Genomic DNA, 45,279 nt, shown 5'->3' with positions numbered 1-45,279 from the left:
GGCAGCCTTGAGCTTGAACTCACTCGAATAAGATTTACGCATATCCAAACACCTCAGATTTGGGCGCTATCATAGCGCCCGATTGAAGTGTCCAAAATCATTAGGCCAGTTCAAGCCCCCTCCCACATTTGATTTGTGTCGTCCACAAACCCTCAGATATCCCCAGGCACCCTTGCCTTCTCCCGCGCCTCCTCCCCGCTGATCACGCCTTCCGTGACCAACGCCTTCAAGCTCATATCCAGCGTCTTCATGCCCAGCGCACCGCCGGTCTGAATCGCCGAGACTATCTGCGCCACCTTGTCCTCGCGGATCAAATTTCGAATGGCTGGCGTGCCCAGCATGATTTCATGGGCCGCCACCCGCCCGCCGCCAACCTTCTTGACCAGTACCTGAGACACCACCGCCTGCAACGACTCCGACAGCATCGAGCGGACCATGGCCTTTTCCCCCGCAGGGAACACGTCCACCAGCCTGTCCACGGTCTTTGCCGCCGAGGTGGTGTGCAGGGTGCCATATACCAGATGTCCGGTCTCAGCGGCCGTCAGGGCCAGGCGGATGGTTTCCAGGTCGCGCAACTCGCCCACCAGGATCACATCCGGATCTTCCCGTAACGCCGAGCGCAACGCGGTGGAAAAGCCATGGGTGTCGCGATGAACCTGCCGCTGGTTGATCAGGGCGATTTTCGGCGTGTGGATAAATTCGATGGGGTCTTCCAGCGTGAGGATGTGCTGGCGCCGATGCTGATTGAGGTAATCGATCATCGCCGCCAGGGTAGTGGACTTGCCGGAGCCGGTGGGGCCCGTCACCAGCACCAGGCCGCGCGGAAGCAGGGCGATACGCCGGAACACCTCCCCCAGGCCGAGATTTTCCAGGCTCTGGACCTCGGCCGGGATGGTGCGAAACACCGCACCCATGCCGCGATCCTGCTGGAACACATTCGCCCGGAACCGCGCCACGCCTGGCAACTCGAAGGCAAAATCCGTTTCAAGAGATGTTTCGAAATCCTTTTGTTGGTAGCGGTTGAGCAGCGGGCTCAATAAATCCGCCACTTGCGGGGGTGAAAGCACCGGCCAATCCAACGGCCAGACCTCACCGTCAATGCGCAGCATGGGTGCCACACCGGCCGACAAATGCAGGTCGGAGGCGCCGCGACGCACGCCGGCCACCAGTAATTCAGTGATATCCATAGGGCTTTCCATTTCCAGTAGAATGCCGCGGACTCCATATCCACGGGCGCATCTTGAATGTCGACGATAGCAGACAATATCGGCCAGGTTAGCCAGCGCATCCGCGCCGCAGCCGACGCCGTGCAACGTGACGCACACAGCATCCACCTGCTGGCCGTGAGCAAGACCAAACCCGCCCAAGCCCTGCGCGAAGCCTATGCCGCCGGGATGCGTGATTTTGGCGAAAACTATCTGCAGGAAGCCCTGGGCAAACAGGCCGAATTAACCGACCTGCCCTTGAGCTGGCACTTCATCGGCCCCATTCAATCGAACAAGACTCGTGCCATCGCCGAGCACTTCGCTTGGGTGCATTCCGTGGACCGCCTCAAAATTGCACAACGCCTGTCCGAGCAACGCCCGGCCGACCTGCCGCCGCTGAATATCTGCATCCAGGTCAATGTCAGTGGCGAAGCCAGCAAGTCCGGCTGCACACCCGCCGACCTGCCGGCCCTGGCCAATGCCATCAGCGCCCTGCCGCGCCTGAAGCTGCGGGGCTTGATGGCAATTCCCGAGCCGACGGAAGACCGGGCCGAGCAAGATGCAGCGTTCGCCCGCGTGCGCGACCTGCAAAACAGCCTGAACCTGCCGCTCGACACTCTTTCCATGGGCATGAGCCACGACCTTGAGTCGGCCATCGCCCAAGGCGCCACCTGGGTGCGGATCGGTACCGCCCTGTTTGGCGCCCGCGACTACGGCCAGCCATGAAATGGCTGACATCCATCTAAGTAAGGACCTGTCATGAGCAACACGCGTATTGCCTTTATCGGCGCCGGCAACATGGCGGCCAGCCTGATCGGTGGCCTGCGGGCCAAGGGTCTGGACGCCGCGCAGATCCGCGCCAGCGACCCCGGCGCCGAGACCCGTGCCCGCGTCAGCACCGAGCACGGTATCGAAACCTTCGCCGATAACGCCGAAGCCATACAAGGTGTCGATGTGATCGTGCTGGCGGTCAAGCCACAGGCCATGAAGGCTGTGTGCGAAAGCCTGCGCCCAAGCCTGCAGCCGCACCAACTGGTGGTGTCGATCGCCGCCGGCATCACCTGCGCCAGCATGAACAACTGGCTCGGTGCCCAGCCGATCGTACGCTGCATGCCCAACACCCCGGCGCTGCTGCGCCAGGGCGTGAGCGGTTTGTATGCCACCCACGAGGTGACCGCCGAACAGCGTGCCCAGGCCCTGGAACTGCTGTCCGCCGTGGGCATTGCCCTGTGGCTCGAACAGGAGCAGCAACTGGACGCGGTCACCGCCGTCTCGGGCAGCGGCCCGGCTTACTTCTTCCTGCTGATCGAAGCCATGACCGCCGCCGGCGTAAAACTCGGCCTGCCACAGCAAGTCGCTGAGCAACTGGCCGAGCAAACTGCCCTGGGCGCCGCGAAAATGGCCGTCTCCAGTGAGGTGGACGCTGCCGAGTTGCGCCGTCGCGTCACCTCCCCGGGCGGCACCACGCAGGCTGCCATCGAATCATTCCAGGCCGGGGGCTTTGAAGCCCTGGTGGAAAAAGCACTGGGTGCCGCAGCACATCGTTCGGCTGAAATGGCCGAGCAGCTGGGCAAATAGTCGTACCCCTACGAAGGAATAAATGATGCTTGGACTCAATGACGCCGTCATCTTCATCATCCAGACCTTGGGCAGCCTGTACCTGCTGATCGTGCTGATGCGTTTTATCCTGCAATTGGTGCGGGCGAACTTCTACAACCCGCTGTGCCAATTCGTGGTGAAGGCCACGCAACCGCTGCTCAAGCCCCTGCGTCGGGTGGTCCCGAGCATGTTCGGCCTGGACATGTCGTCGCTGGTACTGGCATTGCTGCTGCAGATTCTGCTGTTCGCGCTGGTCCTGATGCTCAAAGGCTACCTGCCTTACACCGTGCTGCTGTTGCCATGGGCACTGATCGGGCTCTTCTCGTTGTTTTTGAAGATCATCTTCTGGTCGATGATCATCAGCGTGATCCTGTCCTGGGTCGCACCGGGTAGCCGTAGCCCAGGTGCCGAGCTGGTGTCTCAGATCACCGAGCCGGTGCTCGCGCCGTTCCGTCGCTGGGTCCCCAACCTCGGCGGCCTGGATATTTCGCCGATCTTCGCGTTTATCGCGATCCAGCTGATACAGGGCTGGGGAATCCCGTACCTGGCTGACTTCGCGAACATGCCCAAGTTACTGTTCGGGCTGATCTGACAGGCGGAGCAAATGCAGGGGGGGTGGTGGGACGATTCGACCTGCTCCCTCCCACATTTGGCCTTTGCTTGCCGCTGGATGCATCGGTCTTTAGACTTACGCCTCATTTAAACGAGAGCAGGGTCGATGCCAACTGCCTTTCCCCCCGATTCTGTTGGACTGGTCGTGCCCCAAGTGGCGCACTTCAGCGAACCGCTGGCCTTGGCCTGTGGTCGTTCGCTGCCTGCCTATGACCTGATTTATGAAACCTACGGCCAACTGAACGCCACGGCGAGCAACGCCGTGCTGATCTGCCACGCCCTCTCCGGCCATCATCACGCCGCTGGTTTCCACAGCGTTGACGAGCGCAAGCCCGGCTGGTGGGACAGTTGCATCGGCCCCGGCAAGCCCATCGACACCAATAAGTTCTTTGTGGTCAGCCTGAATAACCTCGGTGGTTGCAACGGCTCCACCGGCCCCAGCAGCCTCAACCCGGAAACCGGCAGGCCGTTCGGCGCCGATTTCCCGGTACTCACCGTGGAAGACTGGGTGCACAGCCAGGCACGCCTCGCCGACCTGTTGGGCATCCAGCAGTGGGCCGCCGTGATCGGCGGCAGCCTGGGCGGCATGCAGGCTCTGCAATGGACCATCACCTACCCGGATCGCGTGCGCCATTGCCTGGCCATCGCCTCGGCCCCCAAATTGTCGGCGCAGAACATCGCCTTCAACGAAGTGGCGCGCCAGGCCATCCTCACCGATCCCGAGTTCCACGGCGGTTCGTTCCAGGAAGCCGGTGTGATCCCCAAGCGCGGCTTGATGCTGGCACGGATGGTCGGGCATATCACCTACCTGTCCGATGACTCCATGGGCGAGAAATTCGGCCGTGGCCTCAAGAGCGAGAAGCTCAACTACGACTTCCACAGCGTCGAGTTCCAGGTGGAAAGCTACCTGCGTTATCAGGGCGAGGAGTTCTCGGGGCGTTTCGACGCCAACACCTACCTGCTGATGACCAAGGCTCTGGACTACTTCGACCCGGCAGCCAACCATGACGACGACCTGGCGAAAACCTTCGAGGGCGCCACGGCCGCGTTCTGCGTCATGTCGTTTACCACCGATTGGCGCTTCTCGCCGGCCCGCTCCCGAGAGCTGGTGGATGCCTTGATGGCTGCGAAAAAAGACGTCTGCTACCTGGAGATCGACGCTCCGCAAGGCCATGACGCCTTCCTGATCCCGATCCCGCGTTACCTGCAAGCGTTCAGCAACTACATGAACCGAATTACTTTGTGAGAACGCCATGAGAGCCGACCTGGACATCATCCAAGACTGGATCCCCGCCGGCAGCCGCGTGCTTGACCTGGGCTGCGGCGATGGCGAACTGCTGAGCTGGCTGCGGGACAACAAGCAAGTCACCGGCTATGGCCTGGAAAACGACCCGGACAATATCGCCCAGTGCGTGGCCAAGGGCATCAACGTGATCGAACAGGACCTGGACAAGGGCCTGGGCAACTTTGCCAGCAACAGTTTCGACATCGTGGTGATGACCCAGGCCCTGCAAGCGGTGCACTACCCGGACCGCATTCTCGACGAAATGCTGCGCGTGGGCCGCCAGTGCATCATCACCTTCCCCAACTTCGGGCACTGGCGCTGCCGCTGGTACCTGGCGACCAAGGGCCGTATGCCGGTCTCGGATTTCCTGCCGTACACCTGGTACAACACGCCGAACATCCACTTCTGTACTTTCGAAGACTTCGAAGCCCTGTGTGGTGAGCGTGAAGCCAAGGTGATCAACCGCCTGGCCGTCGATCAACAGCACCGTCACGGCTGGGCAAGTAAGCTATGGCCCAATCTGTTGGGCGAAATTGGTATCTACCGGGTCAGCAGCCCTGGCCTGACGGATCACAAGATTGCCGTCTAATCATTTTCAAGAGGGACGATCATGAGTCGCTTGGCCATTTTTCTACTGACTGCATGCCTGGGCGCCAGCGCCATGGCGGCGGACACTATCGACGCTAATCGCAAGAAAGACTTCGGTGACATCACCGTTCATTACAACACCTTCACCTCCAGCTTCCTGCAGCCGGAAACCGCCCAGAAAGTTGGCGTGGTGCGCAGCAAGGAGAAAGGCTTGATCAATGTGACCGTGATCAAGGGCGTAACCCCGGTGGCAGCTCAGGTGACAGGCACCATCAAGGACCTGGGCGGCAAGAGCGAGATTTTGACGTTCAAGCAAATCGACGAGAAAGGCGGGATTAATTACCTCGCGCCGTACTCTGTGACACAGCGGGAATACAAGACGTTTACCATCAATGTTGAAACCGGCGGCAAAGCCCATAGCTTCCAATTCAACCAGGAACTGTTTCCGGCGGAATGATGAACCTTACTCAACTCGTACTGGCCAGCCATAACGCCGGCAAGCTCAAAGAACTCCAGGCAATGCTCGGCGACTCCGTGCAGTTGCGCTCGATCGGCGAGTTCAGCCAGGTGGAGCCGGAAGAGACCGGCCTGTCGTTCGTCGAGAACGCCATCCTCAAGGCGCGCAATGCCGCACGCATCTCGGGCCTTCCGGCGCTGGCCGATGACTCTGGCCTGGCGGTGGACTTCCTCGGCGGCGCGCCGGGCATCTACTCGGCGCGTTATGCCGATGGCAAGGGCGACGCGGCCAACAATGCCAAGCTGCTGGACGCCCTCAAGGACGTGCCGGACGCGATGCGTGGCGCGAAGTTCGTCTGCGTGCTGGCCTTGGTGCGGCATGCCGATGACCCGCTGCCGATCCTCTGCGAAGGCCTGTGGCACGGGCGCATCCTGCATGCAGCCAGTGGCGAGCACGGTTTTGGTTATGACCCGCTGTTCTGGGTGCCGGAACGCAATGTCTCCAGCGCCGAATTGAGCCCGGCCGACAAGAACCAGATCAGCCACCGCGCCCGCGCAATGAATTTGCTGCGCCAACGCCTGAGCTTGAAATGACCCAGAACACCTCCGCGCAGCCGCTGATCCACGGTGGCGCGCAAACACCACGGGCGGCCATGCCGGTGCTGCCGCCCCTGGCGCTGTATATCCACATTCCGTGGTGCGTGCGCAAATGCCCTTACTGCGACTTCAACTCCCACACCGCCAGCAAGGTGCTGCCGGAAGAAGAGTATGTCGACGCCTTGCTGGCCGACCTCGATCAGGACCTGCACGCGGTGTATGGGCGCGAACTGAGTTCGATCTTCTTCGGCGGCGGCACGCCAAGCCTGTTCAGCGCTGCGGCGCTGGGCCGATTGCTCAAAGGCGTGGAAGCACGCATCCCGTTTGCCGGCGACATCGAGATCACCCTGGAAGCCAACCCCGGTACTTTCGAGCAAGAAAAGTTCGTCGCTTACCGCACGCTGGGGATCAATCGGCTGTCCATCGGTATCCAGAGCTTCCAGCAAGAAAAGCTCGAGGCCCTGGGTCGCATCCACAACGGCGACGAAGCCGTACGCGCCGCCGGGATGGCACGCCAGGCCGGGTTCGATAACTTCAACCTGGACCTGATGCACGGTTTGCCCGATCAGTCCCTGGAGGACGCGTTGAGCGACCTGCGCCAGGCCATCGCACTGAAGCCGACGCACCTGTCCTGGTACCAGTTGACCCTGGAACCCAACACCGTGTTCTGGAACCAGCCACCGGCGCTGCCGGAAGACGACACCCTGTGGGACATCCAGGAAGCTGGCCAGGCGCTGCTGGCCGAACACGGTTACGCACAATATGAAGTGTCGGCCTACGCCCAACCCGGGCGCCCGGCGCGACATAACCTCAACTACTGGAGCTTTGGCGACTTTATCGGCATCGGCGCCGGCGCCCACGGCAAGCTCAGCCACCCCGACGGGAGCATTGTGCGCACTTGGAAGACCCGCGCGCCGAAGGACTACCTCAACCCGGCCAAAAGCTTCCAGGCCGGGGCGAAGGAGCTGACCAACGAAGAGCTGCCGTTCGAGTTCCTGATGAACGCCCTGCGCCTCACCGAGGGCGTCGACGCCACGCTCTACGCCGAACGCACCGGCCTCGATCTGGCGAGCCTTGACGAGGCGCGGCGCGAGGCAGAACAAAGTGCCTTAATGCAGGTCGAACCGTCACGCCTGGCGGCCACTGATCGCGGGCAACTCTTTCTCAATGACCTGTTGCAGAAGTTTTTGAGCTGATCGCTCTAAGGAAATCGAATGGATTTGGTACTCGACCTGCTCGCCACCGTATCCCGCTGGAGCCGCAGCAACCTGTCGGAAATCTCCCTGGCCCTTGTGGGCTGTTTGCTGGTGCTGTTTGGCGCCGACATCAAGGGCTGGGTCGAAGCACGCCTGGGCAGCGTTGCCGGCGCGTTGCGCGTACCGTTGATGGCCCTGCTGTGCATGATCGGCAGCGGTGCGGCGCTGATCTACGCCACGCCGTGGATTGTGCGGGGGTTGAGCCAGTTCAATAACTACAGCCTGGCGCCGGTGCTGGTGGTGGTGCTGGTGTTGATTGGCGTCGTCGCCGATCGCCGCTGACCTCAAATCCAACACAAAACAACTGTGGGAGGGGGCTTGCCCCCGATAGCTGAGGGTCAGTCGACATCAAAGTGACTGATCCACCGCTATCGGGGGCAAGCCCCCTCCCACATTGAATTGCATTTCAAGTCAGTGGCGAGTTACGCCAGCTTCTCGAACTTCAAATCCCAAACCCCATGCCCGAGTCGCTCGCCACGACGCTCGAACTTGGTGATCGGGCGTTCGGCCGGGCGCGGTACGCATTTGCCGTCTTCCGCCAGGTTGCGGTAGCCAGGGGCAACGTCCATCACTTCCAGCATGTATTCGGCGTACGGTTCCCAGTCGGTGGCCATGTGCAGGATACCGCCGACTTTCAGCTTGCTGCGCACCAGCTCCGCGAAGGAGGCTTGGACGATGCGGCGCTTGTGGTGACGGCTCTTGTGCCATGGATCGGGGAAAAACAGCATCAGGCGGTCGAGGCTGTTGTCGGCGATGCAGCGGTTGAGCACTTCGATCGCGTCGCAGTCATAAACCCGCAGGTTGGTCAGGCCTTGAGTCAGAACGCCGTTGAGCAGCGCGCCGACACCCGGGCGGTGGACTTCCACGCCGATAAAATCCTGTTCCGGCGAGGCCGCCGCCATTTCCAGCAGGGAGTGCCCCATGCCAAAACCGATTTCCAGGGACCGCGGGGCCGAACGACCAAACACCTGGTCATAGTCCACCGGCGCGTCGGCCAGGGGCAGGACGAACAGCGGCGTACCTTGCTCCAGGCCTTTTTGCTGGCCTTCGGTCATGCGGCCGGCGCGCATCACAAAACTCTTGATGCGGCGGTGCTTGGACTCGTCGCCTTCTTCCACGGTGTTCGGCGTTTCGTTTGATTCAGTCATCAATGGCTCTTACTTGATCAGACCATCCAGCGGCGAAGAGGCGCTGGCGTATAGTTTTTTCGGCATGCGCCCGGCGAGGTAGGCCAGGCGGCCGGCGACGATGGCGTGTTTCATGGCTTCGGCCATCAGCACCGGTTGCTGGGCGTGGGCGATGGCCGAGTTCATCAGCACCGCGTCGCAGCCCAGTTCCATGGCGATGGTGGCGTCGGAAGCGGTACCGACACCGGCGTCCACCAGTACCGGGATCTTGGCTTCTTCGAGGATGATCTGCAGGTTGTACGGATTGCAGATGCCCAGCCCGGAACCGATCAGGCCGGCCAGTGGCATCACGGCGATACAGCCGATTTCGGCCAGTTGGCGGGCGATGATCGGGTCATCGCTGGTGTAGACCATCACGTCGAAACCTTCCTTGACCAGGGTTTCAGCGGCCTTGAGGGTTTCGATCACGTTGGGGAACAGGGTTTTCTGGTCGGCCAGCACTTCCAGCTTCACCAGGTTGTGGCCGTCGAGCAGTTCACGGGCCAGGCGGCAGGTGCGCACGGCTTCGACGGCGTCGTAGCAACCGGCGGTGTTCGGCAGGAAGGTGTAGCGATCCGGCGACAGCACTTCGAGCAGGTTCGGCTCGCCTTCGATCTGGCCGAGGTTGGTGCGGCGCACGGCAAAGGTCACGATCTCGGCGCCCGAGGCTTCGATGGCCAGGCGGGTTTCTTCCATGTCGCGGTACTTGCCGGTGCCGACCAGCAGACGGGACTGGTAGGTACGACCGGCCAGGACGAAGGGCTTGTCGCTACGAACGATGCTCATGGGAAATCCTCGAAATGGGGTGAGGTTCTGCAGAATCCGGGGCTACATAAACGTGCGGGACTAGCCGCCGCCGATGGCGTGGACCACTTCGACCTGGTCACCGTCGGTGAGCGCGGTCTCGGCATGCAGGCTACGCGGGACGATATCCAGGTTGAGTTCCACTGCGACGCGACGCCCGGTCAGGTCCAGGCGGGTCAGCAGGGCCGCAACGGTTTCACCGTCGGGCAGTTCAAGGGATTCGCCGTTCAACTGAATGCGCATGCCACGGGCCGCCATCGATTTTAGGGGCCAGCATTCTAGCTCGATTGGGACCTGAAGGTCAGCTCCAAGCGTCAAGCGGTCAGCTGCAAGCGCCAGGCAGCCAAGCCCAGGAAGAACCAACCCAGCAGGAACGCCAATCCGCCGAAGGGCGTGATGATGCCGAGTTTGCTGATCCCCGTGGTGGTCAACACGTACAGGCTGCCGGAGAACAGCAGGATACCGACGACAAAGGACACGCCTGCCCACGTCACCAGGCGCCCCGGAATATGCGCCAGCAGCAGCGCTACGCCGAACAGCGCCAGGGTGTGCACCAACTGATAGGTCACGCCGGTGTGAAAGATCGCCAGGTACTCGGCGCTCAGGCGGCTTTTCAGGCCATGGGCGGCGAACGCACCGAGGGCGACACCGGTGAAGCCGAAAAAGGCAGCCAGCATCAGAAAGCTACGCAGCATGAGGAACTCCAGTCAGACTCATTGGGCAGGGTCTGTATAATGGCCCGCTCAACGGGTTCGGCCAAGCCATCTCTATGCTGCGTGTCCTCTTCAAACGCTTTCTCAACGTCGTGAAATGGTTTGCCATTGGCAGTGTTCTGCTGGTGCTGCTGTTCCGTGTCGTCCCGCCGCCCTTCACCGCATTGATGGTGGAGCGCAAAGTCGAATCCTGGTTCGACGGCGAACCCATTGACCTGCAACGCACCTGGGTGCCGTGGGAAGAAATCTCCGACGACCTGAAAGTGGCGGTGATGGCCGGTGAAGACCAGCGCTTCCCGCAGCATTGGGGCTTTGATTTCGGCGCCATCCAGGCGGCGCTCCTGCACAACGAACGCGGCGGTTCGATCCGTGGCGCGAGTACGCTGAGCCAGCAGGTGTCGAAAAACCTGTTCCTGTGGGCGGGTCGCAGTTATTTGCGCAAAGGCCTGGAGGCCTGGTTTACCGGGCTGATCGAGGTGTTTTGGCCCAAGCAGCGGATTCTTGAGGTGTACCTCAACAGCGTGGAATGGGATGAAGGCGTGTTTGGCGCGCAAGCGGCTGCGCGACATCACTTTGGCGTGAGTGCCAAGGGATTGTCCCGGCAGCAGGCCAGCTACCTGGCGGCGGTGTTGCCTAACCCTCGGGTGTGGAGTGCCAGTCATCCGACCGCGTACGTGGCGCGGCGAGCGGCGTGGATTCGCCAGCAGATGAGCCAGTTGGGTGGGGATGGTTATCTGGTGGAACTGAACAACTCTCGCAAAGCGCCTTGGTCCGACTGATACAACACAAAACAAATGTGGGAGGGGCTTGCCCCCTCCCACACTTTTAAGCAGCGATGGATAGTTTCAGCTTGTTCATCGCGCTCTTTTCAAGCTGACGAATCCGCTCGGCCGACACGTTGTACTTCTGTGCCAGGTCGTGCAGCGTAGCTTTTTCTTCCGCCAGCCAGCGCTGGTAGAGGATGTCACGGCTGCGGTCGTCCAGTACTTCCAGCGCTTCGTGCAGGTTGTGGTTGGAGTTGTCGCTCCAGTCGGCATCTTCCAGTTGACGCGCCGGGTCGTACCGGTGGTCTTCCAGGTAGTTGGCCGGCGATTGGAAAGCGCTGTCGTCGTCCGCTTCCGCGGCCGGGTCGAAGGCCATGTCATGGCCGGTCAGGCGGCTTTCCATCTCGCGCACTTCACGGGGCTCCACGCCGAGGCTTTCGGCCACGCGGTGGACTTCCTCGTTGTTCAGCCACGCCAGGCGTTTTTTCTGGCTGCGCAGGTTGAAGAACAGCTTGCGCTGGGCCTTGGTGGTCGCGACTTTCACGATGCGCCAGTTGCGCAGGATGAACTCGTGGATTTCCGCCTTGATCCAGTGCACGGCAAACGACACCAGGCGCACGCCCATCTCAGGGTTGAAGCGCTTTACAGCCTTCATCAGGCCGACGTTGCCTTCCTGGATCAGGTCAGCCTGGGCCAGGCCGTAGCCGCTATAGCTACGGGCGATATGTACGACAAAACGCAGGTGGGCGAGCACCATCTGCCGAGCCGCCCCCAAATCCTGCTCATAGTAGAGACTCTCGGCCAGTTCACGCTCCTGCTCGGGGGTCAGCAATGGAATGCTGTTGACCGTGTGCACATAGGCTTCCAGGTTCGCACCCGGGACCAAGGCATAAGCAGGTTGCAAAGAAGTGGTCATACGAAAAAACCTCCGACTCACATAACTCGTGCAGTTCAGCACTGCGAAAATTGACCGGGAACCGTAGGACAAGTTCCCTAAACCACTGATACGGTCAATACAAACGAAACCACATTAATCTGACATTAACTACTTCGGTGCCAGCTCACGTAAATGCCGTGCGACCGCAATCCAGGCACCGATATAACCCAACAATACCGCGCCAAGCAAGAGCGACAGACCATCGGCCACCGGTACCCCGGCCAAGGCAAAATCACTGCCATACAAGCCGGCAAGCCCAACGACTGCGTCGTTCAGCCAGTTCAGGCCGAACGCCAGCACGCCCCAGGACAAAATCCCCGCACCCAGGCCATAAAGCGCGCCCATGTACAGAAAAGGCCGACGCACATAGCTGTCCGTGCCGCCGACCAGTTTAATCACTTCTATCTCGGTGCGACGGTTTTCAATATGAAGACGAATGGTATTACCTATCACCAAAAGTAATGCAGACACCAACAGCACCGTCAGGCCGAACACAAAGCGGTCGCCCAGCTTGAGGATCGCCGCCAGGCGCTCTACCCAGACTAGATCAAGTTGCGCCTGTTGCACCTTGGGCATCTCTGCGAGTTTTTGTCGCAGGGCTTCAAGGCCCGCCTTGTCGACTTCATTCGGCGTCACCAGGACCACACCCGGCAACGGGTTCTGCGGCAGCTCCTTAAGCGCCTCGCCCAGGCCGGACTGTTGCTGGAACTCCTCAAGGGCCTGGTCGCGACTGACGTACTCGGCGTCCGCGACGCCCGGCATGTTCTTGATATCGTCCCGTAGCGCTTCGCCTTCCTTGGTACTGGCATCCAGGTTCAGGTACAGCGAAATCTGCGCCGCACGCTGCCAGGAGCCACCCAGGCGCTCGACATTATTAAGCAGCAACGACAAGCCCATCGGCAGGCTCAGGGCCACGGCCATCACCAGGCAGGTAAAAAAGCTGCCGATCGGCTGCTTGCCCAGGCGACGCAGGCTGTCCAGCAGGCTGGCGCGATGACTTTCGATCCAGGCGCGCAGCAGGGTGCTGAAGTCCGGGCCGTCATCGTCGTCGTGTTTTTTCTTTTTCGGTTGCGGATCGGCCGGTTTCGGCGCCACGCGCTCGGAAACCTTGGGGCTACGTGTCGCACTCATACGCCAGCCTCCCCGTCACCGATCAGGCGACCGCGTTGCAGGGTCAGCATGCGGTGGCGCATACGTGCGATCAGCGCCAGGTCGTGGCTGGCGATCAGTACGCTGGTACCCAGACGGTTGATGTCTTCGAACACACCCATGATCTCGGCCGCCAGGCGCGGGTCGAGGTTACCGGTGGGTTCGTCCGCCAGCAGCAAGGCCGGGCGGTGAACGATCGCGCGGGCAATGCCGACGCGCTGTTGCTGGCCGGTGGACAGGTCGCCGGGGTAGAGGTCGGTCTTGTCCGACAGCGCCACGCGCTCCAGGGCCGAATCCACGCGCTTGACGATTTCGGCCTTGGACAATCCAAGAATCTGCAACGGCAAGGCAACGTTGTTGAACACCGTACGATCAAACAGCAACTGGTGGTTCTGGAACACCACGCCGATCTGGCGGCGCAGAAACGGGATCTGCGCATTACTGATGGTGGCCAGGTCCTGGCCCGCCAGCAGCAATTTGCCGGTGGTTGGGCGCTCCATGGCCAGCAACAGGCGCAACAGCGTACTTTTGCCGGCCCCCGAGTGACCGGTGACAAACAAGAACTCGCCGCGACGCACTCTAAAGCTCAGCTCATGCAAGCCGACATGCCCGTTGGCATAGCGTTTACCGACCTGTTCGAATCGAATCATGAACGCTCCCGCTCGGCAAACAGTGCCTGTACAAAGGGTTCGGCTTCAAAGGTGCGCAGGTCGTCGATGCCTTCACCGACGCCGATATAACGAATCGGCAACCCGAACTGCTTGGCCAGGGCGAAGATCACGCCGCCTTTGGCCGTGCCGTCGAGCTTAGTCAACGCCAGGCCGGTCAGTTGGACCGTCTGGTTGAATTGTTTGGCCTGGCTGATGGCGTTCTGGCCAGTACCGGCGTCCAGCACCAGCAGCACTTCGTGCGGGGCGCCTGCGTCGAGCTTGCCAATCACGCGGCGGACTTTCTTCAGCTCTTCCATCAGGTTGTCTTTGGTGTGCAGGCGACCGGCGGTATCCGCAATCAGCACGTCGATGTTACGAGCCTTGGCGGCTTGCACGGCGTCGAAGATCACCGAGGCGGAATCGGCACCGGTGTGCTGGGCGATGACCGGGATCTTGTTGCGCTCACCCCAGACCTGCAATTGCTCGACGGCAGCGGCGCGGAAGGTGTCGCCGGCGGCGAGCATGACTTTTTTGCCTTCCGACTGCAGCTTCTTGGCCAGTTTGCCGATGGTGGTGGTCTTGCCGGCGCCATTGACGCCCACGACCAGGATCACGAACGGCTTGTTCGGGGTGATCACCAGTGGCGCTTCCACGGGCTTGAGCATCGCCGCCAGCTCGGCCTGCAAGGATTTGTAGAGGGCGTCGGCATCGGTCAGCTGCTTGCGCGCGACCTTCTGGGTCAAGCTCTGGATGATCACGGCGGTGGCTTCGACGCCCACGTCGGCGGTCAGCAGACGGGTTTCGATGTCTTCCAGCAGTTCGTCGTCGATCACCTTTTTGCCGAGGAACAGGCTGGCCATGCCTTCGCCGATGCTGGCGCTGGTCTTGCTCAGGCCTTGCTTGAGGCGGGCGAAGAAGCCGGTCTTGCTGGTTTCGACAGGAGCGACGGACGCGGGCTCGACGGGCGATTCGATAACGGCGGGAGCGGCAACCACGACGGGAGCCGGCTCAACCACTGGCGCGACAACCGCAACGGGTGCCGGCTCGATCACAGCTACAGGCGTAGGCTCGTCGATCACGACAGGAACCGGCTCGATAACCACCGGAATCGGCGGCGTCACATGCTCGGCCTGCACGTCGTCAACCAGCGCCACGGGCTCTTCGGCCACCGGCAGTTCCGGCCACGGCTTATGCTCGGGCTCAGGTTCCGGCACCACTTCGGCCACCGGCTGCAACACCGGCTCAGCCATCGGCAAAACGACCGGCGCCGGCGCTTCGACTACCGGTTCGGCTTCTACTATAGGCTCGGGGATCGGCTCAGCTTGAACCTGTGGCTGTTCAGCGACGGTTTCCTGCGGCTTTTTGCGCAGCCATCCGAACAGGCCTTTCTTCTCGCCAGCCGCAGCTGGGGTCTTCTTGTCGTCGTTGGAACCAAACATGGAGACGGCTATCTCAAGGTAGCGACGCGCCAAGGGGCACATCGGTAAATAAAATTCGATGCGTAACAGACTGTTTTTTAGCCAGCTCGTTCATGCGCAACATTTTGTAAGGCCTAAATAGGGCCTTAACAAGACAGCCATAGTGGCCGTCCCTAGGTCGGATCAGTATCCTAGCACCTCCTCGCCCGCCGACGCTAAGACCAAGCGGGCAGCCCAACAGGTTTAAAAACGAATGAATGCTCTAGCCCGCCACGCCGCAGGCCTGCTGCTCAGCACAGTTTGTCTGCCACTTTCAGCCTTGGCTGCCGACCCACAACCCACCCATGAATTCACCCTGGATAACGGCCTCAAGGTGGTCGTGCGCGAAGACCATCGCGCGCCGGTGGTGGTTTCCCAGGTCTGGTACAAGGTCGGTTCGAGCTACGAAACCCCGGGCCAGACCGGTTTGTCCCACGCCCTGGAGCACATGATGTTCAAGGGCAGCGCCAAGGTCGGCCCCGGCGAAGCCTCGCTGATCCTGCGGGACCTGGGCGCCGAAGAAAACGCCTTCACCAGCGATGACTACACCGCCTACTACCAGGTGCTGGCCCGTGACCGCCTGGGCGTTGCCTTTGAGCTGGAAGCCGACCGCATGGCCAGCCTGCGCCTGCCGGCCGACGAGTTCAGCCGCGAAATCGAGGTAATCAAGGAAGAACGCCGCCTGCGCACCGACGACAACCCGATGTCCAAGGCCTTCGAGCGCTTCAAGGCGATGGCTTTCCCGGCCAGCGGCTACCACACACCGACCATCGGCTGGATGGCCGACCTCGACCGTATGAAGGTTGAGGAACTGCGCCACTGGTACCAGTCCTGGTACGTGCCGAACAACGCCACCCTGGTAGTAGTCGGCGATGTGACCCCGGACGAGGTGAAAAACCTCGCCCAGCGCTACTTCGGCCCGATCCCCAAGCGTGACGTACCGCCCGCCAAGATTCCGATGGAGCTGGCCGAGCCCGGCGAGCGCCTGCTGACCATGCATGTGCAGACCCAATTGCCGAGCGTGATCCTGGGCTTCAACGTACCTGGCCTGGCCACCGCCGAAGACAAGCGTTCGGTCCAGGCCCTGCGCCTGATCTCGGCCCTGCTGGACGGCGGCTACAGCGCACGGATCTCCGAACAGTTGGAGCGTGGTGAAGAGCTGGTTTCCGCCGCATCCACCCACTACGACGCCTATACCCGCGGCGACAGCCTGTTCACCCTCTCGGCCACTCCGAACCAGCAAAAGAAAAAAACCGTTGCCCAAGCCGAAGCCGGCCTGTGGCGCCTGCTGGAAGAGTTGAAGGCCAAGCCACCGACCGCCGAAGAACTGGAGCGCATCCGTGCCCAGGTCATCGCCGGCCTGGTGTACCAGCGTGACTCGATCACCAGCCAGGCCACCGCCATCGGCTCGCTGGAAACCGTGGGCCTGTCCTGGAAACTCATGGACACCGAGCTGGCCGACCTGCAAAGCGTGACCCCGGAAGACATCCAGAAGGCCGCACGCACCTATTTCACCCGCGAACGTCTGAGCGTCGCCCATGTTTTGCCTGAGGAGACCGCTCATGAGTGATCGCAAAAGCAGCCGCCTGATCCTGCCGGGCCTGATCGTCGTCACCCTGGTCGCAGCGAGTGCCGTGTATTTCCTGCGCCCAAGTGAGTCCGTCGCCAGCCAGGCGCTGGACAAGGCGCAATCGGCCAACAAACTGCAATCCCTGGCGGAGCTTGACGGCAAGGCGCCGACCAACCGCAAGCTCGACGTGCAAACCTGGACCACCGCCGAAGGCGCCAAGGTGCTGTTCGTCGAAGCCCATGAACTGCCGATGTTCGACATGCGCATCCTGTTCGCCGCCGGCAGCAGCCAGGACGGCAACGTGCCGGGCCTGGCACTGATGACCAACGCCATGCTCAATGAGGGCGTGCCGGGCAAGGATGTGAGCCAGATTGCCAGTGGTTTTGAAGGCCTGGGCGCCGACTTTGGCAATGGTGCTTATCGCGATATGGCGCTGGTGTCCCTGCGCAGCCTCAGCGACAGCGCTAAACGCGACGCCGCCCTGGCGCTGTTTGACGACGTCATCGGCAAACCGACCTTCCCCGCCGATTCCCTGGCGCGGATCAAGAACCAGATCCTCGCCGGCTTTGAATACCAGAAGCAGAACCCCGGCAAACTGGCGAGCCTGGAGTTGTTCAAGCGCCTGTACGGCGATCACCCCTACGCTCACCCGAGTGAAGGCACGCCAGAAAGCGTTCCGAAGATTACCCTCGCACAGTTGCAGGCGTTCCACGCCAAGGCTTATGCGGCGGGTAATGCCGTGATTGCCGTGGTCGGTGATTTGACCCGCGCCGAAGTCGAAGCGATGACCGCCAAAGTGTCGGCCTCGCTGCCCAAGGGCCCGGCCATGGCGAAAATCGCCCAGCCGACCGAGCCGAAGCCCGGCCTGAGCCATATCGAGTTCCCGTCCAAACAGACTCACCTGCTCTTCGCCCAATTGGGCATCGACCGCGCCGACCCGGACTACGCAGCGCTGTCCCTGGGCAACCAGATCCTCGGCGGCGGTGGCTTCGGCACCCGTTTGATGAGCGAAGTGCGCGAGAAACGTGGCCTGACCTACGGTGTGTATTCCGGCTTCTCGCCGATGCAAGTGCGTGGCCCGTTCATGATCAACCTGCAAACCCGCGCCGAAATGAGCGGCGGCACCTTGCGCCTGGTCGAAGACGTGCTGGCCGACTACCTCAAGACCGGCCCGACGCAAAAGGAACTGGATGACGCCAAGCGCGAGCTGGCCGGCAGCTTCCCGCTGTCCACTGCGAGCAACGCCGATATCGTCGGGCAGCTGGGCGCCATGGGTTTCTACAACCTGCCGCTGAGCTATCTGGAAGATTTCATGAAACAATCCCAGGCACTGACCGTAGAGCAGGTCAAGGCTGCCTTGAACAAACACTTGAGCGCCGACAAGATGGTCATCGTGACCGCCGGCCCAACGACTGCGCAAAAGCCACTACCGCCCCCCACTGATAAACCTGCCGAGCAGCCGCTCGGGGTTCCGGAGCATTAATGGCCAGTTCATCTCGCCCGAAAAAACCTGTCCACAACGTGCATAACGGTGTGGGCCAACTGCGCATCATTGGCGGTGAATGGGGCAGCCGCAAGCTGAGCTTCCCCGACGTCGTGGGCCTGCGCCCAACGCCGGATCGCGTGCGTGAAACCCTGTTCAACTGGCTCGCGCCTTACATTGCCGGCGCCAAGGTGCTGGACCCGTTCGCGGGCAGTGGCGCGCTGTTCCTGGAGGCGCTGTCCCGTGGAGCGGCCCAGGCCCAGGCGCTGGATGCCAGCAATGTCGCGGTGTCCAGCCTCAAGGAACACCTGGGCACCCTGCGCTGCACCAACGGCCAGGTGCAGACCGCCGACGCCCTGCGCTACCTGGAAACCCAGGCCGCCAGCGCCTACGACGTGGTGTTCCTCGATCCGCCGTTCAACCAGAACCTGCTGCCGACCGTGTGCGCTTTGCTGGAAGAACGCCAGTGGCTGGCGCCGGATGCGTGGATCTACACTGAAAGCGAGACCGCGCCGTCTACCCTGGGCTTGCCGGGTGCGTGGCGCCTGCACCGGGAGCAGAAGTCCGGTCGTGTGTATTACGCGTTGTGGCATCGATTGGTCGAAAGCGTCGCCTGATTTTTCAGACTGGCTTCAATTGTGGTGAGCGGGCTTGCCACAGACTGAGAGTTTCATGACACCGTCCTCCGACCTCTTCACCCCCGCCTTCGGCCTCGGCAACCCTCACCTGCAAACACTGTGGGGGCCGCTGTGGCGCCCTACCACCCATATCGAACGCCAACGCGAACGCCTGTGGCTGGAAGACGGCGACTTTCTCGACCTCGACTGGCATGGCCCCCATGACGCGCAGGCGCCGTTGGTGCTAGTGCTGCATGGGCTGACCGGCTCATCCAATTCCCCCTATGTGGCCGGCCTGCAAAAAGTCCTCGCCGCCCAAGGCTGGGCCAGTGCGGCCTTGAACTGGCGCGGCTGTTCGGGCGAGCCCAACCTGTTGGCGCGCAGCTATCACTCGGGCGCCAGCGAAGACCTGGCCGCCGCCATTGCGCATCTACGCGCCAAGCGGCCGCTGGCGCCGCTGTATGCGGTGGGTTATTCGCTGGGGGGCAATGTGCTGCTTAAGCACCTGGGGGAAACCGGCGAGGCATCCGGGCTGCAAGGCGCGGCGGCGGTATCGGTGCCGTTTCGCCTGGACCAGTGTGCGGACCGCATCGGGATAGGTTTCTCGCGGGTTTACCAAAAGCACTTCATGCGTGAAATGCTCGCGTATATCCGCGTCAAACAAAGCCGTTTTTTACAGGATGGCCGCGCGGACGGACTGAAAGCCCTGGAAGCGCTTGGCTCGCTGGAGAAGATGCGCACCTTCTGGGACTTCGATGGCCGGGTCACCGCGCCGCTGCACGGGTTCTTGAGTGCCGAGGACTACTACCGCCGCGCGTCGAGTCGCTACTACCTGGGTGCTATACGCACGCCGACGCTGATTATCCACGCTGCCGATGACCCGTTCGTATTCGCCCACAGCTTGCCCGAGACCAGCGAGCTGTCGGCCTGCACCGAGTTTGAACTGACGGCCAAAGGTGGGCATGTGGGCTTCGTCGATGGCTCACTGAAACGCCCCAGCTACTACCTGGAGCGGCGCATCCCCCAATGGCTACTGGCACACCACCGTTGAACATGTGGGAGGGTTTACCCCACCGGGAACTCAGTCACCCGTAGCAATTGCCCGCGCAGGATCAGTAATCCACTCGCTCCACGACCCCGCATACAACTTGCCCAACGGGTAACCCGCCAGGCTCAGGGCGAACAGGTTGTGGCAGGCCGTCACGCCCGAGCCGCAATACGCCACCAGTTCTTCCGGCGAGCGGCCCTGCAACTGCGCGGCGAAGCGTTGCTTGAGTTGCTCGGCCGGGAGGAAACGCCCGTCACTGCCCAGGTTTTCGTTGAACGCCGCACATTGCGCACCGGGAATGTGCCCGGCAATCGGGTCGATAGGCTCCACCTCGCCGCGAAAACGCGGTTGGGCGCGGGCATCGATCAGGGTCAGGCCGGGTTGGCCCAGGCGTTTTTGCAGGTGTTCGGCATCCAGCAGCAGGCGATTGTCCGGTGTACCGGCAAACGTCCCGCGCTCGACGACCGGCGCATCCAGGCTCAACGGGAAACCCGCCACATGCCAGGCCTTGAGCCCCCCATCCAGGATAAATACGCCGTCGCGCTTGCCCAGCCAGGCCAGCAACCACCAGGCGCGGGCGGCATAGGCACCAGGACCGTCGTCGTAAAGCACCACGTCGGTATCGGCACTCACACCCCACGCCCGCAGTTGCTCAGCGAAGGTATTCGCTGCCGGCAATGGGTGACGACCGGTCACACCTTTGATTACCGGCCCACTAAGGTGGCGCTCCAAGTCAGCGTACTGCGCACCCTCGATATGCCCCTCGGCGTAGCTGCAACGCCCGTAATCCGGGTCTTCCAAGGCAAAACGGCAATCCAGGATCACCCACCCCGCCGACGTCTGGCGCTCGGCCAATTGCTGGGGGCTGATCAGTTGGGCAAGCGGCATGATGGACTCCTGTGAACAGATTCGGGAAAGGTCCTACTTCACGTCTTCCAGTGCCTGGTTCAACGGCACGTAAAACTCTTTGAACAATGCATCCACCGCCTCTTTCGCCTGGGGCGTAACGAAACCCGCCTCCAGCACCAGCACCTGGTACACCCCGCGTTTGATGGCTTCGGCACTCAGGTGGGCGGAGTTTTCATTGGTGGTGCACAAGAAACGCACCCAGGAAGTGAGGATGATCCAGGCATTGAGGGTCAGGGCTTCGGTTTGCACCGGGTCCATATTCAGGATGCCCGCATCGACAAACCCCTGGTAGATGGCGCCGCCCTGGATCAGGCAACGCTGGGAAAAACGCCGATAGCCGGTGGCCAGTTCCGGGTCGCTCTCCAGCAGGTGTTCAAGGTCGCGGTGCAGAAAACGGTAGCGCCACATGCCGGCCAGTAAGGCCTGGAGGTAGAAGCGCTTGTCTTCCACCAACATGGCTCGCCCCTGGGGCGGACGCAGGAAAGTGTCCACCAACGCTTCATATTCGCGGAACAGCACGGCGATGATCGCCTGCTTGTTGGGGAAGTGGTAGTACAGGTTGCCCGGCGAAATTTCCATATGGGCGGCGATATGGTTGGTGCTGATACTGCGCTCACCCTGCTGGTTAAAAAGCTCCAGGCTGGTTTGCACAATGCGTTCGCTGGTCTTTACTCGTGGTGCCATAGGGGAATCAGCTTCTGTACACGTGATAGGGCATCTTACGGCCTATCCTTGCCAGGATAAATCTGCATGTTGCTGCAATGTTATTTGACAATTTAGAGCAATGACTCTAAAAATCCAGGCAGACCAATAACAATCGGTACTGCGCCATGTCTGCCAACGTTGCCTACCTGCAAGATACCCAGGCGCTGGATCAACTCCAGGACCTGTTCGACGCCCAACGCCGCGCCTACGCCGCCCACCCGATGCCACCAGCCGCACAGCGCCAGCAGTGGCTCAAGGCCTTGCGGGATGTGCTCAGTGACGAGCGCCAGGCACTGATCAATGCGATCAGCCAGGATTTCAGCCACCGCAGCGCCGATGAAACCCTGTTCGCCGAATTGATGCCCAGCCTGCATGGCATTCACTACGCCAGCAAACACCTCAAGGGCTGGATGAAACCTTCCCGCCGCGCTGTAGGCCTGGCCTTCCAACCCGCGTCAGCCAAAGTCATTTACCAACCCCTGGGCGTGGTCGGCGTGATCGTGCCATGGAACTACCCGCTGTACCTGGCCATCGGTCCACTGGTGGGTGCGTTGGCAGCGGGAAACCGGGTGATGCTCAAGCTCAGCGAATCCACGCCCGCTACCGGCGAACTGCTCAAGACCTTGCTGGCCAGGATTTTCCCTGAGGACCTGGTGTGCGTGGTGCTCGGCGAGGCCGAAGTGGGCATGGCGTTTTCCAAGCTGCGCTTCGATCACCTGCTGTTTACCGGGGCTACCAGTATCGGCAAACACGTGATGCGCGCCGCTGCCGAGCACCTCACGCCAGTCACCCTGGAACTGGGCGGCAAGTCGCCGGCCATCGTCTCCGCCGACGTCCCGCTCAAGGACGCCGCCGAACGCATCGCCTTCGGTAAAGCCTTGAACGCCGGGCAAACCTGCGTGGCCCCGGACTACGTGCTAGTGCCGGAGGACCGCGTGGAGGGTTTCGTCGAGGCCTACAGCAAGGCGGTTCGCGGGTTTTATCCGACGTTGGCCGACAACCCGGACTACACCGCCATCATCAATGAGCGGCAACTGGCCCGGCTCAATGCCTACGTCAAGGACGCTACAGACAAGGGCGCCACCCTGATCCCGCTGTACGACCAAGGCCAGGCACGGCGCATGGCCCATAGCCTGCTGCTGAATGTCAGCGACGACATGACGGTGATGCAGGACGAAATCTTCGGCCCGGTGCTGCCGATCGTGCCTTATCGCGGCATCGACCAAGCCTTTGCCTACATCAACCAACGCCCTCGCCCGCTGGCCCTGTATTACTTCGGCTACAACAAACGCGAACAGGATCGGGTACTCCACGAGACCCATTCCGGCGGCGTCTGCCTGAACGACACCCTCCTGCACGTGGCCCAGGACGACATGCCCTTTGGCGGCATCGGACCGTCAGGCATGGGCCACTACCACGGCCATGAAGGGTTCCTGACGTTCAGCAAAGCCAAGGGCGTGCTGGTGAAACAGCGCCTGAACGCGGCGAAATTGATCTACCCGCCCTACGGCAAATCGATCCAGAAACTGATCCAAAAGTTGTTTGTCCGCTGACACCGCCACCCACGGGATAACAATAACAATGAACCCTAGCCTCACGGATTCACCCGCGCTGTCGCGGCGCGGCGTCTTGAAGATCGGCCTGTGCGCCAGCGCCTTCCTGGCCACGGCCGGGCTGGGCGCCAGCCTCAGCGGCTGCTCCAGCAGCACCCCGGCCAGCGGCTTTGCCATGTTGCGCAGCAGTGACTTGCCGTTCCTGCGCGCGGTGATGCCGGTGCTGCTCGAAGGCGTTGCCAGCGCCCAGCACGTGGTCGCCGGGATTGAAGACACGCTGAAAAAACTCGACTACAGCCTGCAGCACCTGTCGCCGGAGATGTTCAAGCTCACCCAGCAACTGTTCGATGTGCTCGGCATGGGCATTACGCGCGGCCCGTTGACCGGCATCTGGGGCAGCTGGGAAAACGCCAGCGCGGAGCAGATCCGCAACTTCCTGCACCGCTGGGAAAACAGCTACCTGAACCTGCTGCGCATGGGCCAGGGCTCGCTGCTCAAGCTGGTGATCATGGCCTGGTACTTCCGGCCCGCCGCCTGGGCGCATTGCGGTTACCCCGGCCCGCCGAAGATCTGATTTGCATCCCTCACAATAAAAACAAGAGACGACCCTGATGCCCGTACCCGATCTGTTCCGCGACGGCCTGGCCCGCGGCTGGAAAACCCACAATGGCGCCGCCCTCGACAGCGACCTGACCCTCGAAGCCGACGTGGCCATTATCGGCAGCGGCGCCGGTGGCGGCACCACCGCCGAAATCCTCAGCGCCGCGGGTTATAAAGTGCTGCTGATCGAAGAAGGCCCGCTCAAGACCAGCAGCGACTTCAAGCTGCTGGAAGACGAGGCCTACGCCAGCCTGTATCAGGAAGGCATCGGCCGCATGAGCAAGGACGGCGCGATCACCATCCTGCAGGGCCGCGCGGTGGGCGGTACCACGCTGATCAACTGGACCTCCAGCTTCCGCACCCCGGACGCCACTCTTAGCCATTGGGCCAGCGAGTACGCGGTAAAAGGCCACAGCAGCGCGGAAATGGCACCGTGGTTCGAAAAGATGGAGCAGCGCCTGGGCATCGCGCCGTGGGCCATCCCCCCGAATGCCAACAATGATGTGATCCGCAAAGGCTGCGAAAAGCTCGGCTACAGCTGGCATGTGATCCCGCGCAACGTACGTGGCTGCTTCAACCTGGGTTATTGCGGCATGGGCTGCCCGGTCAACGCCAAGCAGTCGATGCTGGTGACCACCATCCCATCCACCCTGGAAAAAGGCGGCGAACTGCTGTACCTGGCCCGCGCCGAGCAGCTCAAATACAGCGGCGACACCATCAGCAGCCTGGAATGCGTGGCGATGGACGCGCGTTGCGTGGCGCCTACCGGGCGCAAGATCACCGTGAAGGCCAAGCATTACGTGCTGTCGGGCGGCGGCATCAATAGCCCGGCGCTGCTGATGCGCTCGGATGCCCCCGATCCGCATTCGCGTCTGGGCAAGCGGACCTTTTTGCACTTGGTGAACTTCTCTGCCGGGCTGTTCGATGAGGTGATCAACCCGTTCTACGGCGCGCCGCAGTCGATCTATTCCGATCACTTCCAATGGCAGGACGGCACCACCGGCAAAATGTCCTACAAGCTGGAAGCACCGCCCCTGCATCCTGGCTTAGCCAGCACCTTGTTCGGCGGCTATGGCACACAGAACGCCTTGGACATGAGCCAATTGCCGCACACCCACGCCATGCTCGCGCTGTTGCGTGACGGCTTTCACCCCGACAGCCAGGGCGGCAGCGTGGATTTACGCGGTGACGGTACGCCGGTGCTCGACTATCAGGTTTCACCCTACGCCTGGGATGGTCTGCGCCGGGCCTTTCACAGCATGGCCGAAATCCAGTTCGCGGCGGGCGCCAAGTCAGTCAAGCCACTGCACCATGACGCACGGTTCGTGAACACCTTGGCCGAGGCACGCAGCGTAATTGAGGGTTTGAATCTGGAATTGCACCGGACAACCCTGGGCAGCGCCCATGTGATGGGTGGCTGTGCCATGGGTGAAGATCCAAAAAACGCGGTGGCTGACAGCCTTGGTCGCCATCACCAGTTGCGCAACCTGTCGATCCACGACGGTTCGTTATTCCCCACCAGTATTGGGGCTAACCCGCAATTATCGGTATACGGATTAACCGCTCAACTGGCGACAGCCTTGGCCGAACGTCTGAAAACAGCGTGAAAAAACACGCTATTCACGGTGTCTATACGGCTTTCTTATGCATAAGTTGACTTGGCCGACCGGGATGGCTGCGATACCATCCGGTTCCCCAACGGACTCCGCCAGGACGACGCGATGAACCGAGTGTTGTACCCAGGTACCTTCGACCCGATTACCAAAGGCCATGGCGATCTGGTCGAACGCGCCTCTCGTTTGTTCGACCATGTGATCATCGCAGTCGCGGCCAGCCCCAAGAAAAACCCGCTGTTTCCCCTGGAACAGCGCGTGGAGCTGGCGCGTGAGGTCACCAAGCACTTGCCCAACGTGGAAGTGGTGGGCTTTTCCACGTTGCTCGCGCATTTCGCCAAAGAGCAGAACGCCAATGTGTTCCTGCGAGGCCTGCGCGCGGTGTCGGACTTCGAATACGAATTCCAGCTGGCCAACATGAACCGCCAACTGGCGCCGGACGTGGAAAGCCTGTTCCTCACGCCGTCGGAACGTTATTCGTTCATTTCCTCGACGTTGGTGCGTGAAATTGCCGCTTTAGGCGGGGATATCACCAAGTTCGTGCACCCGGCCGTGGCCGATGCGCTGACGCTGCGCTTCAAGAAGTAATGTGGTGAGCGGGCTTGCCCGCGTTGGGCTGCGTAGCAGCCCTAATAAAGACTCGCGTCGCCTCAGGTGAATAACCGGTCGTCTGGTTTTGGGGCCGCTTCGCTGCCCAACGCGGGGCAAGCCCGCTCACCACAGCTCGCACTGCGGGCGCCAATGCGGCACAATTGCGCGCATTAGTTTTCAGATGCCTTGGCTGACAGCCCTGGCAGGAGTTTCCATGTCCCTGATCATCACCGACGATTGCATCAATTGCGACGTCTGCGAACCCGAGTGCCCGAACGCCGCCATCTCCCAAGGCGAAGAGATCTACGTGATCGACCCTAACCTGTGCACCCAGTGCGTCGGTCATTACGACGAGCCGCAGTGCCAGCAGGTATGCCCGGTGGATTGCATTCCGCTGGATGAAGCTCATCCGGAGTCGGAAGAGCAGTTGATGGAGAAGTACCGGAAGATTACCGGTAAAGCCTGAGGTTCTTCAGCGCCTATCAGGGCCTCATCGGGGGCAAGCCCCCGATGGCAATATCAGCATTCACACAGCAATCAGCTCTGGCACCTGGGGCAAAACACACTCGCCCGCTGCCCCAGCACCACATTGCGCAGCTCAGTCCCGCAGACCTTGCACGGCTCGCCACCCCGGCCGTAGACGAACAATTCCTGCTGGAAATACCCCGGCTGCCCGTCACCACCGATAAAGTCCCGCAACGTGGTGCCGCCACGCTCGATCGCCGCCGCCAGAATGCGCTTGATCTCGATCGCCAGCTTCAAATAACGCCCGCGTGAAATGCCGCCGGCGGCGCGACGCGGATCAATCCCCGCCGCAAACAACGCCTCGGTCGCATAGATATTGCCCACGCCCACCACCACCGCGTTGTCCATGATGAACGGCTTCACCGCCATGGACTTGCCGCGAGACAACTGAAACAAGCGCTCGCCATCAAACAGGTCCGTCAGCGGTTCCGGCCCCAGGCGGATCAGCAGTTCATGGTTGTGCGGGTCCTGGCTCCAGAGCATCGCGCCGAAACGCCGAGGGTCGGTGTAGCGCAGGGCCAGGCCAGACTCCAGCTCGATATCCACATGTTCATGCTTGGCCGCCGGCATGCCGACCTCCACCAGGCGCAGGTTGCCCGACATGCCCAGGTGGCTGATCAAGGTGCCCACTTCGGCGTTGATCAACAGGTACTTCGCCCGCCGCTCCACCAGCACGATGCGCTGGCCGGAAAGGCGCACATCGAGGTCTTCCGGAATCGGCCAGCGCAGGCGCCGCTCACGCACCACCACGCGGCTGACCCGCTGGCCTTCCAGGTGCGGCGCAATGCCGCGCCGGGTGGTTTCGACTTCTGGTAACTCGGGCATGTGTACCTCGTGAAGGGGGGATCAGTGCGCGCCCAGTTCGCGGATCGACAACTTCAGGCTTTCGAAGTCGTAGTCCGACAGGCCCACGTAGTCCAGCACCAGGTGGCCGATGGCATTCCACTCATGATCCACCGACTGGTTGCCCAGCACGCGGCAGGACGAGCAGATGTGCTCGGCCATCTTCAGGATCGCCAGCAGGTTTTTCAGCTGCGGATTGCGCGACGACTCATCACTGAAGACCGCCAAGGCGTTGTGGTGGTTGGCGATGGCATCGGTCACATGCTCCGGCAGGCGCCACGATTTGGCGGTGTAATAGCCGACCACCGCATGGTTGGTGTTGAACGCGTTGTTTTCGGTGTCGACCACGCGGCAGTCGGGGCCGGCGTTGGCGTAGGCCTGCTCCAGCACCGTCATGTAATTGGGGAAGCGCTTGAGCATCAGCGGCACGCCGCAATCGTGGAACAGCCCCAGGGCATAAGCCTCGTCCACCGCCTGGGCGCCGGTGCGCTTGGCCAGGGTCAGACAGGTCATGGCCACGTCCTGGGCGGTGTCCCAGAAGCGGTTGAGGGTGACGATGGTGTCGTCGCTCATCTCGCCCCGGATCGACAGGGCGTTGATCAGGTTGATGATCGACCGGCTGCCCAGCAGGTTCACCGCGCGCTGGATCGAGGCGATCTTGTTGCTCAGGCCGTAATAGGACGAATTGACGATCTTCAGCAACGCGCCGGACAGGCCCGGGTCCTGGGAGATCAACCGCGCGATCACTTCCAGGTCCGGGTCGGGCATGTACTGCTCCATCTGCAAATCCACCATGATTTGCGGCTGGGGCGGCACGCTGATGCCTTGGAGGGCCTGCTGGATCTGTTCGGCGGAAAGCTCTTGGGACATAAGTACATACTCTGGGATAGACGGGGATTCTAACCCCGATGGGAAGCTCACCGACACCTCAAAAACCGGATTGGAACCGGACCAAATGTGGGTGCCAGCTCCCACATGTCCGGCGGCGCGGCCAACAGGGGCGCAACACGGTATACTCCCGCTCTTTTTTCCGGAGCGACGTCATGTCCCTGCCAAGCCTGCGTCTCAAAGCCAACGCCGATCGTCGTTTGCGCAACGGCCACCTGTGGGTCTACAGCAACGAAATCGACGTGGCCGCCACCCCTCTCCACGGCTTCCAGGCGGGCGACCAGGCTATCCTGGAAGCGGCCGGCGGCAAGACCCTCGGCATCGTGGCCATGAGCCCGAACAACCTGATCTGCGCACGCCTGCTGTCGCGCGACATCAAGTTGCCGCTGGACAAGTCGCTGCTGGTGCACCGCATCAACGTCGCCCTGTCCCTGCGTGATCGCCTGTTCGACAAGCCGTTCTACCGCCTGGTCTACGGCGATTCCGACCTGCTGCCGGGCCTGGTAGTCGACCGTTTCGGCGACATCCTGGTGGTGCAGATCGCTTCGGCGACCATGGAGGCCCATAAGGAAGACGTGATCGCCGCACTGACCCAAGTGCTCAAGCCAAGCGGCATCCTGTTCAAGAACGACTCCGCCGCGCGCGACGCCGAAGGCCTCAACCGCTACGTCGAAACCGTGTTCGGCCTGGTGCCGGAGTGGGTCGCGCTGGAAGAGAACGGCGTGAAATTCGAGGCCCCGGTGATCCAGGGCCAGAAAACCGGCTGGTTCTACGACCACCGCATGAACCGCGCGCGCCTGGCCCCATACGCCAAAGGCAAACGCGTGCTCGACCTGTACAGCTACATCGGCGGCTGGGGCGTACAAGCCGCGGCCTTCGGCGCCAGTGAAGTGTTCTGCGTCGACGCCTCGGCCTTCGCCCTCGATGGTGTGGAGCGCAACGCCGCGCTGAACGGCGTTGCCGAGAAGATGACCTGCATCGAAGGCGACGTCTTCGAAGCCCTCAAAGAACTGAAAGCCAGCGAAGAACGCTTCGACGTGATCGTCGCCGACCCACCGGCCTTCATCAAACGCAAAAAAGACATGAAGAACGGCGAAGGCGCCTACCGCCGCCTGAACGAGCAAGCCATGCGCCTGCTCAGCAAGGACGGCATCCTGGTCAGCGCCTCGTGCTCCATGCACCTGCCGGAAGATGACCTGCAAAACATCCTGCTGACCAGCGCCCGCCATCTGGACCGCAATATCCAGATGCTTGAGCGTGGCGGCCAGGGTCCGGATCATCCGGTGCACCCGGCGATTGTCGAGACCCGGTATATCAAGAGCATTACGTGCCGTTTGTTGCCAAACAGCTAAAGCCAAGCACAGATAAAAATGTGGGAGGGGGCTTGCCCCCGATAGCCGTGTATCAGCCAGCTAATAGGGGGCTGACACTACGCAATCGGGGGCAAGCCCCCTCCCACATTTGTTTTGTGGTTGCCGTGAAAACTTTTCCTACCCAAGCAAGCCACGTCCATTCAGGAAGTTTCTCTCAACGCTTTTGATTGAATTCCACTTTTCGCAGACTAGTATCGGTTTCTGGTTTTACTCCGGAAAACAAAAACAATGTCTGGGCCCTCCCTCTCCCGCTTTATCCTCATCACCTGCATTTCACTGATCAGCTTCTTCCCGATCAATATCCTGCTGCCCTCCTTCCCCGCGCTGGCAACCCGCTTCGAAACGCCCAGCGCAGACATCGCACTGTCCATCAGCCTGTTCACCCTGGTCTTTTCCATCTCCCAACTGGTCGCCGGCCCGCTTTCGGATAAATGGGGGCGCAAGGAAGTGCTGCTCGGCTGCATCACGCTGTCGATCCTCGGGGCGATAGGCTGCGCAATGGCCCCGGATTACCTGACCTTCCTGCTGTTTCGCACGGTCCAGGCCATGGGCTGCGGCTTCTTCGTATTGGGCCATGCACTGGTGGAAGACCTGTTCGACGAAAAGAACCGAGCCCGGGTGCGCCTCTATTACATGACCCTGAGCGGCTCGTTTGTCGCGCTGTCGCCGCTGATCGGCTCCTGGCTGCAAACCACCTTCGACTGGCAAGGAAGCTTCTATGGGTTTGCGCTCATGGCATTGGGCATGTTGATCCATGCGTTTTGCATCCTGCCTTCCAAGGCTGCCAGCCCGCACCACGCGCCAGTCTCGATCCTGGGCACGCTCAGAGCGGTCGCCGCCAATCGCGACTTCCTGCGCTACTGGTGGATCGCCGCCTTGGTGTTTGCCTGCTACTTCGCCTTGATCAGCGTGACGCCGCTGATTTTCATGGATGCGCTGAAGCTGTCCGAATACCAATATGCGTGGGTGCTGACGGTGTACGGCGTGGCCTATCTGCTCGGCGGCGTTGCTGCCTCGTACCTGCAAAAACGCATGGCGCTGTCCCGGCAAATCAACATCGGCCTCGGACTATTGCTCGTCGCGGGTGTGCTGTTGACGCTGATCATTATTTTTGAAGCCATCACCACCTTGACTCTGCTGATCCCGATGCTGATCAGCGCCCTGGCCGTGACGCTGGTTCGTCCGGCGGCGATTTCGGCGGCGATGCTGTTGTTCTCGAGCAGCGCGGGCACTGCCGCATCGGCCGGGAACAGCATCATGTTCCTCACGGCCGCCGTCAGCAGTGCGGCCTTGGCACAAACCGGAACGCATCTGCTGCTGACCATTGCGGTGAGCTTCGTCGTGTTCAGCCTCTGGGGCTGGTTGACGAATTTACGGGTCGGACGTTAACGCTTTCCCCCTCGCTCCTACAGGAAGACGGTGTAGAATCGGCCCTATTCATCGCCAGTCATCCCCCGGCGGGTTTATGAGCTCAAGGCCAATGCGCACGGCGATCCCGTCACGTTTGCGGCAACTTCCGGACACCAGTGCCATTTTTCGGGTGTTCCAGACGTCAAATAGAAGCTCACTCCCCTTTGATACCGATTAGCCGCCCGGAGTGCTCCAATGCCTGATTACCGCTCGAAAACATCCACCCACGGCCGCAACATGGCCGGTGCCCGCGCATTGTGGCGTGCCACGGGGATGAAAGATGACGACTTCAAGAAGCCGATCATCGCGATTGCCAACTCGTTCACCCAGTTCGTACCGGGCCACGTGCACCTCAAGGACCTGGGCCAACTGGTCGCCCGCGAGATCGAACGCGCCGGCGGCGTGGCAAAAGAATTCAACACCATCGCCGTGGACGACGGCATCGCCATGGGCCATGACGGCATGCTGTATTCCCTGCCGAGCCGCGAGATCATCGCTGACTCCGTGGAGTACATGGTCAACGCCCACTGCGCCGACGCCATCGTCTGCATCTCGAACTGCGACAAGATCACCCCCGGCATGCTGATGGCCGCCCTGCGCCTGAACGTCCCGGTGATCTTCGTCTCCGGCGGCCCGATGGAAGCCGGCAAGACTAAGCTCGCCTCCCATGGCCTGGACCTGGTCGACGCCATGGTCATCGCCGCCGATTCCAGCGCTTCTGACGAGAAGGTTGCGGAATACGAGCGCAGCGCCTGCCCGACCTGCGGTTCGTGCTCCGGTATGTTCACCGCCAACTCGATGAACTGCCTGGTGGAAGCCCTCGGCCTGGCGTTGCCGGGCAACGGTTCGACCCTGGCCACCCACAGCGACCGCGAGCAGCTGTTCCTGCAGGCCGGCCGCACCATCGTCGAGTTGTGCAAGCGCTACTACGGCGAGAACGATGAGTCGGTGTTGCCGCGCAATATCGCCAACTTCAAGGCGTTCGAAAACGCCATGACCCTGGACATCGCCATGGGCGGGTCCACCAACACCATCCTGCACTTGCTGGCCGCGGCCCAGGAAGCCGAGATCAATTTCGACCTGCGCGACATCGACCGTCTGTCCCGCCATGTGCCGCAACTGTGCAAGGTCGCGCCGAACATCCAGAAGTACCACATGGAAGACGTGCACCGCGCCGGCGGGATCTTCTCGATCCTCGGCTCCCTGGCCCGCGGCGGCCTGCTGCACACCGACCTGCCGACCGTGCACAGCAAATCCCTGGCCGAAGGCATCGCCAAGTGGGACATCACCCAGACTGACGACGAAGCCGTGCACACCTTCTTCAAGGCAGGCCCGGCCGGTATCCCGACGCAAACTGCATTCAGCCAGTCGACCCGTTGGGACACCCTCGACGCCGACCGTGAAAACGGCTGCATCCGCAGTGTCGAACACGCCTACTCCAAAGAAGGCGGCCTGGCCGTGCTGTACGGCAACATTGCCCTCGACGGCTGCGTGGTGAAAACTGCCGGCGTGGATGAATCCATCCACGTCTTCGAAGGCCGCGCCAAGATCTACGAAAGCCAGGACAGCTCGGTACGCGGCATCCTCGCCGACGAAGTGAAAGAAGGCGACATCGTGATCATCCGCTACGAAGGCCCTAAAGGCGGCCCGGGTATGCAAGAGATGCTCTACCCGACGTCGTACCTGAAATCCAAAGGCCTGGGCAAAGCCTGCGCCCTGCTCACCGACGGCCGTTTCTCCGGCGGCACCTCGGGCCTGTCCATCGGCCACGCTTCACCTGAAGCCGCCGCCGGCGGTGCGATTGGCCTGGTGCAGGACGGCGACAAGGTCCTGATCGACATTCCGAACCGCTCGATCAACCTGTTGATCAGCGATGAAGAACTGGCAGCGCGCCGGGTCGAGCAGGACAAGAAAGGTTGGAAGCCGGTGGAGAAGCGTCCGCGCAAAGTCACGACCGCGTTGAAGGCCTATGCCTTGCTGGCGACCAGTGCCGACAAGGGTGCGGTACGTAACAAGGCCATGCTGGATGGGCTGTAAGGGCTAACCGCCACACATGAAAATGCCCCGCCAAATGCGGGGCATTTTTATATCCGGATGTAATCAGAACTGCGGTGTGTAGGTCATGGTGAACATCACATTACGCGGATCGCCGTAGTAGTTGCTGCCCCAGTTCGCGTTGTAGGCAGGGATGTAGTACTTCTTGTCGAACAGGTTGTACAGGTTCGCCGCGACGGTGAACTCCTGGTTGATCTTGTAGGCCACCCGCGAATCCCACAGTGCATTGCCCGGCACGCTGAAGGTGCGGTCGTAGGCCACGGTACTGCTTTGCGCGGTCACCCCGGCGCCGACGCTGACTTTGTTCCAGTCACCCGGCAACTGGTAATCGCCCCAGACCTTGAGCAAGTGCTTGGGTGTCCAAGTGCTGAATATCTTGCCTTCGTAGGTGTCGTCCTTGAGAAATTTGGTGGTGTTGTAGGTGTAGCTGGAGACCAGTTGCAAACCCGGCAGCACTTCGCCGCCCAAGGTGGCTTCCAGGCCTTGACTGCGGACCTTGCCCGAGGCGACCGAGCAGTACCAGCCATCGCAGTTCATTGGCCCTTGAAGGTCTTGGACGCCGCGATTTTCCTGGTCATAACGGAAGATCGCAAACGAGGTATTGAGACGACCATCCGCCAACTCACCCTTGAGACCCAACTCGTAGTTCTTGCCCTCGATAGGCTTGAGCAAGGAGCCGGAAGTTGTCCGGTTGGTTTGTGGTTCGAACGCATCGGCGTAACTGGCATAGGCAGACCATTGGTCATTGAGGGCATATACCAGGCCCGCATACGGCGTGACCTTGCCACTAGTCTGAGTGGCGCTTCCAGACGGGCTGCCGTACGCCCCCCTGGAACCACTTTGGTCGATGTAGGAATAGTCATACCAACTGGTACGCGCACCAACGATCAAGGTCAGCGGATCGAGCACTTTCACGCGCCAGGTGCCGTAGATGCCCTTCTGACGAATGTCGTACCAGCTCCTCGACGCATTTCCTGCCTGAAACAGCTGGTACTTATCGCGCTGCGGACGGTTGTGGTCGATGTTGAAAATATCCGCGCCAGCCGTTGCCGCCCGCGACCACTGGTCGGTGGTGGTGAGTTTGGAATAGTTGGCGCCCAACACCATCTCCTGTTGGAAACCCAGGCCTTCAAACTCGCCGTTGACATACACATCCGCACCGCGACTTTTGGTATTGAAGTCAGTAACCCAGTCCACATAGCGCACGTTACCGGAGTCGCCGGGGTTGGGGATGGCGTCCCATGTCGCTTGGTATGTCGCGTCGTTATGTTCGTCCATCGCCACGAGGGCGGCTTTCACTTTCCAGTCGTCGTTGAAGCGATGCTCGATGTCGGCAAACACCTGGGTTTGGTTGTTGACGGCGCGGTTCCAGCTGGCACCGACGAAGGTCGAGCGTGACAGCCCAATATCGTTGCCGTTGGCGTAACGGGGCAGCGACATGAAGTTGGGGCGCGAATGGCCTTTCTGGTTGCTGATGCCCACGCCCACGGTGGTATCAGGCGTGAAGTCGTAGTCCATCGCCGCGTAGACCGTCTGATTCCAGCCGCCGACATAATCGACAAAGGAGTCGGTGGTGTCGTAATCCGCCACAAACCGGCCGCGCAACGTGCCTTCAGCGTTCAGCGGGCCGCCGGCATCGACCTGGGTGCCGTAGTGATCCCAGGAGCCGGCCTTGGCGGTGATGGTCACCGTTGGCGCCTGCTGGCCGCGTTTGCGCACCAGGTTCATGGTGCCGCCGGGGCTGTTCGCGCCTTGCAGCAAAGCGGCCGGGCCGCGCAGGGTTTCGACGCGGTCGTAGATCGCCATGTTTTCGGTGAGATAGCTGCCCAGCGCGTAGGTATTACGCGGAATGCCTACGCCGTCGTATTGCAGGGTGCCGATCTCGAAGCCACGGGAGAAGATGAACATGCCGGGGCCGGGGGATTTGGTCGCGGTCAGGCCGGGCGTGCGCTTAACCACTTCGGAGAGCTTGGTGGTGTTCTGGTCGTCCATCTGCTTGCGGGTCATGACGCTGACCGATTGCGGGATATCCTTGAGCTTTTGCTCGCCCTTGCCCAGGGTCACCGCGCCGGTGGTGTAGGAGCCGCTGCCTTCGGTGGTGGCGCCCAGGTGTTCGGCGCTGATGGTGGTGGCGCCGACTTCGATGGCGGAGCCTGTGTCCATGTGCTTTTCCAGGGTCACGGTGTCCGCGTTGATAAATGCCGCACTCAGCCCGGTGCCGCCGAGCAGTTGCCCCAAGGCTTCGCGCTGGCCGAGGTTGCCTTTGACACCCGGCGATAGCACGCCCTGAGTCAACTCACCCGACACCAGCACCTGAACTCGCGTCACCGCCGAAAACGCCGCCAGCGCACCGTCCAGGCTTTGCCCCGCAATATCGAAGCGGTAGCTCTGGGCCTGGGTGGTTTCGGCGGCCTGCAAATACAGCGGCGCAGTGCCAAAGGCCATGGAAATGGCCAGTGCCAACAAGGACCGTGCGGCGAATCGGTGTGCCATGGATGGTGCTCCCCGGTGCAAAAAGTCTGTGATCGGCGCCGCACTACTTGAGAGTGCTTACTATTTACGCCTCAGTGATCAAGGACGAGTGCTTGGGGAGAAACCCTGAAATTTTTTTCAAAAAGTTGCGATTACGATGCCTTACCTTCGCGCAACACCAGTAAATAAGGGGTGTAGTGCTCGGCGTGCAGATTGAGGGTGTACTCCAGCGCTTTGATCACCGCGTCGGGTTTGTCAATTTCAAACACACCCGACACCACGCGGTTGCGCAGCGCATCACCTAGCACCAGGGTCTTGCCGGGCCAATAGCGATTCAACTCGCTGACCACTTCCGACAGCGGTTGCTGGCGAAACACCAGTTGCCGTTGGCGCCAGGCAAAGCCACTGGCCGGGTCGAAAGCATGGACCTCGGCCAGGCGTTGGCCTTGATATTCAACGGCCCGCCCTGGCTCCAGGTATACCGGCTCACCGCTGCCGGCACTGACCTGCACCATGCCCTGCGCCACCTGCACGCGTGTTTGCGCATCGCGCCGCGCAACGCTGAACTGCGTCCCGACCACCCTCACCCAGCCGTCGCCCGACTGCACCACGAACGGCCGTGCCGGATCCTTAGTGACGTCGAAAAAGCCTTCGCCACGCAGCAAACGGATTTGCCGTTCGCCCCCGCTCAAACGGATCTGCACCGCGCTGTCGGTGTTGAGTTGCAGGTGCGAGCCGTCGGCCAGCTCGATGCTGCGCGACTCGCCGGTGCCGGTGGCGTAGTCCGCGCGCAGGCGGTCGAGCCATGGCGTGTTCTGGACGGTAAGCCCCACGGCCAGCAACACCGCCGCAGCACACGCCCAACGCTGCCAGGCTCGCGCCGGTTTGTGCCAGGCGGCCTGTTCGGCGCGGCGAATCACCCGCGCCGGTTCGCGCAGGCCGCCGAGCATCGCCTGCACTTCCTGCCAGGCGTCATCCTGGGCCGGGCCTTGCCCCAGCCAGGCGGCAAAGGCGTCCATGTCGGCCGCCGTCACGTCCTCGGCCTGCAGGCGGAAATACCAGCCGGACGCTTCGTCGAACAACACGTCGGCAGTGGGGGTGGCGGTCATGACCGACGTCCTTGTTCATCGCAGGCAAGCCGCGTCTTGATGTAGGCGCGGCATTCGATCAAGGCGCGGCGCAGTTGGTATTCCACACTGCGGGCCGTGATCGACAGGCGTTCGCCAATCTCGCGGTAGGAAAGTTCGTCAACATGATAGAGCAGGAAGATCTGCCGAGTCGCTTCAGGCAACGCCAGGATCGCGTCCTGCATCAGTTGTTCCTGTTGGTAGGCGGCCAATTGCTCGTCGGCACCTGGGTTGCTGCACGGCAGCTCTTCGCTGGGCTCGCCGGCGTCCAGGCGCTCACGACGGATGGCCTGGCGCTGATGATCGCGCACCAGGTTGCTGGCGATGGTGAAGAGGAAGGCTGGGAGGTTATCGATCTTTTCGCCGCAATCCATGCGAGCCAGGCGCAGGAACGACTCCTGAGTCAGGTCGGCGGCCACCTGGGCGCTGCCGGTGCGGCGAGTGACGAAGGCTTCGAGGGCTTTCTTCTGCTCCGCGAACAGGCGCGCAATCTGCGAATTCCAGGAGGACACAGCACTACCTTGAGAAGAACGTCGGGTTCAAGAAGTGCGCACGCTAGCAGAGGATGAGATTGACTCGCAATTGATATCTATTTTTGCCTGGGTTTTATGGTGTTCTTGAAGCCGCCATCGGCGGCAAGCCCCCTCCCACATTTTGATGTGTGCACACCTTCGAATGTGGGAGCTGGCTTGCCTGCGATGCAGGCGACTCGGTGTTACTGAATCTCGTCAGGCTTGACGATCACCCAGTTCTTGTCCGCCGTTACCGGCAACCCTTCCTTGGCTTGCGCCGCCGCATGCTTGGCCATCATGCCGTTGAGTTGGGCCATGTATTTGTCCTTGCGGTTGATCCACAGGTGGATGCCGCCCTTGGCCACGTCCACATCGTGGAACAGCATGTAACCGTCACTGGTCGGCGTATCGCCGCCGACGATCACCGGTTTTTTCCATTCGTCGATGTAGGTCAGGATTGCCGCGTGCTTGCCGGCCATCCAGGTCGCCGGGGTCCACAGGTAGGGGGTCAGCTCCAGGCCGAGGTTGGCTTTTTCGTCGTATTTGCCGGCGGCGATCTGTTTGCGTGCGGTGGTCAGTTCGCCGGTCTTGCGGTCCTTGAGCAAGGTCGTCACGCCGATGACATTCTCGGGTTTGACGTTGTAGCCGTACTTCGGATCCGCGGCGACCATGCGCACCAGTTCTTCCGACGCAGCGGTCATTACGTACACCTCGATGCCATTTTCCATCAGCTTGTTGTACAGCTCGGCCTGGCCGGTGAAGACCTTCGGCGGCTGTACCTCGGACTGCTTCACCACGTCGCCTTCGAAATAGCTGACCGGCACCGGTTTGCCGGAGGCCATCAACTCATCCACCTGGACCTTGAGTTCCTTGAGGGTGAAGCCGGAAAACACCTGCGCAACCCACGGGTAGCAGACCATGTCGTCGACTTCGCAGAGGCGATAGTAGTAGCTGAACAGACTTTCCTTATGGTCGGCGGTGTCTTTGAACGGCATAAGCTTGAGCGACGGATCGAGGCTGTCGCGGGTGATCAGGCCCTTGTTTTCCATGTAGGGCAGCAGGGACTCTTCGAGGTCGTAGCGGTAGCTGGTGTTGTCCATGTCGAACACCGCGAAGTTACCCTTGTTGGCGTTGGCGGCGATCATCTCGTTCAGTTGTTTGGCGGCGGGTGCCGGCCAGTGTTTCAACTCTGTGGCGGCGAACGCCTGGCTGGCGAGTCCGAGGCAGAATGCGGCGGCTAGTAATTTCGGCGCGAGCTTCATAGGCGTTGTCTCCCTGAGTGAAAGACATGGACGCTAACAAATCACTGTGACAGTTCCCAACACGAGCACGACGGTGTGCGTCCCAATTCCGTCACGGGCATACGTCAGAGCGTCAGCGCCTTATTCCGAAAACGACAGGCACCATTCCATATCGGTATTAAATCAATATATTTCAAGCTGTTAGCATTTCCGGCTCGCAATCGCAGGCTCACGCGATTGGCTGCTTTCTCAACGGAGCTTCAATGAATCTGCCCCTGATTCTCAACTTACTGGTGTTCGTGGCCCTGTTGCTGGGCCTGGCACAAACCCGTCGCACAAATTGGAGCCTCGCCAAGAAGGTTCTGTTCGCCCTGGTCCTCGGCGTAGCGTTCGGTACGGCCTTGCACGCCATTTACGGCGACGGCAACCCCGTGCTCAAGGCCTCCATTGGCTGGTTCGACCTGGTCGGCAACGGTTACGTGCAACTGCTGCAAATGATCGTGATACCGCTGGTATTCGCCTCGATCCTCAGCGCCGTGGCGCGCCTGCATAACGCCTCGTCCCTGGGCAAGATCAGCTTCCTGACCATCGGCACACTGCTGTTCACCACCGCGATTGCAGCGCTGATCGGTATCGGCCTGACCAACCTGTTCGGCCTCACCGCCGAAGGCCTGGTGGCCGGCACCCAGGAAATGGCGCGCCTGCAAGTGATCCAGAGCGATTACGCCGGCAAGGTTGCCGACCTGAATATCCCGCAGTTGCTGCTCTCGTTCGTGCCGGCCAACCCGTTCGCCGACCTCGCCCGGGCCAAGCCGACGTCGATCATCAGCGTGGTGATTTTCGCGGCATTCCTCGGGGTTGCCGCACTGCAACTGCTCAAGGATGACGTGGAAAAAGGCCAGAAGGTGCTCAACGCCATCGACACCCTGCAAGCCTGGGTGATGCGTCTGGTGCGCCTGGTGATGAAGCTGACCCCTTACGGTGTACTGGCGCTGATGACCAAGGTGGTCGCCGGTTCCAACCTGCAGGACATCATCAAGCTCGGCAGTTTTGTCGTGGTGTCGTACCTGGCCCTGGGCCTGATGTTTGTGGTGCACGGCCTGTTGCTGTCCCTGGCCGGGATCAACCCGCTGCGCTTCTTCCGCAAAGTCTGGCCGGTGCTGACCTTTGCCTTCACCAGCCGCTCCAGCGCGGCGGCCATCCCGCTGAGCATTGAGGCGCAGACCCGCCGCCTGGGCATCCCGCAATCCATCGCCGGCTTCGCCGCCTCATTTGGCGCGACCATCGGCCAGAACGGTTGCGCGGGTCTCTACCCTGCCATGTTGGCGGTGATGGTAGCGCCGACCGTGGGCATCAACCCGCTGGACCCGCTGTGGATCGCGACCCTGGTAGCGATTGTGACCCTGAGTTCGGCCGGTGTGGCGGGCGTGGGCGGCGGCGCGACCTTTGCCGCGTTGATCGTGCTACCGGCCATGGGCTTGCCGGTGTCACTGGTGGCGCTGCTGATTTCCGTGGAGCCACTGATCGACATGGGCCGTACGGCGCTGAACGTGAATGGTTCGATGACGGCGGGGGCAATTACCAGCCAGATCATGGGGCAGACGGATAAAGCGTTGTTGGATGCGGATGAGCATGCGGAGTTAGCGCAGGCCTGATAGGCCGCCATCGGGGGGCAAGCCCCCTCCCACAGTTGATCGAGTTCCAACATGAGAATGCGGTCGAGTGTGGGAGGTGGCTTGCCCCCGATGCTTTTAGGCTTTTTCCCAGACTTCGAAGTTGTAAGCCGGCTTATCACCTTCGGCGGGGTTCGGCAGATTGGAAACCAACTTCCACTGGCTCGCATCAAACGCCGGAAACCACGCATCCCCCTCCGGGCTCAGCGCCACGCGTGTCAGGTACAGGCGATCCGCCTGTTCGAGCCCCTGCGCATACAACTGCGCGCCGCCGATCAGCATCAGCTCATCCGCGCCCTGCTCCAGCGCCCAGGCTTCAGCCCGCGCCACGGCGGCATCGAGTGACGGAAAAACTTCCGCACCTTCCAGCGCCAGGTCGGTCTGACGGCTGACCACAATGTTCAAGCGCCCCGGCAGCGGTCGGCCCAGGGAGTCCCAGGTCTTACGCCCCATGATGATCGGCTTGCCGAGCGTGATGGCCTTGAAATATTTGAAATCCCCCGGCAAATGCCAGGGCATGCTGTTGTCGACGCCGATCACGCGGTTTTCACCGAGGGCTGCGATCAGGCTTAAAGGGAGAGTTTTTTTCATGGCGACGAGAATACCAGAGGTACGAGTCAGCAGTTATGCTCCAGGCTCACGAACACAACAGGATGGCGCGTGACAGCACTGAACCCCCTGCACAAACTCTGGCTGACGGAAACCGTGCGCCTGCGCGAAGAACACGCCGGCCCCCTGGAAGACCAGGAAGCCAATCGCCTCGCCCGCACGGAGGGCGGCGACCTGCCGACGCGCATTCAACAGCGCGCCCTGCACCTGGCCGAGCGCGATGGGTTGACCGCCGCCCTCACGCGCTGGCTGCAAGGCGCACGCCTGGCCCTGGTGCTGCTGGCGGTGGTGGCCGTCATCAGCGGCGCGGGCCTGGCCTTTGCTGGGCTGGGCAACGGCTTGACCCCGGTGAATGTGTTCTGGGCCCTGGGCAGCCTGCTCGGCTTGAACCTGATCCTGCTGTTGAGCTGGGCGTTGGGCCTGCTGTTTGCCGGCGAGCACAGCGCCAGCCTCGGGCGCCTGTGGTTGTGGTTGAGTGAAAAACTTGCGCGCGATGCCAAGGCCGCTCAGTTGGCCCCGGCGTTGCTGCTGTTGCTGCAACGGCAGAAACTCAATCGCTGGGCGGTCGGTGTGCTGGTCAACAGCCTCTGGTTGCTGGCGCTGCTCAGCGCGCTGGTGATTCTGCTGACGCTGCTCGCCACCCGCCGTTACGGCTTTGTGTGGGAAACCACTATCCTCGGGGCCGACACCTTCGTCGCCGTGACCCAGGCCCTCGGCACCCTGCCCGCCCTGCTGGGCTTCAATGTGCCGACCGTCGAGATGATCCGCGCCAGCGGCGATTCCGCCCTCAACATCGAAAGCGCCCGCCAGGCGTGGGCCGCCTGGTTGGTCGGCGTATTGCTGGTCTACGGCCTGCTGCCAAGGTTGATCCTCGCCCTGCTGTGCCTGTGGCGCTGGAAACGCGGGCGCGCCGCCTTGCGCCTGGACCTCAACCTGCCCGGCTACAGCCCACTGCGCGAACGCCTGATGCCCAGCAGCGAGCGCCTTGGTGTCAACGATGCCGCGCCGGAACAACTGCACCACGTCACCGGAGGCGTCAGTGAGTTGGACAGCGACGGCACCTTACTGGTCGCCATCGAACTGGACGATCAGCACCCCTGGCCGCCCAAGCTGCCGGCCAATGTGAAGAACGCCGGCATCCTCGACAGCCGCGAATCGCGCAACAAGCTCCTGGAGCAACTCAGTCGCTTCCCACCCGCACGCCTGGCCATCGCCTGCGACCCGCGCCGTTCGCCCGACCGTGGCAGCCTGGCGCTGGTCGCCGAACTCGCACGCAGCGCAGCCGCCACCCGTGTATGGCTGCTGCAAGCCCCGCCCGGCCAGGCGCTGGATGCCGAGCGCCTGGGCGACTGGCACAGCGCGCTGCAACAACTGGAGCTGCCGTTCGCCGACTGCGCGCCGTTGAACTGGCTGGAGACCGGTCATGACTAAGCCACTGAAGCTCGCCGTGGTCGGCCACACCAACGTCGGCAAAACCTCGTTGCTGCGCACCCTCACCCGTGACGTCGGTTTCGGTGAAGTCTCCCATCGCCCTAGCACCACGCGGCATGTCGAAGGCGCGCGCTTGTCGGTCGACGGCGAAGCCTTGCTGGAGCTGTACGACACGCCCGGCCTGGAAGACGCCATCGCTCTGCTCGATTACCTGGAACGCCTGGATCGCCCCGGCGAACGCCTGGACGGCCCGGCCCGCCTGGCGCGGTTCCTGGAAGGCAGCGAAGCCCGCCAGCGTTTCGAGCAGGAAGCCAAGGTGCTGCGCCAACTGCTGGCATCGGACGCCGGCCTGTATGTGATCGACGCTCGCGAACCGGTGCTGGCCAAGTACCGTGATGAACTGCAAGTGCTGGCCAGTTGCGGCAAACCGTTGCTGCCGGTGCTCAACTTCGTCAGCAGCAGCGACCACCGCGAGCCGGACTGGCGTGAAGCCCTGGCGCGCCTCGGCCTGCATGCGCTGGTGCGTTTCGACAGCGTCGCGCCGCCGGAAGACGGCGAGCGCCGCCTGTATGAAAGTCTCGCCCTGCTGCTGGAAAACGCCCGGCCACAGTTGCAGCGCTTGATCCTCGACCAGGATGCCCAACGCCAGGCCCGTCAACAGAGCGCCGCGCGGTTGATTGCCGAATTGCTGATCGACTGCGCCGCGTGCCGACGCAGCGTGGTGACTGAAGATGAGCAACAAGCCATCAGCGATTTGCGCAAGGCGGTGCGTCAGCGTGAGCAAAAATGCGTGGAGGCCCTGCTCAAGCTGTTCGGCTTCCGCCCCCAGGATGCCGCCGCCAGCGACCTGCCGTTGCTCGATGGCCGCTGGGGTGATGACCTGTTCAACCCGGAAACCCTCAAGCAACTCGGCGTGCGCGTGGGTGGTGGTATCGCGGCGGGCGCGGCGGCCGGGGCCGGTGTGGACCTGCTGGTCGGCGGGCTGACCCTCGGCGCCGCAGCCCTGGCGGGCGCCATCGCCGGTGGCGCGTTGCAGACCGCACGCAGCTACGGCAGCCGCCTGCTGGGCAAGATCAAAGGCCAACGCGAGCTGACCGTGGACGACAGCGTGCTGCGCCTGCTCGCCCTGCGCCAGCGTCAGTTGCTCAAGGCCCTGAACCTGCGCGGCCATGCGGCGATGCACAGCATCAAGGTCGATACGCCCCAGGACAAGACCTGGCGCGAAGGCAAATTGCCGGACGCGTTGCACAAGGCCCGCGCCCACCCGCAGTGGTCGTCCCTCAACCCCCACGCCAGACTGAGCCAGGCCGAGCGCCAGGAACAGGTCGAAGCCCTCGCCCAGCGCCTCGACGAGACTTAAGCCGCCAGCAGCTGCCGGGCCTTGGCCTTGAGCACTTGCAGGTCGAGCACCGGCACGTGCATTTGCTTGGCCTGTTCGTCCCAGTGGCGCATGCGCAGGCTGACCTGACACAGCGGGTCTTGCTCAAAGACGCGGGCCTCCTCGGCCGTCATCACACCGCCCTGGTAACCCAGGGTGCGGCGGCTGGCCTCGCTCAAGCGTGCGTAGTAGTCCGGCTGGCTGAACGTCAGGTAGCGCTTGGCCTGGACGTGGTACTCCACCAGCCTGGCCAGGCGCTCACTGAAGCCTGCGCGACGCAAATAGTCGGCGCCCAACCGTTCATGGCTGACCACGCCGTAACCGCCCATGTTCTCGCCATCCTGGCCACAGAGATGGCCGATATCGTGGAAGAACGCCGCCAATACCACCTCATCATCGAAACCCTCGGCCATGGCCAACTGCGCGGCCTGGGACATGTGCTCGATCTGCGACACCGGCTCGCCGATGTAATCCGCCGTGCCGTGCTGCTCGTACAAAGCGAAGACTGCGGCAATCGCCTGTTCCGGGTTCATCACGCTTGCCCCCACAGGGTTGTGATATTGCGCTCGGCCATCGCCGGCCCCACGCTCATGCCCACGCCGGTGTGCATCAAGGCAGCGCTCACGCCAGGTGCGGCCTGCACGAATGAAAACGGCGCCGGGCCCCTGGCACCGTAGACGCCCTGCCAGCGTTCCATCACCTGGATCTTGCAACCCAAGGTCTGCTCGGCCAACTCGATCATCCAGTCATCCACCTGCTCGGCATTGAACGGCGAAGCATCGCTGCCGTAGTCGTGGGAGTCGCCGATGATCAGTTCGCCATGGGGCGTCGGGCTGATCAGCAGGTGAATCCCGTGTGCATGCAGGTGCGGCGCATCGCGCAGGATCTGCGCCTGTACCGGCGCGGCTTCAGGCAGGTCGGCAAAGGCGCCGTAATGCACGCAACTGAGGCCGGTGAGCAACGCGTGTTGCAGGTTGAGATTGAGCGCAGGCCGGACGCGCAGCATTTGCAGGCGGCAGATCTGTGGGTTGAGTCCCGCGATGACCTCGGCCAACAGAGTTTGATAATCGTGGCCGGAACAGACGATGACCTGCTCGCCACGAAAACTGCCCGCCGTGGTGTGCACCTGGCCCGGCTCCACGTCACGCACCAGGGTGGAGAAGTAAAATTCCACACCCAGTTGCTGGCTCAGGTAGTGGATCAGCGCCGGTATCGCCTCACGCGAGTACAGTTGCTGGTCGTCCCTGCCATGCAGCGCGGCGCGGTGATGGCGGAACTGGCCGCCATACAGATCTTTCAACGCCGCGCCTTGCAACAGGTCGACGTTGTAGCCGTGTTCACGCGCGCGGCCGGCGCAGAAGGCTTCCAGCAGATGCTCTTCGGCTTCGGTGCGGGCGAACAGGTACGAACCGTTGCGCTTGAGCTGCAGGCCGGCGGTTTGTGCCCAGTGGCCCCAGATCTCGCGGCTTTCCCGCGCCAGGTCGAGCATCGGCCCCGGCGGCTGCCCGGTCACCAGGGCCTGGCCGAAGTTGCGCACCGAGGCGCCCAGGGGCGTGGCGCTGCGCTCGAACACCTTGACCTTGAGCCCGCGCCTGGCGGCGGCGTAGGCGTGGGACAGGCCGAGGATGCCGGCGCCGATGATGAGCAGGTCGCTGTGGTGTGTCATTTAGTGATGTCCTGTTTTCAAGACCGCTATCGGGGTGTAGAACCGTAGACATCGTTTACATCTGAAACCGGGGACATCGTTTACACATTTGAGGCCTGGACGCGGGTCATACCTCGTCCAAGCCTCCCCAAGGGATAATCACACAGGTA

At 61.9% G+C, this 45,279-nt stretch carries 45 protein-coding genes; 25 read left to right on the top strand and 20 right to left on the bottom strand.

The window, feature by feature from the left end; all coding sequences use genetic code 11:
- Positions 1-152: 152 nt before the first annotated feature.
- Complete coding sequence (locus tag HCF10_RS29590; protein ID WP_167656960.1) at positions 153-1,187, bottom strand: type IV pilus twitching motility protein PilT; 1,035 nt, start codon at positions 1,185-1,187, stop codon at positions 153-155.
- Between the two features lie 57 nt (positions 1,188-1,244).
- Between HCF10_RS29590 and HCF10_RS29585 the strand changes: the two genes are divergently transcribed.
- From HCF10_RS29585 to HCF10_RS29545, 9 genes are all read left to right on the top strand, one after another.
- Complete coding sequence (locus tag HCF10_RS29585) at positions 1,245-1,931, top strand: YggS family pyridoxal phosphate-dependent enzyme (RefSeq protein ID WP_131697504.1); 687 nt, start codon at positions 1,245-1,247, stop codon at positions 1,929-1,931.
- A 33-nt stretch (positions 1,932-1,964) separates the two neighbouring features.
- Entirely contained in the window at positions 1,965-2,783 is an 819-nt protein-coding gene (proC, locus tag HCF10_RS29580) for a pyrroline-5-carboxylate reductase (protein WP_131697505.1), read from the top strand.
- A gap of 25 nt (positions 2,784-2,808) precedes the next feature.
- Positions 2,809-3,396: a YggT family protein gene (locus HCF10_RS29575; protein WP_131697506.1), complete on the top strand. Its 588-nt coding sequence runs from the start codon at positions 2,809-2,811 to the stop codon at positions 3,394-3,396.
- Between the two features lie 126 nt (positions 3,397-3,522).
- Positions 3,523-4,662, top strand: a complete 1,140-nt coding sequence (gene metX / locus HCF10_RS29570) for a homoserine O-succinyltransferase MetX (RefSeq protein ID WP_131697507.1) — start codon at positions 3,523-3,525, stop codon at positions 4,660-4,662.
- A gap of 7 nt (positions 4,663-4,669) precedes the next feature.
- Positions 4,670-5,290, top strand: a complete 621-nt coding sequence (gene metW, locus HCF10_RS29565; protein WP_017735309.1) for a methionine biosynthesis protein MetW — start codon at positions 4,670-4,672, stop codon at positions 5,288-5,290.
- A gap of 21 nt (positions 5,291-5,311) precedes the next feature.
- On the top strand, positions 5,312-5,746 hold the full coding sequence (locus HCF10_RS29560) for a DUF4426 domain-containing protein (RefSeq protein ID WP_027606095.1): 435 nt from the start codon (positions 5,312-5,314) through the stop codon (positions 5,744-5,746).
- The gene (gene rdgB / locus HCF10_RS29555; protein WP_167656959.1) at positions 5,743-6,339 is read left to right on the top strand and encodes an RdgB/HAM1 family non-canonical purine NTP pyrophosphatase; all 597 of its coding nucleotides are present in this window, start codon (positions 5,743-5,745) and stop codon (positions 6,337-6,339) included. Before HCF10_RS29560 ends, rdgB begins: the two co-directional genes overlap by 4 nt.
- Before the next feature lie 59 nt (positions 6,340-6,398).
- A complete protein-coding gene (gene hemW, locus HCF10_RS29550; protein WP_237683202.1) occupies positions 6,399-7,538 on the top strand; it encodes a radical SAM family heme chaperone HemW in 1,140 nt (379 codons plus the stop codon).
- A gap of 18 nt (positions 7,539-7,556) precedes the next feature.
- Positions 7,557-7,880 (top strand): DUF3392 domain-containing protein, encoded by a 324-nt coding sequence (locus tag HCF10_RS29545; protein ID WP_010207241.1) that lies wholly within the window; start codon positions 7,557-7,559, stop codon positions 7,878-7,880.
- Between the two features lie 140 nt (positions 7,881-8,020).
- Here the strand turns inward: HCF10_RS29545 and trmB are convergent, their stop codons facing one another.
- The 4 genes from trmB to HCF10_RS29525 all read right to left on the bottom strand — a co-directional run bounded on the left by trmB (position 8,021) and on the right by HCF10_RS29525 (position 10,263).
- Positions 8,021-8,746, bottom strand: a complete 726-nt coding sequence (gene trmB / locus HCF10_RS29540) for a tRNA (guanosine(46)-N7)-methyltransferase TrmB (RefSeq protein ID WP_131697509.1) — start codon at positions 8,744-8,746, stop codon at positions 8,021-8,023.
- A gap of 9 nt (positions 8,747-8,755) precedes the next feature.
- Positions 8,756-9,550, bottom strand: coding sequence for a thiazole synthase (locus HCF10_RS29535; protein WP_131697510.1), 795 nt, complete (start codon positions 9,548-9,550; stop codon positions 8,756-8,758).
- Between the two features lie 60 nt (positions 9,551-9,610).
- Entirely contained in the window at positions 9,611-9,811 is a 201-nt protein-coding gene (gene thiS, locus HCF10_RS29530; RefSeq protein WP_167656957.1) for a sulfur carrier protein ThiS, read from the bottom strand.
- A 71-nt stretch (positions 9,812-9,882) separates the two neighbouring features.
- Positions 9,883-10,263, bottom strand: coding sequence for a DUF423 domain-containing protein (locus tag HCF10_RS29525; RefSeq protein ID WP_131697512.1), 381 nt, complete (start codon positions 10,261-10,263; stop codon positions 9,883-9,885).
- Between the two features lie 74 nt (positions 10,264-10,337).
- Here HCF10_RS29525 and mtgA point away from each other — a divergent pair, with 74 nt between their 5' ends.
- Positions 10,338-11,060, top strand: a complete 723-nt coding sequence (gene mtgA / locus HCF10_RS29520) for a monofunctional biosynthetic peptidoglycan transglycosylase (RefSeq protein ID WP_167656956.1) — start codon at positions 10,338-10,340, stop codon at positions 11,058-11,060.
- Positions 11,061-11,106: 46 nt separating this feature from the next.
- Here the strand turns inward: mtgA and rpoH are convergent, their stop codons facing one another.
- The 4 genes from rpoH to ftsY all read right to left on the bottom strand — a co-directional run bounded on the left by rpoH (position 11,107) and on the right by ftsY (position 15,220).
- Complete coding sequence (rpoH, locus tag HCF10_RS29515; RefSeq protein ID WP_003176698.1) at positions 11,107-11,961, bottom strand: RNA polymerase sigma factor RpoH; 855 nt, start codon at positions 11,959-11,961, stop codon at positions 11,107-11,109.
- 129 nt (positions 11,962-12,090) lie between these two features.
- The gene (gene ftsX, locus HCF10_RS29510) at positions 12,091-13,113 is read right to left on the bottom strand and encodes a permease-like cell division protein FtsX (RefSeq protein WP_065923857.1); all 1,023 of its coding nucleotides are present in this window, start codon (positions 13,111-13,113) and stop codon (positions 12,091-12,093) included.
- The gene (gene ftsE, locus HCF10_RS29505) at positions 13,110-13,781 is read right to left on the bottom strand and encodes a cell division ATP-binding protein FtsE (protein ID WP_003234627.1); all 672 of its coding nucleotides are present in this window, start codon (positions 13,779-13,781) and stop codon (positions 13,110-13,112) included. Before ftsE ends, ftsX begins: the two co-directional genes overlap by 4 nt.
- Positions 13,778-15,220, bottom strand: a complete 1,443-nt coding sequence (ftsY, locus tag HCF10_RS29500; RefSeq protein ID WP_167656955.1) for a signal recognition particle-docking protein FtsY — start codon at positions 15,218-15,220, stop codon at positions 13,778-13,780. Before ftsY ends, ftsE begins: the two co-directional genes overlap by 4 nt.
- A gap of 232 nt (positions 15,221-15,452) precedes the next feature.
- Between ftsY and HCF10_RS29495 the strand changes: the two genes are divergently transcribed.
- Genes HCF10_RS29495 through HCF10_RS29480 form a run of 4 tightly spaced genes read left to right on the top strand, consistent with a single transcriptional unit; the run spans position 15,453 to position 19,959 of the window.
- Entirely contained in the window at positions 15,453-16,808 is a 1,356-nt protein-coding gene (locus HCF10_RS29495) for a M16 family metallopeptidase (RefSeq protein WP_167656954.1), read from the top strand.
- Positions 16,801-18,291, top strand: a complete 1,491-nt coding sequence (locus tag HCF10_RS29490; RefSeq protein ID WP_167656953.1) for a M16 family metallopeptidase — start codon at positions 16,801-16,803, stop codon at positions 18,289-18,291. The genes HCF10_RS29495 and HCF10_RS29490 overlap by 8 nt, the downstream gene beginning before the upstream one ends.
- Positions 18,291-18,908 (top strand): 16S rRNA (guanine(966)-N(2))-methyltransferase RsmD, encoded by a 618-nt coding sequence (gene rsmD / locus HCF10_RS29485; RefSeq protein WP_131697517.1) that lies wholly within the window; start codon positions 18,291-18,293, stop codon positions 18,906-18,908. Before HCF10_RS29490 ends, rsmD begins: the two co-directional genes overlap by 1 nt.
- A 55-nt stretch (positions 18,909-18,963) precedes the next feature.
- Positions 18,964-19,959 (top strand): hydrolase, encoded by a 996-nt coding sequence (locus tag HCF10_RS29480; RefSeq protein ID WP_167656952.1) that lies wholly within the window; start codon positions 18,964-18,966, stop codon positions 19,957-19,959.
- 30 nt (positions 19,960-19,989) lie between these two features.
- On the opposite strand, the gene HCF10_RS29475 is transcribed toward HCF10_RS29480, so the two are convergent.
- Both HCF10_RS29475 and HCF10_RS29470 read right to left on the bottom strand, forming a co-directional pair.
- Complete coding sequence (locus HCF10_RS29475; protein WP_167656951.1) at positions 19,990-20,844, bottom strand: sulfurtransferase; 855 nt, start codon at positions 20,842-20,844, stop codon at positions 19,990-19,992.
- Between the two features lie 33 nt (positions 20,845-20,877).
- Complete coding sequence (locus HCF10_RS29470; protein WP_145336911.1) at positions 20,878-21,549, bottom strand: TetR/AcrR family transcriptional regulator; 672 nt, start codon at positions 21,547-21,549, stop codon at positions 20,878-20,880.
- A 146-nt stretch (positions 21,550-21,695) separates the two neighbouring features.
- Here HCF10_RS29470 and HCF10_RS29465 point away from each other — a divergent pair, with 146 nt between their 5' ends.
- The 5 genes from HCF10_RS29465 to HCF10_RS29445 all read left to right on the top strand — a co-directional run bounded on the left by HCF10_RS29465 (position 21,696) and on the right by HCF10_RS29445 (position 26,393).
- Complete coding sequence (locus HCF10_RS29465) at positions 21,696-23,123, top strand: coniferyl aldehyde dehydrogenase (RefSeq protein WP_167656950.1); 1,428 nt, start codon at positions 21,696-21,698, stop codon at positions 23,121-23,123.
- 28 nt (positions 23,124-23,151) lie between these two features.
- Positions 23,152-23,697, top strand: coding sequence for a twin-arginine translocation pathway signal protein (locus tag HCF10_RS29460; protein WP_167656949.1), 546 nt, complete (start codon positions 23,152-23,154; stop codon positions 23,695-23,697).
- Between the two features lie 37 nt (positions 23,698-23,734).
- Entirely contained in the window at positions 23,735-25,330 is a 1,596-nt protein-coding gene (locus tag HCF10_RS29455) for a GMC family oxidoreductase (protein ID WP_131697523.1), read from the top strand.
- A gap of 114 nt (positions 25,331-25,444) precedes the next feature.
- Positions 25,445-25,924, top strand: coding sequence for a pantetheine-phosphate adenylyltransferase (coaD, locus tag HCF10_RS29450; protein WP_003176711.1), 480 nt, complete (start codon positions 25,445-25,447; stop codon positions 25,922-25,924).
- 217 nt (positions 25,925-26,141) lie between these two features.
- Positions 26,142-26,393, top strand: a complete 252-nt coding sequence (locus HCF10_RS29445) for a YfhL family 4Fe-4S dicluster ferredoxin (protein ID WP_008364838.1) — start codon at positions 26,142-26,144, stop codon at positions 26,391-26,393.
- A 71-nt stretch (positions 26,394-26,464) separates the two neighbouring features.
- Here HCF10_RS29445 and mutM read toward each other — a convergent pair whose 3' ends face one another.
- Positions 26,465-27,277 carry a bifunctional DNA-formamidopyrimidine glycosylase/DNA-(apurinic or apyrimidinic site) lyase gene (mutM, locus tag HCF10_RS29440; protein WP_167656948.1) on the bottom strand — a complete coding sequence of 271 codons (813 nt, stop codon included), beginning with the start codon at positions 27,275-27,277 and terminating at the stop codon, positions 26,465-26,467.
- Positions 27,278-27,298: 21 nt separating this feature from the next.
- A complete protein-coding gene (locus HCF10_RS29435; RefSeq protein WP_172681436.1) occupies positions 27,299-28,111 on the bottom strand; it encodes an HDOD domain-containing protein in 813 nt (270 codons plus the stop codon).
- A 227-nt stretch (positions 28,112-28,338) separates the two neighbouring features.
- Here HCF10_RS29435 and HCF10_RS29430 point away from each other — a divergent pair, with 227 nt between their 5' ends.
- The 3 genes from HCF10_RS29430 (at position 28,339) to ilvD (ending at position 33,003) form a co-directional block, all read left to right on the top strand.
- Positions 28,339-29,535 carry a class I SAM-dependent rRNA methyltransferase gene (locus HCF10_RS29430; protein WP_053127951.1) on the top strand — a complete coding sequence of 399 codons (1,197 nt, stop codon included), beginning with the start codon at positions 28,339-28,341 and terminating at the stop codon, positions 29,533-29,535.
- 249 nt (positions 29,536-29,784) lie between these two features.
- Entirely contained in the window at positions 29,785-30,945 is a 1,161-nt protein-coding gene (locus HCF10_RS29425) for an MFS transporter (protein ID WP_167656947.1), read from the top strand.
- Positions 30,946-31,161: 216 nt separating this feature from the next.
- Positions 31,162-33,003 carry a dihydroxy-acid dehydratase gene (ilvD, locus tag HCF10_RS29420; protein ID WP_131697527.1) on the top strand — a complete coding sequence of 614 codons (1,842 nt, stop codon included), beginning with the start codon at positions 31,162-31,164 and terminating at the stop codon, positions 33,001-33,003.
- Between the two features lie 63 nt (positions 33,004-33,066).
- On the opposite strand, the gene HCF10_RS29415 is transcribed toward ilvD, so the two are convergent.
- The 4 genes from HCF10_RS29415 to HCF10_RS29400 form a co-directional block, all read right to left on the bottom strand.
- Positions 33,067-35,514: a TonB-dependent siderophore receptor gene (locus HCF10_RS29415; protein WP_167656946.1), complete on the bottom strand. Its 2,448-nt coding sequence runs from the start codon at positions 35,512-35,514 to the stop codon at positions 33,067-33,069.
- A 131-nt stretch (positions 35,515-35,645) separates the two neighbouring features.
- Complete coding sequence (locus HCF10_RS29410; protein ID WP_167656945.1) at positions 35,646-36,602, bottom strand: FecR family protein; 957 nt, start codon at positions 36,600-36,602, stop codon at positions 35,646-35,648.
- Positions 36,599-37,132 (bottom strand): RNA polymerase sigma factor, encoded by a 534-nt coding sequence (locus tag HCF10_RS29405; RefSeq protein ID WP_167656944.1) that lies wholly within the window; start codon positions 37,130-37,132, stop codon positions 36,599-36,601. Before HCF10_RS29405 ends, HCF10_RS29410 begins: the two co-directional genes overlap by 4 nt.
- 203 nt (positions 37,133-37,335) lie before the next feature.
- On the bottom strand, positions 37,336-38,394 hold the full coding sequence (locus HCF10_RS29400; protein ID WP_131697528.1) for a haloacid dehalogenase-like hydrolase: 1,059 nt from the start codon (positions 38,392-38,394) through the stop codon (positions 37,336-37,338).
- Positions 38,395-38,636: 242 nt separating this feature from the next.
- Between HCF10_RS29400 and HCF10_RS29395 the strand changes: the two genes are divergently transcribed.
- The gene (locus tag HCF10_RS29395; RefSeq protein WP_167656943.1) at positions 38,637-40,028 is read left to right on the top strand and encodes an L-cystine transporter; all 1,392 of its coding nucleotides are present in this window, start codon (positions 38,637-38,639) and stop codon (positions 40,026-40,028) included.
- Positions 40,029-40,124: 96 nt separating this feature from the next.
- Here HCF10_RS29395 and HCF10_RS29390 read toward each other — a convergent pair whose 3' ends face one another.
- Positions 40,125-40,637, bottom strand: coding sequence for a dihydrofolate reductase (locus HCF10_RS29390; RefSeq protein WP_131697530.1), 513 nt, complete (start codon positions 40,635-40,637; stop codon positions 40,125-40,127).
- 69 nt (positions 40,638-40,706) lie between these two features.
- On the opposite strand from HCF10_RS29390, the gene HCF10_RS29385 reads away from it, so the two are divergent.
- Together HCF10_RS29385 and HCF10_RS29380 are read left to right on the top strand one after the other, a co-directional pair.
- On the top strand, positions 40,707-42,086 hold the full coding sequence (locus HCF10_RS29385; protein ID WP_167656942.1) for a DUF2868 domain-containing protein: 1,380 nt from the start codon (positions 40,707-40,709) through the stop codon (positions 42,084-42,086).
- Positions 42,079-43,446: a DUF3482 domain-containing protein gene (locus HCF10_RS29380; protein ID WP_145336918.1), complete on the top strand. Its 1,368-nt coding sequence runs from the start codon at positions 42,079-42,081 to the stop codon at positions 43,444-43,446. Before HCF10_RS29385 ends, HCF10_RS29380 begins: the two co-directional genes overlap by 8 nt.
- Here HCF10_RS29380 and HCF10_RS29375 read toward each other — a convergent pair.
- Both HCF10_RS29375 and HCF10_RS29370 read right to left on the bottom strand, forming a co-directional pair.
- Entirely contained in the window at positions 43,443-43,997 is a 555-nt protein-coding gene (locus HCF10_RS29375) for a phosphonate degradation HD-domain oxygenase (protein ID WP_167656941.1), read from the bottom strand. The two genes, HCF10_RS29380 and HCF10_RS29375, sit on opposite strands and share 4 nt — an antisense overlap.
- Positions 43,997-45,130: a TIGR03364 family FAD-dependent oxidoreductase gene (locus tag HCF10_RS29370; RefSeq protein WP_167656940.1), complete on the bottom strand. Its 1,134-nt coding sequence runs from the start codon at positions 45,128-45,130 to the stop codon at positions 43,997-43,999. Before HCF10_RS29370 ends, HCF10_RS29375 begins: the two co-directional genes overlap by 1 nt.
- Positions 45,131-45,279 lie beyond the last annotated feature (149 nt).

This window comes from Pseudomonas sp. B14(2022) (assembly GCF_012030485.1).
Lineage (GTDB): Bacteria > Pseudomonadota > Gammaproteobacteria > Pseudomonadales > Pseudomonadaceae > Aquipseudomonas.
Note: the sequence above shows the minus strand (reverse complement) of the source record. Positions and strands in the feature narration are given on the sequence as shown.

Excerpts from the sequence above, each read along its gene's own strand:
- HCF10_RS29590 (WP_167656960.1), bottom strand. The coding sequence starts at position 1,187 with ATGGATATCACTGAATTACTGGTGGCCGGCGTGCGTCGCGGCGCCTCC.
- HCF10_RS29585 (WP_131697504.1), top strand. The coding sequence starts at position 1,245 with ATGTCGACGATAGCAGACAATATCGGCCAGGTTAGCCAGCGCATCCGC.
- proC (WP_131697505.1), top strand. The coding sequence starts at position 1,965 with ATGAGCAACACGCGTATTGCCTTTATCGGCGCCGGCAACATGGCGGCC.
- HCF10_RS29575 (WP_131697506.1), top strand. The coding sequence starts at position 2,809 with ATGCTTGGACTCAATGACGCCGTCATCTTCATCATCCAGACCTTGGGC.
- metX (WP_131697507.1), top strand. The coding sequence starts at position 3,523 with ATGCCAACTGCCTTTCCCCCCGATTCTGTTGGACTGGTCGTGCCCCAA.
- metW (WP_017735309.1), top strand. The coding sequence starts at position 4,670 with ATGAGAGCCGACCTGGACATCATCCAAGACTGGATCCCCGCCGGCAGC.
- HCF10_RS29560 (WP_027606095.1), top strand. The coding sequence starts at position 5,312 with ATGAGTCGCTTGGCCATTTTTCTACTGACTGCATGCCTGGGCGCCAGC.
- rdgB (WP_167656959.1), top strand. The coding sequence starts at position 5,743 with ATGATGAACCTTACTCAACTCGTACTGGCCAGCCATAACGCCGGCAAG.
- hemW (WP_237683202.1), top strand. The coding sequence starts at position 6,399 with ATGCCGGTGCTGCCGCCCCTGGCGCTGTATATCCACATTCCGTGGTGC.
- HCF10_RS29545 (WP_010207241.1), top strand. The coding sequence starts at position 7,557 with ATGGATTTGGTACTCGACCTGCTCGCCACCGTATCCCGCTGGAGCCGC.
- trmB (WP_131697509.1), bottom strand. The coding sequence starts at position 8,746 with ATGACTGAATCAAACGAAACGCCGAACACCGTGGAAGAAGGCGACGAG.
- HCF10_RS29535 (WP_131697510.1), bottom strand. The coding sequence starts at position 9,550 with ATGAGCATCGTTCGTAGCGACAAGCCCTTCGTCCTGGCCGGTCGTACC.
- thiS (WP_167656957.1), bottom strand. The coding sequence starts at position 9,811 with ATGCGCATTCAGTTGAACGGCGAATCCCTTGAACTGCCCGACGGTGAA.
- HCF10_RS29525 (WP_131697512.1), bottom strand. The coding sequence starts at position 10,263 with ATGCTGCGTAGCTTTCTGATGCTGGCTGCCTTTTTCGGCTTCACCGGT.
- mtgA (WP_167656956.1), top strand. The coding sequence starts at position 10,338 with ATGCTGCGTGTCCTCTTCAAACGCTTTCTCAACGTCGTGAAATGGTTT.
- rpoH (WP_003176698.1), bottom strand. The coding sequence starts at position 11,961 with ATGACCACTTCTTTGCAACCTGCTTATGCCTTGGTCCCGGGTGCGAAC.
- ftsX (WP_065923857.1), bottom strand. The coding sequence starts at position 13,113 with ATGAGTGCGACACGTAGCCCCAAGGTTTCCGAGCGCGTGGCGCCGAAA.
- ftsE (WP_003234627.1), bottom strand. The coding sequence starts at position 13,781 with ATGATTCGATTCGAACAGGTCGGTAAACGCTATGCCAACGGGCATGTC.
- ftsY (WP_167656955.1), bottom strand. The coding sequence starts at position 15,220 with ATGTTTGGTTCCAACGACGACAAGAAGACCCCAGCTGCGGCTGGCGAG.
- HCF10_RS29495 (WP_167656954.1), top strand. The coding sequence starts at position 15,453 with ATGAATGCTCTAGCCCGCCACGCCGCAGGCCTGCTGCTCAGCACAGTT.
- HCF10_RS29490 (WP_167656953.1), top strand. The coding sequence starts at position 16,801 with ATGAGTGATCGCAAAAGCAGCCGCCTGATCCTGCCGGGCCTGATCGTC.
- rsmD (WP_131697517.1), top strand. The coding sequence starts at position 18,291 with ATGGCCAGTTCATCTCGCCCGAAAAAACCTGTCCACAACGTGCATAAC.
- HCF10_RS29480 (WP_167656952.1), top strand. The coding sequence starts at position 18,964 with ATGACACCGTCCTCCGACCTCTTCACCCCCGCCTTCGGCCTCGGCAAC.
- HCF10_RS29475 (WP_167656951.1), bottom strand. The coding sequence starts at position 20,844 with ATGCCGCTTGCCCAACTGATCAGCCCCCAGCAATTGGCCGAGCGCCAG.
- HCF10_RS29470 (WP_145336911.1), bottom strand. The coding sequence starts at position 21,549 with ATGGCACCACGAGTAAAGACCAGCGAACGCATTGTGCAAACCAGCCTG.
- HCF10_RS29465 (WP_167656950.1), top strand. The coding sequence starts at position 21,696 with ATGTCTGCCAACGTTGCCTACCTGCAAGATACCCAGGCGCTGGATCAA.
- HCF10_RS29460 (WP_167656949.1), top strand. The coding sequence starts at position 23,152 with ATGAACCCTAGCCTCACGGATTCACCCGCGCTGTCGCGGCGCGGCGTC.
- HCF10_RS29455 (WP_131697523.1), top strand. The coding sequence starts at position 23,735 with ATGCCCGTACCCGATCTGTTCCGCGACGGCCTGGCCCGCGGCTGGAAA.
- coaD (WP_003176711.1), top strand. The coding sequence starts at position 25,445 with ATGAACCGAGTGTTGTACCCAGGTACCTTCGACCCGATTACCAAAGGC.
- HCF10_RS29445 (WP_008364838.1), top strand. The coding sequence starts at position 26,142 with ATGTCCCTGATCATCACCGACGATTGCATCAATTGCGACGTCTGCGAA.
- mutM (WP_167656948.1), bottom strand. The coding sequence starts at position 27,277 with ATGCCCGAGTTACCAGAAGTCGAAACCACCCGGCGCGGCATTGCGCCG.
- HCF10_RS29430 (WP_053127951.1), top strand. The coding sequence starts at position 28,339 with ATGTCCCTGCCAAGCCTGCGTCTCAAAGCCAACGCCGATCGTCGTTTG.
- HCF10_RS29425 (WP_167656947.1), top strand. The coding sequence starts at position 29,785 with ATGTCTGGGCCCTCCCTCTCCCGCTTTATCCTCATCACCTGCATTTCA.
- ilvD (WP_131697527.1), top strand. The coding sequence starts at position 31,162 with ATGCCTGATTACCGCTCGAAAACATCCACCCACGGCCGCAACATGGCC.
- HCF10_RS29415 (WP_167656946.1), bottom strand. The coding sequence starts at position 35,514 with ATGGCACACCGATTCGCCGCACGGTCCTTGTTGGCACTGGCCATTTCC.
- HCF10_RS29410 (WP_167656945.1), bottom strand. The coding sequence starts at position 36,602 with ATGACCGCCACCCCCACTGCCGACGTGTTGTTCGACGAAGCGTCCGGC.
- HCF10_RS29400 (WP_131697528.1), bottom strand. The coding sequence starts at position 38,394 with ATGAAGCTCGCGCCGAAATTACTAGCCGCCGCATTCTGCCTCGGACTC.
- HCF10_RS29395 (WP_167656943.1), top strand. The coding sequence starts at position 38,637 with ATGAATCTGCCCCTGATTCTCAACTTACTGGTGTTCGTGGCCCTGTTG.
- HCF10_RS29390 (WP_131697530.1), bottom strand. The coding sequence starts at position 40,637 with ATGAAAAAAACTCTCCCTTTAAGCCTGATCGCAGCCCTCGGTGAAAAC.
- HCF10_RS29380 (WP_145336918.1), top strand. The coding sequence starts at position 42,079 with ATGACTAAGCCACTGAAGCTCGCCGTGGTCGGCCACACCAACGTCGGC.
- HCF10_RS29375 (WP_167656941.1), bottom strand. The coding sequence starts at position 43,997 with ATGAACCCGGAACAGGCGATTGCCGCAGTCTTCGCTTTGTACGAGCAG.
- HCF10_RS29370 (WP_167656940.1), bottom strand. The coding sequence starts at position 45,130 with ATGACACACCACAGCGACCTGCTCATCATCGGCGCCGGCATCCTCGGC.